The 42,311-nt window shown below is 54.8% G+C and carries 42 protein-coding genes and 1 tRNA gene; 26 read left to right on the plus strand and 17 right to left on the minus strand.

Going from position 1 to position 42,311, the window contains the following annotated elements; translation table 11 throughout:
- Positions 1-437 precede the first annotated feature (437 nt).
- Positions 438-1,187, plus strand: a complete 750-nt coding sequence (locus CER19_RS05020) for a carbon-nitrogen hydrolase family protein (RefSeq protein ID WP_116665591.1) — start codon at positions 438-440, stop codon at positions 1,185-1,187.
- Positions 1,188-1,634 carry a GNAT family N-acetyltransferase gene (locus tag CER19_RS05025; RefSeq protein WP_116665592.1) on the plus strand — a complete coding sequence of 149 codons (447 nt, stop codon included), beginning with the start codon at positions 1,188-1,190 and terminating at the stop codon, positions 1,632-1,634.
- A gap of 35 nt (positions 1,635-1,669) precedes the next feature.
- On the opposite strand, the gene CER19_RS05030 is transcribed toward CER19_RS05025, so the two are convergent.
- On the minus strand, positions 1,670-1,909 hold the full coding sequence (locus CER19_RS05030) for a DNA-binding protein (protein WP_044273192.1): 240 nt from the start codon (positions 1,907-1,909) through the stop codon (positions 1,670-1,672).
- An 82-nt stretch (positions 1,910-1,991) separates the two neighbouring features.
- Here CER19_RS05030 and CER19_RS05035 point away from each other — a divergent pair, with 82 nt between their 5' ends.
- From CER19_RS05035 to CER19_RS05060, 6 genes are all read left to right on the plus strand, one after another.
- Positions 1,992-2,357: a helix-turn-helix domain-containing protein gene (locus CER19_RS05035; RefSeq protein WP_116665593.1), complete on the plus strand. Its 366-nt coding sequence runs from the start codon at positions 1,992-1,994 to the stop codon at positions 2,355-2,357.
- A gap of 151 nt (positions 2,358-2,508) precedes the next feature.
- Positions 2,509-3,150, plus strand: a complete 642-nt coding sequence (gene uvrY, locus CER19_RS05040; RefSeq protein WP_003190387.1) for a UvrY/SirA/GacA family response regulator transcription factor — start codon at positions 2,509-2,511, stop codon at positions 3,148-3,150.
- Between the two features lies 1 nt (position 3,151).
- Positions 3,152-4,975 carry an excinuclease ABC subunit UvrC gene (uvrC, locus tag CER19_RS05045; protein ID WP_116665594.1) on the plus strand — a complete coding sequence of 608 codons (1,824 nt, stop codon included), beginning with the start codon at positions 3,152-3,154 and terminating at the stop codon, positions 4,973-4,975.
- 32 nt (positions 4,976-5,007) lie between these two features.
- Positions 5,008-5,568, plus strand: coding sequence for a CDP-diacylglycerol--glycerol-3-phosphate 3-phosphatidyltransferase (gene pgsA / locus CER19_RS05050; protein ID WP_034119069.1), 561 nt, complete (start codon positions 5,008-5,010; stop codon positions 5,566-5,568).
- Positions 5,569-5,628: 60 nt separating this feature from the next.
- Positions 5,629-5,704, plus strand: a tRNA-Gly gene (locus CER19_RS05055).
- Positions 5,705-5,927: 223 nt separating this feature from the next.
- Positions 5,928-6,419: an integrase arm-type DNA-binding domain-containing protein gene (locus CER19_RS05060; protein ID WP_256660383.1), complete on the plus strand. Its 492-nt coding sequence runs from the start codon at positions 5,928-5,930 to the stop codon at positions 6,417-6,419.
- Between the two features lie 54 nt (positions 6,420-6,473).
- Here CER19_RS05060 and CER19_RS05065 read toward each other — a convergent pair whose 3' ends face one another.
- Positions 6,474-6,944, minus strand: coding sequence for a helix-turn-helix domain-containing protein (locus CER19_RS05065; RefSeq protein WP_116665595.1), 471 nt, complete (start codon positions 6,942-6,944; stop codon positions 6,474-6,476).
- Between the two features lie 168 nt (positions 6,945-7,112).
- Here CER19_RS05065 and CER19_RS05070 point away from each other — a divergent pair, with 168 nt between their 5' ends.
- The 4 genes from CER19_RS05070 (at position 7,113) to CER19_RS05085 (ending at position 10,642) form a co-directional block, all read left to right on the plus strand.
- Positions 7,113-8,231 carry an alkene reductase gene (locus CER19_RS05070; protein ID WP_116665596.1) on the plus strand — a complete coding sequence of 373 codons (1,119 nt, stop codon included), beginning with the start codon at positions 7,113-7,115 and terminating at the stop codon, positions 8,229-8,231.
- Positions 8,228-8,929 carry a DsbA family oxidoreductase gene (locus tag CER19_RS05075; RefSeq protein WP_116665597.1) on the plus strand — a complete coding sequence of 234 codons (702 nt, stop codon included), beginning with the start codon at positions 8,228-8,230 and terminating at the stop codon, positions 8,927-8,929. The genes CER19_RS05070 and CER19_RS05075 overlap by 4 nt, the downstream gene beginning before the upstream one ends.
- 168 nt (positions 8,930-9,097) lie before the next feature.
- Positions 9,098-10,219: an ester cyclase gene (locus CER19_RS05080; protein WP_116665598.1), complete on the plus strand. Its 1,122-nt coding sequence runs from the start codon at positions 9,098-9,100 to the stop codon at positions 10,217-10,219.
- A 180-nt stretch (positions 10,220-10,399) separates the two neighbouring features.
- A complete protein-coding gene (locus CER19_RS05085) occupies positions 10,400-10,642 on the plus strand; it encodes an Arc family DNA-binding protein (protein ID WP_116665599.1) in 243 nt (80 codons plus the stop codon).
- Positions 10,643-10,671: 29 nt separating this feature from the next.
- Here the strand turns inward: CER19_RS05085 and CER19_RS05090 are convergent, their stop codons facing one another.
- Positions 10,672-11,712 (minus strand): zinc-dependent alcohol dehydrogenase family protein, encoded by a 1,041-nt coding sequence (locus CER19_RS05090; protein WP_116665600.1) that lies wholly within the window; start codon positions 11,710-11,712, stop codon positions 10,672-10,674.
- A 5-nt stretch (positions 11,713-11,717) separates the two neighbouring features.
- On the minus strand, positions 11,718-12,932 hold the full coding sequence (locus CER19_RS05095) for a sensor histidine kinase KdpD (RefSeq protein ID WP_133298308.1): 1,215 nt from the start codon (positions 12,930-12,932) through the stop codon (positions 11,718-11,720).
- Between the two features lie 201 nt (positions 12,933-13,133).
- Here CER19_RS05095 and CER19_RS05100 point away from each other — a divergent pair, with 201 nt between their 5' ends.
- A complete protein-coding gene (locus CER19_RS05100; RefSeq protein WP_116665602.1) occupies positions 13,134-13,616 on the plus strand; it encodes an Lrp/AsnC family transcriptional regulator in 483 nt (160 codons plus the stop codon).
- A gap of 15 nt (positions 13,617-13,631) precedes the next feature.
- On the opposite strand, the gene CER19_RS05105 is transcribed toward CER19_RS05100, so the two are convergent.
- From CER19_RS05105 to CER19_RS05125, 5 genes are all read right to left on the minus strand, one after another.
- Complete coding sequence (locus CER19_RS05105) at positions 13,632-14,168, minus strand: sterol desaturase family protein (protein WP_116665603.1); 537 nt, start codon at positions 14,166-14,168, stop codon at positions 13,632-13,634.
- 82 nt (positions 14,169-14,250) lie between these two features.
- A complete protein-coding gene (locus CER19_RS05110) occupies positions 14,251-16,563 on the minus strand; it encodes a CHASE2 domain-containing protein (protein WP_116665604.1) in 2,313 nt (770 codons plus the stop codon).
- Positions 16,564-16,606: 43 nt separating this feature from the next.
- On the minus strand, positions 16,607-17,884 hold the full coding sequence (locus CER19_RS05115; protein WP_116665605.1) for a FecR domain-containing protein: 1,278 nt from the start codon (positions 17,882-17,884) through the stop codon (positions 16,607-16,609).
- A gap of 277 nt (positions 17,885-18,161) precedes the next feature.
- A complete protein-coding gene (locus CER19_RS05120; RefSeq protein WP_165861596.1) occupies positions 18,162-18,764 on the minus strand; it encodes an OmpA family protein in 603 nt (200 codons plus the stop codon).
- 145 nt (positions 18,765-18,909) lie between these two features.
- A complete protein-coding gene (locus CER19_RS05125; protein WP_165861597.1) occupies positions 18,910-19,755 on the minus strand; it encodes an EAL domain-containing protein in 846 nt (281 codons plus the stop codon).
- Positions 19,756-20,107: 352 nt separating this feature from the next.
- Here CER19_RS05125 and CER19_RS05130 point away from each other — a divergent pair, with 352 nt between their 5' ends.
- The 3 genes from CER19_RS05130 (at position 20,108) to aqpZ (ending at position 21,684) form a co-directional block, all read left to right on the plus strand.
- Positions 20,108-20,350, plus strand: coding sequence for a hypothetical protein (locus CER19_RS05130; protein WP_116665608.1), 243 nt, complete (start codon positions 20,108-20,110; stop codon positions 20,348-20,350).
- Between the two features lie 111 nt (positions 20,351-20,461).
- Entirely contained in the window at positions 20,462-20,968 is a 507-nt protein-coding gene (locus CER19_RS05135) for a hypothetical protein (RefSeq protein WP_116665609.1), read from the plus strand.
- A 26-nt stretch (positions 20,969-20,994) separates the two neighbouring features.
- On the plus strand, positions 20,995-21,684 hold the full coding sequence (gene aqpZ / locus CER19_RS05140) for an aquaporin Z (RefSeq protein ID WP_116665610.1): 690 nt from the start codon (positions 20,995-20,997) through the stop codon (positions 21,682-21,684).
- 154 nt (positions 21,685-21,838) lie between these two features.
- Here the strand turns inward: aqpZ and CER19_RS05145 are convergent, their stop codons facing one another.
- Positions 21,839-23,233 carry a PLP-dependent aminotransferase family protein gene (locus CER19_RS05145; RefSeq protein WP_116665611.1) on the minus strand — a complete coding sequence of 465 codons (1,395 nt, stop codon included), beginning with the start codon at positions 23,231-23,233 and terminating at the stop codon, positions 21,839-21,841.
- A 318-nt stretch (positions 23,234-23,551) separates the two neighbouring features.
- Here CER19_RS05145 and CER19_RS05150 point away from each other — a divergent pair, with 318 nt between their 5' ends.
- The 5 genes from CER19_RS05150 (at position 23,552) to CER19_RS05170 (ending at position 27,768) form a co-directional block, all read left to right on the plus strand.
- Positions 23,552-24,622, plus strand: coding sequence for a succinylglutamate desuccinylase/aspartoacylase family protein (locus CER19_RS05150; RefSeq protein WP_256660384.1), 1,071 nt, complete (start codon positions 23,552-23,554; stop codon positions 24,620-24,622).
- A gap of 84 nt (positions 24,623-24,706) precedes the next feature.
- Positions 24,707-25,489 carry a transporter substrate-binding domain-containing protein gene (locus tag CER19_RS05155; RefSeq protein WP_116665613.1) on the plus strand — a complete coding sequence of 261 codons (783 nt, stop codon included), beginning with the start codon at positions 24,707-24,709 and terminating at the stop codon, positions 25,487-25,489.
- A 55-nt stretch (positions 25,490-25,544) separates the two neighbouring features.
- The gene (locus CER19_RS05160; RefSeq protein ID WP_116665614.1) at positions 25,545-26,273 is read left to right on the plus strand and encodes an ABC transporter permease; all 729 of its coding nucleotides are present in this window, start codon (positions 25,545-25,547) and stop codon (positions 26,271-26,273) included.
- Positions 26,270-26,980 (plus strand): ABC transporter permease, encoded by a 711-nt coding sequence (locus tag CER19_RS05165; RefSeq protein WP_116665615.1) that lies wholly within the window; start codon positions 26,270-26,272, stop codon positions 26,978-26,980. Before CER19_RS05160 ends, CER19_RS05165 begins: the two co-directional genes overlap by 4 nt.
- 23 nt (positions 26,981-27,003) lie before the next feature.
- On the plus strand, positions 27,004-27,768 hold the full coding sequence (locus CER19_RS05170; RefSeq protein WP_116665616.1) for an ABC transporter ATP-binding protein: 765 nt from the start codon (positions 27,004-27,006) through the stop codon (positions 27,766-27,768).
- Positions 27,769-27,831: 63 nt separating this feature from the next.
- Here CER19_RS05170 and CER19_RS05175 read toward each other — a convergent pair whose 3' ends face one another.
- A complete protein-coding gene (locus CER19_RS05175; RefSeq protein ID WP_116665617.1) occupies positions 27,832-30,114 on the minus strand; it encodes a molybdopterin-dependent oxidoreductase in 2,283 nt (760 codons plus the stop codon).
- A gap of 269 nt (positions 30,115-30,383) precedes the next feature.
- Here CER19_RS05175 and fdxA point away from each other — a divergent pair, with 269 nt between their 5' ends.
- From fdxA to CER19_RS05190, 3 genes are read left to right on the plus strand one after another with little or no spacing between them, the layout of a single operon-like run.
- Positions 30,384-30,722, plus strand: a complete 339-nt coding sequence (fdxA, locus tag CER19_RS05180) for a ferredoxin FdxA (RefSeq protein ID WP_116665618.1) — start codon at positions 30,384-30,386, stop codon at positions 30,720-30,722.
- A 1-nt stretch (position 30,723) separates the two neighbouring features.
- Complete coding sequence (gene moaA / locus CER19_RS05185) at positions 30,724-31,722, plus strand: GTP 3',8-cyclase MoaA (protein WP_116665619.1); 999 nt, start codon at positions 30,724-30,726, stop codon at positions 31,720-31,722.
- A gap of 17 nt (positions 31,723-31,739) precedes the next feature.
- Positions 31,740-32,513, plus strand: coding sequence for a ferredoxin--NADP reductase (locus tag CER19_RS05190; protein WP_116665620.1), 774 nt, complete (start codon positions 31,740-31,742; stop codon positions 32,511-32,513).
- 75 nt (positions 32,514-32,588) lie between these two features.
- On the opposite strand, the gene CER19_RS05195 is transcribed toward CER19_RS05190, so the two are convergent.
- The 3 genes from CER19_RS05195 to CER19_RS05205 form a co-directional block, all read right to left on the minus strand.
- Positions 32,589-33,158, minus strand: a complete 570-nt coding sequence (locus CER19_RS05195) for a TetR/AcrR family transcriptional regulator (protein ID WP_116665621.1) — start codon at positions 33,156-33,158, stop codon at positions 32,589-32,591.
- A 122-nt stretch (positions 33,159-33,280) separates the two neighbouring features.
- On the minus strand, positions 33,281-34,900 hold the full coding sequence (locus CER19_RS05200) for an ATP-binding protein (RefSeq protein ID WP_116665622.1): 1,620 nt from the start codon (positions 34,898-34,900) through the stop codon (positions 33,281-33,283).
- A gap of 215 nt (positions 34,901-35,115) precedes the next feature.
- The gene (locus CER19_RS05205; RefSeq protein WP_116665623.1) at positions 35,116-35,538 is read right to left on the minus strand and encodes a hypothetical protein; all 423 of its coding nucleotides are present in this window, start codon (positions 35,536-35,538) and stop codon (positions 35,116-35,118) included.
- Positions 35,539-35,763: 225 nt separating this feature from the next.
- On the opposite strand from CER19_RS05205, the gene CER19_RS05210 reads away from it, so the two are divergent.
- Positions 35,764-36,495: a response regulator transcription factor gene (locus CER19_RS05210; protein WP_116665624.1), complete on the plus strand. Its 732-nt coding sequence runs from the start codon at positions 35,764-35,766 to the stop codon at positions 36,493-36,495.
- A gap of 91 nt (positions 36,496-36,586) precedes the next feature.
- Here CER19_RS05210 and CER19_RS05215 read toward each other — a convergent pair whose 3' ends face one another.
- From CER19_RS05215 to CER19_RS05225, 3 genes are read right to left on the minus strand one after another with little or no spacing between them, the layout of a single operon-like run.
- Positions 36,587-37,825, minus strand: a complete 1,239-nt coding sequence (locus CER19_RS05215) for an HlyD family efflux transporter periplasmic adaptor subunit (protein WP_116665625.1) — start codon at positions 37,823-37,825, stop codon at positions 36,587-36,589.
- Between the two features lie 50 nt (positions 37,826-37,875).
- Positions 37,876-39,990: a type I secretion system permease/ATPase gene (locus tag CER19_RS05220; protein WP_116665626.1), complete on the minus strand. Its 2,115-nt coding sequence runs from the start codon at positions 39,988-39,990 to the stop codon at positions 37,876-37,878.
- The gene (locus tag CER19_RS05225; protein ID WP_116665627.1) at positions 39,987-41,417 is read right to left on the minus strand and encodes a TolC family outer membrane protein; all 1,431 of its coding nucleotides are present in this window, start codon (positions 41,415-41,417) and stop codon (positions 39,987-39,989) included. The genes CER19_RS05220 and CER19_RS05225 overlap by 4 nt, the downstream gene beginning before the upstream one ends.
- Positions 41,418-41,899: 482 nt before the next feature.
- Between CER19_RS05225 and CER19_RS05230 the strand changes: the two genes are divergently transcribed.
- Positions 41,900-42,311 (plus strand): BapA prefix-like domain-containing protein (locus tag CER19_RS05230; protein ID WP_133298309.1); only part of this gene is annotated, 412 nt, incomplete at its 3' end.

A 42,311-nucleotide genomic window follows, 5' to 3' on the forward strand; every position in this document is an offset into this window, starting at 1 on the left:
GACAGACACTCTTCAATCAGTGATTGCTTGAGTGCTAGGTTGTATTTCGTCATGGAACACCCTCCCGAGGGGGTCAGGTGTCCAACATTCGGGGGGCAGGCCCACCAAAAGGGCTCTTGCCCCACCACTCGGCACCTCGCCTAGGTTCGGTGTGCCCGTAATCCGCCAGTGATTTGGGGGGCCGCCGCCACGCGCCATCCATGGCGCGGGGCGGCTAAACCGGCATCCCTGCCGGTTTACCCCCCAAATCCCTGTCGAATTCCGGCCAGCGTGGTTTGATGGGGCGCTTGAGATCAAGATCAAAAGCAGATCAAGAGCGACTCGCTTCGCATCGTGGTTACCGTCCACCGTTACAGCGTTGTGTAGATACCTATGCCGCTATGGGCCAAGTGTGGATATGCTGACGGCTCTCAAACAATGATTGCCAGGACGCGACCATGACTGCCTTGACCCTTGCTACGGCGCAAACCGTTTCCATCCCGGGCGATGTCGCTGCCAATATCCAGCGGCACCTGGCGTTGATGCGGGCCGCGGCTGAACAGGGCGTGCAATGCCTGGTGTTTCCAGAACTGTCACTGACGGGCTACGAGCCGTTCCTGGCGGCCGACCTGGCCATCGACCCGCAAGACGCCGTGTTGACGCCGTTGCGTGAGCTGGCGCGGGAGCTGCAGTTGACAGCCGTGGTCGGCATGCCGGTGCGCTTGGCGTCACAAGCATGTGTGCTGATCGGCGCGCTGATACTGGGGGCGGACGGTTCAGTAGGCGTCTACACCAAGCAGCATCTGCACCCTGGCGAAGAGCTGGCATTTGCCGCGGGGCAGGGCGGTGAAGCCCTGGAATTGGCAGAGGAGCGCATCGCGTTAGCGGTGTGCGCGGACTTTTCCCAGGCCAGCCATCCACGTCAAGCGGCGGCAGCGGGCGCCACGGTGTATGCCGCCGGCGTACTGATCAGCGACGCAGGTTACGCGGCGGACAGTGCTTTGCTTGAAGGCTATGCGGCCGAGCATGGCCTGTTGGTACTGATGGCTAACCACGGTGGCCCGTCCGGAGGCTGGGCTTGTGCTGGTCGCAGTGCGATCTGGACCGCCGATGGCAACTTGCTTGTTGCCGCCCCCGGTGTCGGCGACGCGCTGGTGATCGCCCGTCGCGATGGCGGGCAGTGGACCGGCCAAGTGGTCGCCCTCTGAATGAGGTTTCATTTGCGTCGGGCCACTGAGCAAGACCTGCCGTTTGCCCGCACCCTTACCCATGAGGCCATGAGCCATTACTACCGTCAGAACGGCTTGTTGTGGTCCAACGACGGCTTTGACGTGGCCTGGGCGGGCCGCGAGAACTGGCTGATCTGCAACGATGACGGCGTCATGGGCTTTATCAGCCTGAGCCGCGACGGCAAGGCCCTGTATATCCGCGAGCTGCACCTGCTGGCGTGCTGCCGCAAGCAGGGCGCGGGCAGTTGGGTGCTGGAGCAAATGGCGCTCAAGGCACGCGTCGAGGGCCTGGGCTTTCTACGTTTGACGGTGTTCAAGACCAACCCCGCAAGAAGGCTGTATCAGCGCCTGGGGTTGAGCATTGTCGGTGAAGAGGATGGCTTCTGGCGGATGGAGCGTGAGTGTCGCGCACTCACATCGGACTAAAACAGGCACGTCCTACAAATAAGCGCATACTGCTGTCAGCTAGTGCTTTGTTCATCGTGGGATTGAGCTTCAGGCTCATCCACGATAACGCCCTCTTTCATGCCCAGAAGTACCGCCACTTTATGGGCTTCTCCACGTCGTCCTTTTTTTCGCCCGGCGAGCACTTGATAGGTGGTTGCCGGGTCTACGCCATGCTCACGGGCGAACGCTTGAACTGACTTTCCTTGATGTTCCAGCCAGGCCTTGGCTTGTGCGGCAGTACGGATTCCGGGCATAGTTCAAAACCGTTCAAGTTTGTTTAACGAAGTGATGGTGTGACACCTCTTAGGGTGTGCCAATTTAGGATCATACATCCAAATGAGTGGAATCGGTTCGCGCTTAAGGCAGGAAAGAGAGCGACTTGGCCTGTCGCAGAAAGTTTTTGGAGAAATTGGAGGCGTTGAGGCGAACGCCCAAGGCAAATATGAAAGCGGTGGTCGTGCACCCAAGGCCGACTATTTGTCTCGCGTCGCCGAAAAAGGTGTGGATATCCTGTATGTGTTGACCGGCAGCCCAACGCCGATCCAACTGGATAACCTGAGCAAGATCGAAGAAAAAGTGCTGGGCAATTACCGAGCGATGTTCAAGGAAGACCAGGAAGCGATCCGTCGCTTGACCAGTACCTTGGCTGAGCATTCATCCGTGGTGAACGGAAAAGCCAAGCCGCACGCCCAGGATTCCTGACCTTTAACCCAGGAAACAGTGCTGTTCGCCAGCCGGCGAACAGCCGCCCCACGTTGAATCTCTATATATATGACACTTGCAACTAGGTCTGCGCCTTGGTTTTTTGCTAAGGTGTTCAGCAACCTATAAGACCATATCGCGAGGTGTCTGCTTGATTAGGGTGCTAGTAGTCGATGACCATGATCTCGTTCGTACAGGCATTACACGAATGCTGGCTGACATCGACGGCCTGCAAGTAGTCGGCCAGGCGGAGTCGGGGGAGGAATCCCTGATCAAGGCCCGAGAGTTGAAGCCCGATGTGGTGTTGATGGACGTCAAGATGCCTGGGATTGGCGGTCTTGGTGCCACGACCAAATTGTTGCGCAGCCATCCCGACATCAAGGTCGTGGTGGTCACGGTGTGTGAGGAAGACCCGTTCCCCACCCGTTTGCTGCAAGCCGGTGCCGCCGGCTACCTCACCAAGGGCGCGGGCCTGGCCGAGATGGTGCAAGCCATTCGCCTGGTCTTTGCCGGCCAGCGTTACATCAGCCCGCAGATTGCCCAGCAATTGGCGATCAAGTCGTTCCAGCCCACCAGCGATTCGCCGTTTGATGCGCTGTCGGAGCGGGAAATCCAGATCGCCCTGATGATCGTCGGTTGCCAGAAGGTGCAGACCATCTCCGACAAGCTGTGCCTGTCGCCCAAGACCGTCAATACCTACCGTTATCGTATCTTCGAGAAGCTTGCCATCAGCAGTGATGTTGAATTGACCCTGCTCGCAGTGCGCCACGGCATGGTGGACGCCAGCGCCTGACATGACCACACCGTTTGATCCGAGTGCCTTTCTCTCCACCTGCAGTGGCCGCCCCGGCGTGTACCGCATGTTCGACAGCGAGGCGCGCCTGCTTTACGTGGGCAAAGCCAAGAACCTGAAGAACCGCCTGGCGAGCTACTTTCGCAAGACCGGCCTTGCGCCGAAAACCGCCGCCCTGGTGGCGCGTATCGCCCAGGTCGAAACCACCATCACCGCCAATGAAACCGAGGCGCTGCTGCTTGAGCAGACGCTGATCAAGGAATGGCGGCCGCCTTACAACATCCTGCTGCGTGACGATAAATCCTACCCTTATGTGTTTTTATCGGACGGCAACTTTCCGCGCCTGAGCATTCACCGCGGGGCAAAAAAGCAAAAGGGCAAGTACTTCGGGCCTTACCCCAGCGCCGGGGCAATTCGTGAAAGCCTGAGCCTGCTGCAAAAAACCTTTTTTGTGCGTCAGTGCGAAGACAGCTTCTACAAGAACCGCACCCGGCCGTGCCTGCAATACCAGATCAAGCGCTGCAAGGCACCCTGTGTGGGCCTGGTTGAGCCGGCAGAGTACGCCGAGGATGTGCGCCACTCGGTGATGTTCCTCGAGGGGCGCAGCAACGCGCTCACCGATGAGCTGTCCGGGGCCATGGAGCAGGCGGCCAGCACCCTGGATTTTGAAAAGGCTGCCGAGCTACGCGACCAGATCTCCCTGCTGCGCCGTGTCCAGGACCAGCAAAGCATGGAAGGCGGCACCGGTGACGTCGACGTGATCGCCGCGTTCGTCAACCCGGGCGGCGCCTGTGTGCACCTGATCAGCGTACGAGGCGGGCGGGTGTTGGGGAGCAAGAACTTCTTCCCGCAGACCGGTATCGACGAAGACGTGGCAGAGGTCATGGCCGCATTCCTTGGCCAATACTACGTCAGCAGCCCTGAGCGCGACCTGCCGTCTGAACTGATCGTCAACGTGGTGCATGAAGACTTCCCCACCTTGATCGAGGCCATCCACGAGCTGCGCGGCCGCGAGCTGGACATCAGCCACCGCGTACGCGGCACCCGTGCCCGCTGGCAGCAACTGGCCGTGACCAACGCCGAACAGGCCCTGGGTGCACGCCTGGCCAATCGACAGCACGTTGCCGCACGCTTCGACGCCCTGGCCGAAGTCCTCAACCTGGACGAGCCGCCCCAGCGCCTGGAGTGCTACGACATCAGCCATTCCAGCGGTGAGGCCACGGTGGCCTCCTGCGTGGTATTCGGGCCGGAAGGGCCGATCAAGGCCGACTATCGGCGCTACAACATCGAAGGTGTTACCGCAGGCGATGACTACGCCGCCATGCACCAGGCGCTCACGCGGCGTTTCAGCAAGTTAAAGGACGGGGAGGGCAAGTTGCCCGATATCCTGCTGGTAGACGGCGGCAAGGGCCAGTTGTCCATGGCCCGTGACGTGCTCAACGAACTGGCGGTGCCCGACCTGATCCTGCTCGGCGTCGCCAAGGGCACCACGCGCAAGGCCGGTTTCGAGACGTTGTACTTGAATGATGCCGCCCATGAGTTCACTTTGAAGGGCGACTCACCCGCACTGCACCTGATTCAACAAATCCGTGACGAAGCCCACCGTTTCGCCATTACCGGCCACCGCGCCCGCCGTGGCAAAACCCGGCGAACTTCAACCCTGGAAGGGGTGGCAGGGGTTGGCCCGACGCGGCGTCGCGACTTGCTTAAACATTTTGGTGGCTTGCAGGAGCTCTCCCGTGCCAGCATTGACGAGATAGCCAAAGCACCCGGTATCAGTAAAAAGCTCGCTGAATTGATTTATGCAAACCTGCACAGCGAATAGAATGCCTTCTCACCTCGTAGCCAGTTGTGCCGATGAATATCCCTAATCTGATCACCGTACTACGCGTCCTGCTTATCCCGATTTTCATTTTGTTGTTCTATTTGCCGTATGAATGGAGCTACGTCGCGTCCAGTTCGGTATTTGCCTTCGCAGCCGCCACCGACTGGCTCGACGGCTACCTGGCACGCCGCCTGGAACAGAGCACGCCCTTTGGCGCGTTCCTCGACCCCGTGGCCGACAAACTCATGGTTGCCGTCGCCCTGGTGCTGCTGGTGCAGGAACACGGCAACCTGTGGCTGACCCTGCCGGCCGCCGTCATCATTGGCCGCGAGATCGTCGTCTCGGCCCTGCGCGAATGGATGGCCGAAATCGGCGCCCGCGCCCACGTTGCCGTATCGAACATGGGCAAATGGAAAACCGCGGCGCAGATGCTCGCGCTGGTCATCCTGCTGGCCAACCCGTCGGACTTCTCGTTCTGGGTGCTTACCGGCTACGCCTTGCTGCTCATCGCCGCCGGCCTGACCCTGTGGTCCATGCTGCAATATCTGCGTGCGGCCTGGCCTCATCTGCGAACCACCGTTGAAAAGAAATAAAACTTTTTTGAATCAAGGGGTTGACGGGTGCTGAGGATTCTATAGAATGCGCATCACCAAGCGGGAATAGCTCAGTTGGTAGAGCACGACCTTGCCAAGGTCGGGGTCGCGAGTTCGAGTCTCGTTTCCCGCTCCAAGCATTAAAGAAAAAGCCACTCTAACGAGTGGCTTTTTTTTGCCTGTGATTTACGGAATAGACGCTTAGGCGTCTTTTTTGGTTTCTGCGGAAAATCACTGAAAACCAGAGTGATCCAGTACGTTTAAGTACCTTTCCCGGGAAGACTCAAATTCGTATTGTTGATGGATCCTCTCAGGTCGCCAGACGAGCATCGGTGCTGACTCTCTAACAGGAGCTCACCATGCCTCTCTCAGATATGGCAATTCGGCACGCCCGACCTACAGATAGAAACTACACCATTGTCGATTTTGACGGCCTGTCACTCATGGTGACTGCCGCTGGCAAAAAACGATGGTTGTTCCGTTTTTATTGGGGCGGCCAGCAAGCCAAAATGTCCTTCGGCAGCTACCCAGCAGTTAGCCTGAGGCAAGCACGTGAACGTCGTGATGAAGCACGCAAATTGCTTGCTCAGAATATCAACCCATGTGAACACCGTAAGCAGCGGCGCATTGAGGCTGAAGCCAAACATACCTTCCAAGCGGTCTATGACGAGTGGATCGACTTCCGCCGCCTGAGTTTGAATGAAGGCCGCCAAAGCGCACTGTCGCAAATCCTCAGGGTCTTCAAAAGGACGTCCTGCCCACCTTGGCCGAGCGCTCTATCAAAAGCATCACCCGCCACAATTTGCTGGCCATCCTCAGCATCATCGAACAACGCAAAGCCTTCACCATGACTGAAAAATGCCGTCGCTGGAGGAGATTAGTCGGCAACTATCGACGGTTGGTGTTTATAACTCAGGAAGATCAACAACAGGCGCATCATGTCCGACGTCGTCCAGCGCAGCGGTCGCATCGTAGCGCTGTCGCGCCTCATGGATCTGGCCATGATGCAGGTCCGCCCAGAGGATGAGCACCCCTAATGGGTTGAGCATCGACTGCCCCAACGGTGCAAGACGATATTCGACACTGGGCGGCTTGGTAGGAAATACCTCGCGTTCGATCAACCCATCCCGTTCAAGCATCCTCAATGTATGCGTCAGCATCCGTTTAGAGATATCGGGGATGGCCCGGTGAAGCGCGCTGAAGCGACGTGGTCCGCCGGCCAAGGCGGCCACCAATAGTGAACTCCACTTATCACCGACGCGGTCAAGCACATCGCGTACCGGGCACTCCAAAGGGTGGCTTCCCAATTCTTCCAGCGCGCGGAACGTGTCCACCAACGCAGGTGTGGGTAATGTTTTAGTAACCAGGGTACTCAAAACTGCCTCCTTCACGGGCTTCAACTAGGTAACTAATATAGACCAGGATCCGTTGGTAGACCATCAACCTTGAGCGGTTATCTGTCTTCTCAAGCAAGATTAGTTGTCTTCTGAATAAACCATACGGATCGCCTCATTAGTTTTTCTTCCATACAGGAATTCAGTGATATGTCGTCTGGCCCCTCCACGCTGTTGTCTTCTTGGAAACTCGAAGACTTGATCCTCAAAAACCGTCTAGTCATGGCGCCGATGACCCGCAGCCGCGCAGCGGTTGAAGGCAACGTGCCGAGCCCTCTGGCAGCCACCTATTATGCACAGCGAGCTTCTGCCGGGCTGATCGTTACCGAGGCGACACAGGTGAGCCCACAAGGTGTTGGCTACATCCGCACGCCGGGGATTCATTCGCAGGAACAGATTGAAGGCTGGCGCAAAGTGACGGACGCGGTCCACGCCGCCGGTGGCCTGATCTTCCTTCAACTCTGGCACGTTGGCCGTATCTCGCATCCCGACTTTCATGGCGGTGCATTGCCGGTCGCGCCGTCGGCAATTAAAGCTGAAGGTGAGGTGTTTACCTGGAATGGCAAGACCGCAATGGTCACGCCGCGCGCCCTGAAAACCGAGGAAGTTGCCGATGTAGTGAAGCAATACCATCAGGCTGCGATCAACGCCATGATCGCAGGCTTTGACGGCGTCGAGATCAGCGGTGGGGGAGGCTTCCTTCCTGATCAGTTCCTGCAGAGCGGCTCCAACCAGCGTACGGATCAATACGGCGGCAGCGTTGAGAACCGCGCACGTTTTGCTCTGGAAGTTGTAGCAGCCGTTGCCGAGGTATTCGGTCCTGAACGCGTGGGTTACAAGATCACGCCGAATCTGGCGCTGAATTCGATGTCTGACAGCGATCCGGTTGCCACATTCAGTCATTTGGCCAGGGAGTTGGATGAGCTGGGAATCGCCTATCTCAACGTGTTGGAGGCTATCAGCGGCCCCATGGCTTCGCCGGAACATGTGGAACGCATCACGCCACATTTGCGCAAGGTTTTTGCCGGCACTCTTATCGTGGGCGGAGGGTACGATGCCGCAACCGGTGAGCAGGCGCTGGTGGCCGGTAACGCAGACCTGGTTGCCTATGGTGTGCCTTTTCTCTCCACCCCCGACTTGCCTGAACGTTTCAAGCGCAACGCCCCATTGAATGCGCCCAACTTTGCGACATTCTATGCGCCGGAGCCAGACGAAGCAGTGGGATATACCGATTATCCAACCCTCGAAACCGTCGGGATGCAGGTATGAAATCCAGTGCGCATGCCGATAGGAATGGCCAAATACAATTGTCCGGCAGCGGCAAACTCCTGGTCGAGATGTGGCTGGATGTCGGATGTCCTTGGTGCGGGATTGGTTGGGCTCGTCTTCAACGAGCGTTGAGCGAGTTTGACCATTGCGAAGAGGTAGTCGTGGTGCCTCGTTCGTTTCGTCTGTCACCTGGCGTGGCACCCACGCTGCTTGTTCAGTACCTTGCCGGCAGAATGCGCGCGCCTGACGATAAGGTGCGCGAAATGCTGCGGCATGTGGAAGAGCAGGCTGCGTCAGAAGGGCTTGGCTTTCATCTGGACGGCACGTTGACCGGCGATACGGTGGATGTGCATCGCCTGTTGCAATTCGCTCAATCCCAGGGCAAAGGCGACGAGTTACTGGTGCGTCTTTTTCGTGCGCGCTTGTCGGAACAGGTTTCGATTTACGATCACGACAACTTGATATCAATCGCCAGCGAAGCGGGGCTTGAGCCTGCCGCGGTAGCAGCAGTGTTGAAAAGCAACGCTTTCCGCGCGGAAGTGGATGCAGATCAACTCGCCCTTAACGATTTGGGCGCCGGTGGGGTACCGTTTTTTCGGATAGGTGGCGAGTACACGCTTTCGGGGGCGCAACCTCAAGAAACCGTTGCGCAAGTTCTAAGGCAAGCCTGGGAGGCGCAGTCCGCGGACTCTCGGTAGGTAGAAGTCTCGCGGCATCTACGTTTCGCAATAACAACTGGAACATACACACAGTGTCAGTTTGGCCGACGGTCGTCGAGCGCAGCCACAAGGGTTTCGCTCGCCCTCAATTCAGTATTTCGCTCATTACAACGCGACAATCTCAACTATAAACCCTGGAGTTATCTGATGATCGAGTCTTCAAATTTGCGTCCTCGCGCAAAGCGCGTGAGCAAAACCCGTCTTGCATTTTTCCTCGCCAACAGCCTGGTCGCCGTTGGCCTTGCCAACGTCAGTCAGGCTGCCGACAAGTATCCGGTGAGTCAGAACGCATTCAACAAGCCACTGCCTGGTCAGCAAGCAACTCCGACCGTGAGTGAGGCCAGGAACCTCGCCTCGCTCGATGCAATTGACTTCGCTACCTACAACAAAAAGCTTTGGGACCAATTGAGTAAAAGCTACGACAAAGACCTCGTCGTAACCTACACGGACGAGCATTCCACCAAGGGCGTTGACGCGTATCTAGCCGACTTGAAAGCACGCTTCGCTTTCGCCCCGGACGTGCACGTCACCAAACACCTGATCAAGTTCGCGAGCGGCGATTGGACCGCCTCGATGGCTTTGACGGAAGGCACTTTCAGCCAACCAAAGCAGAGTGAAGAGGGCGCCCTGATAGCGCCGACGAACAAAGCGTTCAAAGTGAACATTGTGACGATCGCCCACTGGAAGGATGGCGTCATCGACCAGCAATACGTGTTCTTCGACAACGCCGCGGTTGCGCAGCAGATTGGTATCGAACCGGCGGCAGTTGGGCAGGATTACGGCCCGAAGGACTCCCAAAGCCTGTTTCCTCCCGTCGGCCAGGCCCACCTGGATTATGTAATCCAGAAACGTGTGTTCGCACTCGACGAAATGGACTTCGACGTCTTTGGTCTTCCGCATCTCACACGCCTGCCGGAGTCACACGCCAAGGACATTTTGGTGATGTGGCCCGATGGTCATATCACCCATGGCCTGGAGCGTCATACACAGGACATCAAGGCACTGTTCGCTTTCGCGCCGAACCTGTCGATTCGCGAGCACCCGGTGCGGTTCGGTACCGGAGAATGGACTGCGCTGGTTGGCGTCATGCAGGGTAACTTCACGGGAGAAATGCAGAACCCGGCCGGCGGCGCCCCAATCCAGCCCACCGGTAAACCCTTCAAGATCACCATGACCACCTTGAGTCACTGGAAGGAGGGTGTGATGGATGCTGAATACTTGATCTACGATAATGCCGCGTTCATGAAACAGCTCGGTCTTGCTCACTAGTTGAGTTCGCAATACCGCCGCTGCGTACTCGTGGCGGTGGCTTGCATTGTGTGCTCGGATCAAGGAGTTGAAGTTGTCATTTGTTGAGAATTCAACGCCGTTTTTCGCAGCGCTTCTACACCCTAAGGGGCTGCGGGACTTATATGATATTGCTTCCGTCGATATCGTCAGACCTCTGCCATGCCCAACAACGTTGAACCCTTCATCGTACGTCTCCCGAGCCAGCTCCACGCGAAGATCAAAAGCATTGCCAAGGCGGATCGGCGGAGCATGAACAATGAAATCGTCGGGCGCCTGGAAAGGTCATTCCAGGCGAGTCACGCCAAGATCGCAGATGAAAACCTAAGGAGGTTTTTGATCCAGCAACTTGAGCTGCTGGATAATAAGGTTGAAAGTGATGAACACCTGAGTGCAGACCATTAAAACTTCGTTCTGCCCAAACATCACATGATTCAAAACTCGGTCACGACTGTAACCCCAGCTGTCTCAAACCGATCCATATTCATCAACGCGTCGATTGACTGCTCCAGACTGATAGTCTTACCCACCAATTTATCCGGGGCCAGTTTCCCGCTGGTAATCATTTCGAGCATGGCGTCATAGCGATGCGCTTGCATACCATGGCTGCCGTAGATCTCAAGTTCATGCGCGATAACTTTGCTCATCGGGATTGCCGGCGTGGCGTGGTCGGCGAGCATCAGCCCCACCTGAACGTGCTTGCCGCGACGCCGCAGGTTATTGATGGAGTTGAAGCAAGTGGTTGGATGGCCCAGTGCATCCAGCGATACGTGGGCGCCGCCGCGGGTGATGTCCAACACGGCTTCTGTGACGCTCGCAACGCTGTTGGCGTTGACGGTAGCAACGGCACCGAGCAAGCGTGCCAATTCGAGTTTTTCCTGGGAAATATCGATGGCGACAACGTTCGCGCCGAGGGCGTGGGCGATCATCACGGCGGACAGGCCGACCCCGCCGCAGCCGTGAACGGCTACCCACTGACCGGCACTGACTCTGCCTTGGTCAACCACTGCCCGGAACGAGGTGGCGAAGCGACAGCCCAGGCTGGCCGCCGTCGCGAAGTCCATACTCTCAGGTAACGCGACCAGGTTAAGGTCGGCCTGATGGATACCGACGTACTCGGCGAATGAACCCCAATGGGTGAAGCCCGGCTGGAACTGCGTATGGCAAACCTGCTGGTTGCCGCTGTTGCACTCAGAACAAGCACCGCAGCCACCCACGAACGGTACGGTTACACGGTCACCGACCTTCCAGCGAGTGACGTCCTTGCCAACCTCGGCGACGATGCCCGCCAGCTCATGCCCAGGGATATGCGGCAGCTGGATGTCCGGGTCATGGCCCTTCCACCCGTGCCAGTCGCTGCGGCAGACGCCCGTGCCGCGTACCTGAATCACCACGCCATGGCGCTGCGGCGTGGGATCTTCGACGCTCATCAGGCACGGCGGCTTGGAAAAGGCTTCGTAGACGACTGCTTTCATGGAAATCACCTCTGGATGGGAAAATCACTGCACCGTATTCGGTCGGTTAGCAGTGCCGGTTGAAAATAGAGCGTAAAAACAGTGCCGACGTTGGGTTGGCTACTGCATTCAATACGGGCGCTGTGCCGCTGTATGACGGTGTATACAAAGGCCATGCCCAGGCCGTAACCATGACCTTTCTCACGGCCGTTATCGAACTGGCGAAACTCATCGAACAGGTGTGGCAGGTCTTCTTCATTGATGCCCTCGCCTTCGTCTTGAATGCGCAGAACCACTTCGCCGTTTTGATACGACAAATTCAGGTGAACGGTGGTTGAGGGCGCGCTGTATTTGATGGCGTTTTCCAGCAGATTGAAGAGCGCGCGGGTCAGCAGTTCCTGTGACCCCAATACGATGCAGCACTCGTCATCCATGATGTCTAGTTTGAAATGAATGTTTTTGTTTTGAGCCAGCGGCCAGGCTTGATCGAGCACATCCATGACAAGCGCAGCCATGAGTACTTCTTCAACATCCAGCGGCTTGGATTTTGCCGCGTCCAACAACATAAAGCTGTCAGTCAGGCTTAGCGTACGCCGCACTTGAAGCTCGATATGGCGACGCAGTTCGCCAATGGGCAAGCAGACCAGGGATTTTTCCTGCATGGCAAGCAGGGCCAGGATCGCGGACTGTGGTGCGCGCAAATCGTGAGAAAGAAAGCGCAGCAAGCTGTCTCGTTGCTCTTCGGCCAGGCGCTCGGCGGTGAACTCTACCAATCCAATCAGCCAACCTGTGGAGTCACTTGGCGCGGTGTCCAGTGGGGATACCTGGACCTTGAAACTGCGCCCGGAAGGTGTAAGTAACACTCTTCCTGCCAGGCGCTCGGCAGTGCGTGGGGCATCGCCGGTTTCATCGACACCTTCCAGATCACTCAATACCTGGAAAATATCCTGGCTGTGCGCTTTGGGTCTATCTTGCGACTCATTGGCCTGTAGCGTTGATGCGGTCAAGTTGGCCAGTAGAATCTTGCCTTCAAGGTCTGTCACAAAAATCGCTTGGGGCAGGCTGTCCAGACTCTGGGCGATGAGGAGCGAGCGTGCCAGTGCGAGTTTTTCCTGGGAAATATCGAGGGCGATAACGTTCGCGCACACGGTGTGAGCGATCATCACCGTAGGCAGGCCGACTTTGACGCGACCGTGAACCATTGCCCACCGACCGGCGTTGACTGTGCGTTGCTCAGCCACTGCACGAAACTGCTTTCATGAAAATCACCTTTGGATGGAAAAACACTGCTGCGTATTCGGTCGTTAACCCGTACAGAGCAGCAAGAATCAGCGCTGGCTATTATCTGCAAATCGGTTGAAATTGCCTTTCAAATTGCAAGCGATCGCGTACGATGAATGAATAAAACATCCAAAAAATTCGATAAATAGAAAGGATTAACCATGATTAAGGATGTGGATAAGGTAGATATTGCAATGGCAGAGCGGCTGCAGCGAGATGGGCGGCTATCCAATGTCAAGTTGGCGGAACATCTCTCTCTGAGCGAAGCATCGTGCTGGCGCAGGCAAAAGCGCCTTGAAGAGAGTGGCGTGATCGAGGGCTACCAAGCCATCTTGAACCGCAAAAAATTGGGTCTTGGCGTGATGGCTTTCGTGCAGATTTCCTGCTCGGATCACAGCGAGGAAGCGACGGCAAAATTCGAAAAAATCGTCGCGTCAGCCCCTCAGGTTCTCAGTTGTCACAACACCACGGGTGAGGCGGATTTTTTACTGCAAGTCGTCGCAAGAGACTTGGACAGCTACAGCCGATTCGTTGAGAGAGTCCTGCGAAAGCTGCCGGGCGTGTTGAGCATCCGGTCGAACCTTTCACTGCGGGAAATGAAGACCACCCATCGTCTTCCGGTGAGTGAGCTGTTGAGTAGCTGAGAGTGACGCAGGCCCCTATGCTTGCTCTCCGTTCGCCCTGGGCGCTTGCGCATTCAGGTAGGTACGGAAGACGTGGTCCCAGAGTGGCGAAGACACGCCGAAATTTTTCTCAATGCCCTTGCGATGGTGGAGCTCATGATTGGCAATGAGCCCCGTGATAAACCGATAGGCCCAATGGTCCGGACGATGCATCACGTAGTGCACCGAGATGTAATAGAAGTAGCCCATGACGACCCCGGCGAAAGCTGACGTCAGGCCGGCGAGCCAGGCGAGCAATAAAAGTACGGCATAAGCAGAGCTGGTCTTCCAGCTTGAGACGCCGATGTAGGCGCGAACATCAACGTGATGGGTCCAATGCTCTTGACGATATCGCGCGTGAAAGAGAAAACGATGCACGGCATATTCGAGCAGTGTCCAGGTCAGTAGACCTGCGAGCATTTGGCCCACATGAACGGGCGCGATGCACAGGGCAACGGCGGCGAAAAGTGGCGCGGTAAAAAAATCAAGGTAGTAGGCCAGTGAAGACATCAGCCATCTGTTTGACGCTGCCATGCGTTGTATTTCCCTGATATGCCCGGTGGGGCTGTTAATTTGAAAGGTTTAGGCGTTGGGTTTGTTACGTGTGGACGGCTATTCAATCCAGTGGTAACGCCGGTTGAAAATAGAGCGTAAAAACGGTGCCGACGTTGAGTTGGCTACTGCATTCAATACGGGCGCCGTGCCGCTGCATGACCTTGTATACAAAGGCCATACCCAGGCCGTAACCATGACCTTTCTTACTGCCTTTGCCAAACTGGCGAAACTCATCGAACAGGTGTGGCAAGTCTTCTTCACTGATGCCCTGGCCTTCGTCTTGAACACGCAGAATCACCTCACCGTCCTGGAAAGATAAATTCAGGTGGATGGTGGTTCGGGGTTCGCTGTATTTGATGGCGTTTTCCACCAAATTGAAGATCGCGCGGGTCAGCAGCTCATGAGAACCCATTACGACGCAGGACTCGTCATCCACGATGTCTTGTTTGAAATGGATGTTTTTGTTCCGAGCCAGCGGCCAGGCTTGATCGACCACATCCATGACGAGCGCTGCCATGAGTACCTCTTCAACCTCCAGCTCCTTGGACTTTGCCGTGTCCAATAACATAAAGCTTTCAGTCAGTTTCAACGTACGTCGCACTTGATGCTCGATATGACGACGTAGCTCGCCGATGGGCAAGGACACCATGGATTTTTCTTGCATGGCCAGAAGTGCCAGGATCGCGGACTGTGGCGCGCGCAGGTCGTGAGAAAGAAAGCGCAGCATGCTGTCTCGTTGCTCTTCGGCCAGGCGCTCTACCGTGAACTCTACCAACCCAATCAACCAGCCTGTGGAGCCACTTGGCGCGGTGTCCAGCGGGGATATCTGAACCTTGAAGCTGCGCCCGGAAGGTGTAAGTACTACCCGTCCTGCCAGGCGCTCGGCAATGCGCGGTACATCGCCGGTTTCATCGACACCTTCCAGACAACTCAATACTTGAAAAATATCCTGGCTGGGCGCTTTGGTTTTGTCTTGCGACTCATTGGCCTGTAGCGTTGATGCACTCAAGTTCGCCAGGAGTATCTTCCCCTTAAGGTCAGTCACAAATATCGCCTGGGGCAGGCTGTCCAGGCTCTGGGCGATGAAGCGTCTCGAGTTACGGGTATGGTCGATCATTGCCTCCAATGCCAGCGTGCGACGAACCAGTTTGTCGCCATGATGGGCGGGTTTGGGCAGTACAGACTGGGACTTCAACTCATGGGATAAGCGGTCAACTTCAAGACCGAAATAAGTCACCACGGCGTTCAGTCGTCGCCAACTCCAGAACAGGTAGGCGAGGGCTATGCCTGTGATGCTGGAGACGGGTGACCACCAGACTCCCAATAACAGCATGTCGAAGCTGAGGAGGAGGCAGGTAAAGATAAAACTCAGGGAAATCAGAAACGTAAGGCGCAGACGGGATGTCAGAAGCAAGCCTAGTGCAATTAACACCAGGGCTATCGAAAGACTCGCCGAAACCCAGGTGGGAACATTGGTAATCAGGCGATTTGTGAGTATGCCATTGAGCAACTGAGCTTGGATTGCCACGCCTGCCGTAGTGCCTTCAGAGGCCGTTACGGGCGTGGGGTAACGGTCGCCTAGCCCTGAGGCGGTGGCGCCGACCAGAATTATTTTGCCACGAAGCAACTCGGCGGGAATATTGCCGTTAAGCACATCCACGGCCGAAACCCTGTTTTTGAAAGGGCTGATGCGACTGAACGGGATGAGTACTTCATGAGTGCCGAACCACTCCCCGCCCAGATGGGTAAGGCTGCTCGTGGACGGCATGGTCGGTTGCTTGTCAGCCGGGAAGGTGCTCGTGTAAGCCAGCCAGGTCAGATGGTTGAGTTGCCCGTTAAGGTTACCTTCTTTGAGAAAGACACGACGTACGACGCCATCGACATCGGCAGCCACATAGATTTGCCCCACGGCCTCTGCGCCCTGCAGTACCGGCTGGATAGGCATTATGAAGTGCGGTAGTTCCCCTGGCTGAATAGTGGGGTTACGAAGTGTTGGAACCATTACTTTGCCAACGCGTGCCATTGCGGCGCCCAGGCGCACATCCACCTCGGGATCCGGGTCTGGCTCGGTAAAGATGATGTCGTACAGCACGCTTTCAGGCGACAGTTGCGCCAGTTTGTTCAGTAACTGGACATGCTTGTCTCGAGGCCATGGCCAGCGTCCTATCGCTGCAATACTGGCATCGTCGATGGTCACCAACACAATACGTGAGTCTGTCGGCGCGAGGTTCAATTGCATCAACGTGTCGTAGATGAATCGATCCGCCGTGGACGACGATTGATAGGCCAGCAGGCCCACGCACGGTAACAGGAGTACCGCGATGATGACCCATTCCCAGAAAATTCTTCGAAGCAATTGTTGGACGCTAAGCACGATAAGTCAGTGAGCCTTGTAAGAGAAAAAGGACGAATGCTTGTCAGTGAAGGGTGCCAGTCCCTATAACCAAGGGTAGCGCATCCTCATCGGTGCTAACCCGCCAATGCAGTGCGCCGGGTGGTAGATCATGGAGGTTGATCGACGTGCTTTGAATGCCACGCTGATCAATGAACGGCGAGGAAAGGTCGGCATTGCTTGAGATAATCAGGCGGTACTGCCTGCTGGATTCATGCGGTGCAGCAGTCCAGTTGAAAAGGGTGCTTTGACCCTCTTGCCGTACCTCCACGCCACCATTGGCAGTACGGTGCAGGAGCAGGAATTCGGCAGGCGCTCCCCGTAGGCCCTGGCTGTCGATAGCGACGATCCGCACGTAATAAAATGCATCGGATAGACCCTTGAAGCTGAATTGAGGATGAGGGCTGAGTTGGTCCTGTTCTATCGCCAGAAAGTCTGCGCTGCGCGACAGTTGGGCCAGGTATTGAGCCGCCGCGGGTACGGGTTGGGCGCGAATCTGCCAAGTGGCATTGTCGGGTGCCCCCGTGATTTGCTCGGCGCTTTGAGTGGCGCCCAACAACTCCCGCACGTTTGCCACTGCGCCTGCATTCAGCGCCACGCCCTGGTTGGCGTTGACTGGGGTTTCAGGGTGGTTTTTCACCCCGGTGCTGCTGACCACGACCTTACCGTGCAAAACCTCCACCACGGAGCGTTGCGGCGTATCCGTACGTACGCGGAAGTGGGTGCCACGAACACCCAGAACACCTTGAGGGGTAATGACTTCAAAACTGTTGAAGGGCGTAGCACGTTTGGGAACGTAGGACTCGACTTCGCCATTTTGCAGGAGTATTTGCGGTGCACCATGTGTTGCGTCTTTGCCAAGGGTAAAGCGGCTAAGAGAGGGCAAGACGCTTTTGACACCGTCGCCAAAACCGAGGGTCACGAACGAGTCCTTGTCGATGCGCACACTGTGCCCGACATCGAGTGTCATGCCTTGTACCAGTGGACGCTCTTCCTGACCGGGGGAGCTTAGCCACCCTTGCCCTTGGAGATAAACGACCCTGACTGGAAACGCATTGCCCTTGAGCGGAATATTCAACTCGGTGCCCACTTGCAGGTTTTCTGGGGCACTGAGGCTGTTGAGCTTTTGAATTTGCGTCCAGCTTGATTGGTCTTGCAAATGTCGCCCGGCGATATTCCACAAGGTGTCGCCTTTTTTCACGATGTGAACGTTTGACGGCGGATCGGCGAGGGTCAAGCCTGACAGAAACACCACTGAGAGCCCGGCACACAGGCTCATGCTGAAAACCACATTACTACCCATGACGCTATCCTTGCTGGTGCGGCAGGGCCGAGTGGTGCGTAAGGGATTGGGTTCTTGCAGGCAGGGGCACGGTCAAGGCGCGCCCAGTTTTTTTTGAAGAGCGGTCTTTTGAAGGCACAAAGAAATCTCGGGTGACTCAGTCAAATGGCCAAGCTGAGTTTTATTAGTTGGAATTCATCCTCAGGATAACGGAACCTTTTTTAAAAACATCATCGCTGCCGTTTTGGTGACAATTGTTCATAATTGGCGAGTGGCGGCTTTATTGTTGGAAAAAAGCTCAGTTGCCGATCACCTCGATAGCCACCCGGCGATTGGGTTGCAGGCAACGAATCAGTTCCGGAGTGAGCGCGGTGCCTGGGCAATCGACAACAGGGCTGTCACTGCCCTTGCCCTGCACGGTGATGCTGTCCTGGGGAATGCCTGTATGTTGGAGTACCTGCGCCACTGACTGGGCGCGCGCCAACCCCAGCGTCACATTGTCGGCAGCAAGGCCGATGCGGTCGGTATAACCCGTCAGTATCCAGCGAGGTGGCTGGCTGTATTCTTTGCTGACCAATCTGGCGAGTTGCTCCACGCTTTGTCGGCCTGTGGCTTTCATGTCTTGTACGGCAGATTTGCCGAAATCAAACAGCGTATCGGCGGGGATATTCAGTTCTCGCTTAGGAATAGGTTGATTGAGCTGCTGGGAACTGGGTTGAGTGCAGTGAAGACTCCAGTGGTTTTGTGTGACTATTTTTTTATTTTCATCCAATTCGACGGGGGTCTGGCACGTTATTCGTCGGCCCTGTTCCTCGAAACTGAATGCGTAGACGTCACCTTTGGCGGTGGTCACTACCTTGGCCGGTGCGCCGGCGAGGGGAGGGCGGTCGTTGATGATCATAGGTACATCGGCAGTGCGTGATTGTCCGCCTCCGTTGGAGCACGCTGCCAACGTCAGAAGGCTCAGTGAAAACACCCGGTGAAGGTGAGTATTTATAAGGTTGCGATTTTTCATAGGTACTCAGTTTTCACGTGTTTATTAAACCTCAGCGCAACGAAGCGATAGCTAAAGGCCCTGCGCAATTGCGCCAATATCCATTGCATGCACTCAACCATACAAAAAACTCGATCGCCAGCATTGGCTTGGCAATGAGGTAGCCCTGGATCTCCTGACAGCCGAGGTGCGCCAGTAACTCATAAGTCTCAAGGTCCTCGACACCCTCGGCAACCAAACGCAGTTTCAGAACCAGACCTAGCTGAATGATCGCTTTCAAGATTTCGCACTGTTTGGGTTCGTGCAACCGTTCGACGAATGAGCGATCTATTTTCAATTCGTCGATAGGCAGCTTCGACAAATAAAAAAGCGATGAGTAGCCGATGCCGAAATCATCGATTGAAAATGTAAAGCCCAATTGGCGTAGCCGCGAAATTGACGTCAGGCATTTTTCTAAGTCATGCATGATGCTGGACTCTGTCATCTCCAGGCAAAAATCAATGGCCTGTGCACCGGTTCGATCAAGCAGGCTTTCCACCAAGAGTACGAAGCCTGGAAACTCCAGGTCATGCACGCTGAGGTTGACACTGATTTGAATTTTTTTGGTCTGTATTTGATTGCGGCTCAGCACCATGCACGCCTCTAAGACCCAAAGAGTCAGCTCGGTGGTTCTTCCGCTTTTTTCAAGCTGGGGGACAAAATAATCGGGTGTCAACAAGCCAGAGCCAGGACGCAGCCAGCGGACCAACGCCTCGGCACCGGTGACTTCGCCATTGACAGTATTGACTTGCGGCTGCAAGTAAATTAACAGCTCCTCTTTTCGAATAGCGTTGGTGATGTCTTTTAAAAAGGCGGCTTCCCTGTCGCGGTGGTTATTAATTACTGCACCGGTAGCCATGGCAAGTACTCGTGTGTATTTAGGGTCTGGCGTTGGCTGGATCCTAGAGGAAAAGAACAGCGGCGAGTTTGAACAATTTTGAATCTCCACGCTGCGAGTGTTTTCGCTTCGAGGTCGGGGGCATGTGGGTGGCTCCGTCATTTGAGAAATGCCGCCTCTTATTTGGCACATCGGCAGCGGATGTTTGAATTTGTTCAGATTTGTATCCGTGACAGACGACGAGCGGCTGAACTAGAGTCGGGATCGCTCGTTCAGCCAGGGGCTCTGCGAGAGGGGACAGCTGCGATATCTGAGCAAATATGATTGCCAGAGAGGTGATAAATCATCGGTATGGCTAGGGAATATCGGGAAAATGCGTCTGAAGAATTTTTCTAAAGTGGCCGTCAGTCTGGCAGTACCCATGTTGGTGGCAGGTGTCGGGGTTGGGTTCTCCACGTTCCAGTCGACGGTCATTGTAGAACAGAAGTTTTTACCGCTTCACTTCGGCTCAATGAGGGCCAGCACCGTGGCGAAGGATTCAACATGCCTGGTTCCTATCGAATCGGTACACCTTCAATTTGATGGTTCACCCACGCAACAGCGCTGGGTGTTTTAGCTGCTCGGTCACGGGAATTCAGTGACCTGATTGTGTTCATGCTATCGGCTTAAACAATGGGTGAGCAAACCAGGGGCTGGTGCAGATGTACAGTAACTGAATGAGGTACCTATGCCAGAAGTTATGCTCGAAGGGGCTCACCGCTACGCCGTCGCGGCCAACGCTTTGATGTGTTACGCGGACCTGGGTGCGGAGGCGGAAGTCAATGCCGCACTGGGTTTGGTGTTGTTGCTCAAAAGTGTGATATTGGAATATGGGCGGCATGTTGAGCCGGGAATGAATATTTACTCCTTGCGATCCGCTGCGGCGGAAGACTTGGTATTGCTGTACGCGCGTATTGATAGAGATATTCGGGTCAAGCTTGATCTCAGGGCGGAGTTGTCCATATTCGTTCGAAAACGAGGGATTGCAATCGGTCGCTATGATGAAAGTGCGGGAAGCTCTGCGCATGAAGATAATGAACTGGTGTATTGCCTGGGGCGGCTTATTCCCAAGGCGGTAGCCCATTTCAAGGGTATGGGAAGTAACAATGCCTGGGTCTGTGCCTATCCGCAGGTCCGTGAGGCTGTGGAGTTGCGCACCGGAATAACTCAAGAGCGCGCTGTAGCGTTTGTATAACTTAACTTTTGAATAGGGAAAATTAAATGCTTAAGAAAATGTCAGCAGAGTTTCTGGGTACCTTCTGGCTCGTATTCGGCGGCTGTGGCAGTGCCGTCCTGGCGGCTGCATTCCCGGAGTTGGGCATTGGGTTTGTAGGTGTATCCCTTGCATTTGGCATCGCTGTGCTGGCAATGGCTTACGCCGTTGGGTCGATTTCGGGAGGGCACTTCAACCCCGCCGTGACATTGGGCCTGTGGGCTGGTGGGCGAGTCCCGGCAAAAGACATCCTGCCGTACATTGTCGTGCAGGTATTGGGGGCACTGGCTGCGGCGGGGATGCTTTACCTCATTGCCAGCGGTAAGCCTGGATTTGAACTGGGCGGTTTTGCTTCCAATGGATACGGTGAGTTAAGCCCGGGCCATTATGGGCTGACGTCGAGTCTTATCATCGAATTCGTCGCGACGTTCTTTTTCCTGTTTATCATTATGCGAGTCACCGACGCTGGGGCCCCGGCCGGGTTTGCACCGATTGCCATTGGCCTGACGCTGACACTTATTCACCTGGTGCTGATCCCCGTCACTAACACCTCGGTCAATCCTGCGCGCAGTACTGGTCAAGCCATTTTTGCAGGAGATGCGTATATCGCTCAGCTTTGGTTGTTTTGGTTCGCTCCGATTGCGGGGGGCGTTCTGGGAGGGCTGGTCGCGCGGGCGATTGGCAATAAATCAATTTAGAGCGTCTTGCGCTGTCGCAGAGAACAACGAGGGGTCACCGAAAGGTTGACCCTTTTTTGTGCGAAGTGGAAACCTATCAGGGATATATAAACGCGCCCCAGCAGCTAATACCGGGCGCTGGCGATGCGAGATTTAACGGCGTCGAGCATTCACGTTATGTGACCCGTGACGTGTTGCCTTGGCTTTCTGCAAGAAAGCGCCAAATTGCCGGGTCTTCACTCAACGCCACATTGAAGCGGAGCCAGGGAGTTGCCTCCAGGCCTGGGCGAAAGATGCAGCCGGGGGACAGCAGGATATTCTGCTTGAGCCCTGCGCGCGCAAGCGCTACAGGGTCGAAATCCTGCTGGCTGCTACCGATCCACAAAAACGGCGTCGGCGCGATGGGCGCCCAGCATTGCCAACCCATTTGTTGGGCTTGCTGGCGGGCGAACAACTGGGCCTGCCACAGGCGATCACGCAGTTTCTGATAACGCTTGCGCTGGCTGCCGTCGTTTAGCATCTGCAACGCCAGATGTTCGCTGAGCTGCGAACTGTAGAGGCCAGTAGTCATCTTGTAGTGTTGCAAGGCTTCGGCAACTGCGGGTTCGGCAGTGACGAAACCAACCCGCAGTGAGGGCGCCATGCTTTTGGAAAGGCTGCCGACATAAATCACTCGCTGCAAATTGTCGAGGGCCGCCAATAACGGTTGGTTGTTTTGTACCAATTGGCCATACACGTCGTTTTCAACGATCCAGCAATCATGCGTATCCGCCAGTTGCAGTACGCGATGGGCCACCGCCGGGCTGTAACTGGAGCCGGTTGGGTTCTGCAACCATGGGTTGGTGAAGAAAGCCTTGGGCCGGTGACGGGCCAACAGCTCGTCAAGTTTCGCTATGTCGGGCCCGTGCGGGGTCCAGGGAACCCCTACGACTTCCACTTTGTGGTCACGCAGATTTGCCAGCAGGTTGATATAGCCTGGGTCATCTACCAGCACACAATCGCCTGGCTGGAGCAGCGTGTTGATCACCAGATTGAGCGCTTGACTGGCACCCTGGGTGAGCACGACTTGCTCACTCTCCACGTACACCCCTCGTTCGCCCAGGTAAGACTGCAGCCATTGCCGCAGGGCCGGAAGGCCACGGGAGTCACCGTATTCTGCGAGTGGTCCGCAGCCACGACCCAGGCTACGCATGGCACGACGAAGGCCAGGCTCATCCACCCAGGAATCCGGCAGGGAACCGCCCCCCGGTGCCAAGGCGTTTGGGGCGGGATCGAACCCGTCATTCAACAACCAATAGACATCCTGCAGGGGTACCGCGCTGCGTTTCTGTTCGATACTCGAAGAGCCCCTTGCGACAAAGAACCCAGCCCCTTTGCGCGCCTCGACATAACTCAAAGCGACCAGGCGATCGTAGGCCTGTACCACGGTGAAGGTGCTGACCTTGAACTCTTTGGCAGCCGATCTGATGGAGGGTAAGCGTGCGCCCGGCGTCAACTTGGCCTGATCGATCAACTGCGAAAAGTGCTGCACCAACTGACCGATACGCGATGTTTTTTGCGGCGAGTTCATTCGAGTGTGCAGCCTTTTCGACCAATACAGGTGCGTTCATCTTAGGGGCAGCTGTGTATGGAATGAAAGCTAATATCGCGTACGTTGGCGTCGAGACATTTACATTTTTATTGTTGCCATGCAGGCCATGGGCATTGTCTTCGTGTATGCCTGCGATCACACCAACGTGTGAGCCATGCCGGTACATACAGCAAGGCCTTTCTCATCTGGTACCGGCTCTGCCGTATTAATCTCTCGTGCCATTCAGGTATCACAATGAAAGTACATCGACATGCACTTATGCCTCAGACCCTTGGAGCACAACGTGAAATTATCAGTATGCATTTTGGCCCTGAGGGGCAAGGGAAGCAGGTGTACATGCAGGCGGGCCTGCATGCCGATGAGCACCCCGGCATGCTGGCCTTGCACCACCTCAAGAACTACCTGCTGGCGCTGGAAGCTGCAGGCCGCCTGACTGGCGAGATAATCCTGGTACCCGTCGCCAACCCGATCGGTCTCGGAAATTTTGTATTCGGGCGCCATCACGTGGGGCGTTTCGAACTGTCCAGCAAAGAGAACTTCAATCGCAACTATCCTGACCTCGCCGAACTGGTGCACGAACCGATCAGCCGTGCACTTGGCGGCGATGCGGGTGCCAACGTCGCGCTCATTCGTCGCAGCATCCACGAACGCCTCGGCGTGTTGCAGCCACGTACCGAGTTGGAGTCGTTGCGCCTGACGTTACTGCGCCTGGCCAGTGCCGCCGACTACGTACTCGACTTGCACTGTGACAGTGAGGCGTTGGTGCATGTCTTCGCGCACAGTAAACAGCAGGACCAGGCGCGAACACTGGGCGGCTCCATAGGCGCCCATGCCATCCTGCACGCCGTGGAGGCGGGTGGCCCCGGCGCCACAACCCATACGTTTGCGGACTCCTTCACCGCGGTCTGGGAGAGGCTGCAACAGCGTTTTCCACATTTGCCAATTCCCATGGCGACCTTCTCGGCCACTCTGGAATTGCGCGGCCTCTACGATGTCAGCCATGAGCTGGGGACACACGATGCCGATGCGCTCTTGGCGTACCTGGGGCAAATAGGCTTGATCACTGATGCAGAGGTCAAGGCAACGCCTGCTCTGTGTGAACCGACACCTTGGGCCGGCGTAGAGATACTCAATGCTCCCCACTCTGGCGTGGTTGCGTACCGTGCGGCACTTGGCAGCAAGGTGGGCCCGGGGACGGCACTGGCTGATGTCATTGATCCGCTTAGCGGCCAAGTCAGTACGCTCTACAGCAACATTGCTGGCGTTTTCTATGCGCGGGTGGTCGAGCGTTTCACCGAAGCCAATACCGAACTGACCTTTGTCGCAGGCAAAGAGCCTGTGCGTTGGGGCTCGCTCTATTGCGCATAACGTTTTCCAGCACCACCAAACGCAAAACAAGCATCAAACACCGTGTCTCTACAAACGCTTATCTTGAACTCCAGGAATATAACAATGAAAAAAACAATTCTGACTCTGTCTGCATTGGTTCTCTGTGGTGCAGTGGGTTCTGCGCTAGCCCAGGATTACAAAGAGCTGCGTTTTGGCGTCAGCCCGTCTTCTCCACCCTTTGAGTCCAAGGCCGCTGATGGCAGCCTCGTGGGCTTCGATATTGACTTGGGTAATGCTATTTGCGCCGAACTAAAGGCCAAGTGCAAATGGGTTGAAATCAATTTCGACGGTCTGATTCCAAGTCTCAGAGCGGGCAAGTTTGACGGTATTCTCTCATCCCTGACAGTCACCCCAACCCGTAAGAAGGTGATCGATTTTTCCAGTGGGCTGTGGTCTAGCCCCAATGCCCTTACCTTCAGAAAGGGCGCCGGTATCAGTGCTGACTTGGCATCGCTCAAAGGCAAGAAAGTGGGCTACCAGCAGGGTTCTATTCAGGAGGTCTTTTCCAAAGCCGTGCTGGACAAGGCAGGGGTAGAAACCCAAGCCTATGCCAACCAGGACCTGATATACGCCGAGTTGGTTTCCGGCCGCCTCGATGCTTCGCTTCAAGACTTGACGCAAGCCAAGTTGGGCTTTTTAAAGTCGCCGCAAGGTGCGGGTTTCGAGGTGAGCGAGCCGGTTTACAGCGAGCTGATGCCAGACACTACAGCAGTGGGGATTACGCAAGGTAATCAAGAGCTTAAAGCGCTTCTGGATAAAAGTATCCAAACGCTGCATGACAATGGCACCTACGCTGCGCTGCAGCAAAAGTACTTTGGCGATCTGAATCTTTACAGCGGTAAGTGAGCCCACGTCGCCCACCTCCGGGTGGGCACTTTCATGATTGCCAAAGGGCTGCCTGATGTTCGAAAACCTATTGCAGATTCTGGGGTTATCCGCCTTTAGCCTGAAGGGTTTCGGCCCGCTGTTGCTTCTGGGTGCCTGGATGACCGTGAAGTTGTCCGTACTGTCGCTGTTGTTGAGTGCGTTGCTGGGGCTTATTGGCGCAAGTTTCAAACTTTCGCGATCGGCTGTGTTGCGCGTTCCCGCGCAGCTCTATACCACGCTGATTCGCGGGGTACCGGACCTTGTGCTGATGCTGCTGATTTTCTACAGCCTGCAAAATTTGCTGACCAGCCTGACGACAGCGCTTGGCTGGGGTTACATCGAAATAGACTCCTTTAGCGCCGGGGTCATTACCATGGGCGGTATTTACGGTGCCTATTTTACCGAGACATTTCGCGGGGCGATCCTCGCCGTGCCGCGTGGGCAAATGGAAGCCGCAACCGCCTATGGCATGACGCGTTTCCAACGTTTTATCTTCGTGGTCTTCCCACAAATGATGCGCGTTGCTCTACCCGGTATCGGTAACAACTGGATGGTGATCCTCAAGGCGACTGCATTGGTTTCGATCATCGGCCTCGCCGACTTGGTCAAGGTCGCTCAGGACGCCGGCAAAAGTACCTATCAGTTGTTTTACTTTCTGATACTGGCCGCCTTGATTTATCTGCTGATCTCCAGCGCTTCAAACTATGTCTTGCGTCGGCTGGCGACGTTCTATGCGGCCGGTTCCCGGGAGGCGATGCGATGATCGAACTTCTGCAGGAATATTGGAGAGCCTTTCTCTATTCCGATGGTCGCCATGTGACCGGCCTGGCGATAACGCTCTGGCTGCTCAGTGCATCGATAGTCATCGGTTTTATACTGTCGATCCCTCTGTCAATTGCCCGGGTTTCAACCAATGCCTGGGTGCGTTTCCCGGTACAGTTCTATACCTATCTGTTCCGTGGCACGCCGCTCTATATCCAGTTACTGATTTGCTACAGCGGGATCTACAGTATTGCGGCCGTGCGCGCCGAGCCAATGCTCGATGCCTTCTTCCGCGACGCAATGAACTGCACCATCCTGGCGTTTGCCTTGAACACTTGCGCCTACACCACGGAAATTTTTGCCGGCGCTATTCGCTGCATGAACCATGGTGAAGTCGAAGCGGCCAAGGCATATGGCCTGCGTGGCTGGAAACTCTACGCCTACGTCATTATGCCGTCGGCGCTACGGCGCTCATTACCCTCCTACAGCAACGAAGTCATTCTGATGCTGCACGCCACCACGATTGCCTTCACCGCCACGGTGCCCGACATACTCAAGATCGCTCGCGATGCCAATTCGGCAACCTTTCTGACGTTCCAGTCATTTGGTATCGCTGCCGCGATCTATCTTGCGATCACGTTCATTCTGGTCGGATTGTTCCGGCTGGCCGAACGTCGGTGGCTGTCGTTCCTTGGACCCGCCCAATAATTGCGTACAGGACACTTGTGCACATGTACAAATTGACCGTTGAAGAACTACACAAAAGTTACGGTAGCCACGAAGTGCTCAAGGGCGTATCGCTCAAAGCCAGAACCGGTGATGTAATCAGCCTGATTGGCGCCAGTGGCTCGGGCAAGAGTACCTTCCTGCGTTGCATCAACTTTCTCGAAACCCCCAATGACGGGGCCATGAGCCTGGACGGCAACCAGATTCGCATGGTCAAAGATCACCATGGCATGCGTGTGGCCGACGGTGTTGAATTGCAACGCCTGCGGACCCGGCTGGCAATGGTCTTCCAGCACTTCAACCTTTGGAGTCACATGACCGTGCTGGAAAACATCACCATAGCTCCGTGCCGGGTGTTGGGGTGCAGCAAAAAGGACGCTGAAGACCGGGCTCGTCGCTACCTGGACAAAGTGGGGCTGCCGGCGCGGGTAGCCGATCAATACCCGGCGTTTCTCTCCGGTGGCCAGCAGCAACGGGTCGCCATCGCCCGCGCTTTGGCGATGGAACCTGAGGTTATGTTGTTCGATGAGCCGACGTCCGCGCTGGATCCGGAGCTGGTGGGCGAAGTGCTCAAGGTTATTCAGGGGCTGGCCGAAGAGGGCCGAACCATGATCATGGTGACCCACGAAATGAGCTTCGCCCGCAAGGTGTCGAATCAGGTGCTGTTTCTGCATCAAGGGCGGGTGGAAGAGGAGGGGCGGCCCGAGGACGTGTTAGGCAACCCCAAAAGCGCGCGTTTACAACAGTTCCTCAGCGGTAATCATAAGTAAACCCATTATCCGAAACGCCTTGAGCGACAAACCAGTCGCTCAAGGCGGCGCTTCTTTTCATGATTAGGCAATCGCACGTGAAAGCGTTTGATCAAGCTTGAGAATATTAACCGGCACATGCTTGTGATACGGCGTCTTGCTGAAGGGGTCGCAATGCGCTCCGCTTGTTAACAGATTGAGCTGAGGCCCTAACGGCTCACTGCCTTTGAACCGCATGCCATAACCATGGGGCAGCGTGACCATTCCTAGCCTCACGCTGTCATCGATCTCTACGGTGACCTCAATCTGCCCATGCGACGATTTGCAGATCACGCGTTCTCCATCAATGATGGTTAACGCGTGAGCGTCGTCAGGGTGCATACGCATCGCGCCATCCTTATCAACTTTTCGCCAAGCTGGATCGCGGAATATCTGGTTAGCGTTGTAGCTACGTCTTTCACCGGCCATCAATATGAAAGGGTAGTCAGTGAAGGGCTGCGCTTCTGTTCTCAGGTCTTTCAGGTCCGCGAGCATCTCGTCGATATGCAGGTGGATCAGTCCGTCGTCATTTTTGACGAGGGTCCATACATCCTCGAACTCATGTTCGCTAATGATGGTGCCAGAATGCCGGCTCAAGATGGCCCTGAATAGTGATGCAGCCAGCGTAAAACGATTGCCCTCGAACCCGGCACGCCTAACGGCTTTGCCGTACTTTGAGGTGTACTCCAGCGCCAAGGGAAGGAAAATGGCTGCGGCTGCCGCTCCTTCTGCCAGTGCGTTACCCAAGGTCCGATAGAGGATGGACGCGCCATATCGTTTCCACGACTTTTTGCGGGCCAATGCTGTTGCAAGGGACGCCAGAAACAGTTGGTGGCCGGTGGCTTTCGGTTCCAGTTTGGCAATCCGTTCAAGAAGGGGAAAGCGATCAGGGATCAGCCCCATTTTTACCAGCAGGCGGGTGTAAATTTCCGGCTCTGGCAGTGACTCGCCATGAGGCTGGAACAGTGGTTTGCGTAGATGGAAGAAGTTTTCAGGAAACTCCAGGTTGAAGCCCGCGGCTTCCCACTTCTCGAATTGCGACGCCGCCGGCAGTACGAAGTGCGCCAATCGAGCGGTTTCAGTCAGTGCAATGTCGACAACCACCAGAAGGTCAAGCGACTTGAATGCACGCTCATATGCCGTAGTGTCAGCTGCCGTCATCATGGGGTTCGAACTGTCGACCCAGACCGCACGGACGCCGCCATGCTCGATCTCATCGGGCAAGATATTAGGTGGGTACAAACCTGAAATGGGCATCATCTGGTAGTGAGTGGTCAGCTTTAATTTCTTGTCACCCATCGTTTTGCGTTCGTCAGTGTTACCGATCAGCGGAATCAAAAAAGTATGCAGATTGTTGCCACCTTTCTTTCCAAAGTTGCCGGTGATCAGATACAGCAACTTCTCCAGGTACGCATTAAGCGTGCAATGCAGGGTTTGCTGCAGACCAAGATCGATCCGTACGCAGGCCGTGTTGGCGGTAGCGAATCCTCGAGCTACGTGGTAGACATCCTCCAGGGGGACGTCGGCACGACGCGCATAGTCCTCGATGGGGAGCGAGAGCAGTTCCTTCTCAAGCTCTTCGAAGCCCGTGCAATGCTTGGATAAAAAGTCGCGGTCCTGCAGGCCTTCGCGAACGATGATGGCCAGCATCGCGCTAAGCAGGAACGCGTCGGTGCCGGGGCGAAGTTGCAGGTGAATGTCGGCTTGCTTTGCGGTCTCGGATTTGCGCGGGTCAACCACGACCATTGTACGGTTCGGGTCCTTCTTGATGGCTTTCAACGTGTCACGGGCATTGGGAATGCCGTGGGACTGAAACGGATTGCAGCCAATGAACAATACATAATCTGCATGTTCGACATCTTCGGTGGTGTGGCAGGTTTGCGCACCAAACATGCGTCCGTTGACCCAGAAGTCCTGGGTTTTTTCTTGTGCCAGCGCGCTATAGACGTAGCGGCTGCCCATCGCGCCGAGTAGTTGCTGCCCATACAGTGCGCCGAGGTGGTTGCCCTGGCCACCACCTCCGACGAAGGCAAAGGCGTCACCTCCCGATTCTTTCTTGACGGCGTTAAGTTTCGCTGCAATCTCCGACAGAGCCTGATCCCAGCTCACCTGGACAAAGCTGCCGTCGGCTTGACGTTTGAGCGGATGTTTCAAGCGATCATCATGATTCTGATAATGCTCAAGCCGAGCTGCTTTCTGGCAAATGTAGCCTTTGGACATGGGGTGATCATCGTCGCCCTTGATCTTGATGAATTTTCCATCCTCGATGTCCACGGTTAACCCGCAGATGCGTGAACAAAGTATGCAGGCGGTTTTTTCAGTGTGCATGCGAGAAGGCTCCTCAGGGTGCATATTTTTTATAGAACGATCGTTCTGTAAAAAGACAATAGTCTCGCTTTTCGAGTCGTGTCAATCCTCGACGCCTGGGCAAATTTTTCTGTGGAACCTTTGACATCGTCAAAATTCGGGAATAGCCTAACGATCGTTCCTCAAACGAACGTTTGAATATGGTGGTTTCACCAGCGGTACTGCCTGGCCCCTTTTTCCACTGCGCATTCATGCGTAGCGCAGAACAAAAAACGTGAGGAGATAGCAACATGACATTCGTGGTTTTGGAGGAGTGCATCCAGTGCAAGCACACCGATTGCGTTGCCGTCTGCCCCGTCGACTGTTTTTACGAAGGGCCGAATTTTCTAGTGATCAACCCTGACGAATGCATTGATTGCGCATTATGTGAGCCTGAATGCCCAGTGGATGCTATTCGCGCCGAGGACGATGTTCCGCACGATCAAGCCGCATTCATTCAGCTCAATGCAGAGTTGTCTGTGCATCCTGGCTGGACGCGAATCACCGTACAGAAGCCAGCCCTTGCTCAACACGCGCAATGGGCAGGGGCAAAAGGAAAGTTGGAGCAACTTGATCGTAACGGGGCCTGACATGAGCTCAGCGGCAGTGTTGCAGGACGGTTTTCGTCGCCCAATTACCTATCTGCGATTGTCGGTGACAGATCGCTGCAACTTTCGCTGCGTTTATTGCATGCCTGAGAAAATGCGCTTTCTTCCTCGGGCTCAGGTCCTGCGCAAGGAGGAGCTTCTTCAGGTTGGCGCTGCCTTCGTCGCTCTGGGAATAAACAAAATACGGTTGACGGGTGGGGAACCCCTTGTCAATCCGGACCTGCCTTGGCTTGTGGATAACCTCTCAGGGCTGCCCGGTCTGGATCAACTGGCGCTGACTACCAATGGCGAACGACTCGATCGTTGTGCGAAGGCGTTAAAAGCCGCTGGCCTGGATTGCATCAATGTCAGTCTCGACAGCTTGAGGCCAGAGCGATTCGCTGAATTGACCCGCACCGGCAAGCTGAAGAGGGTGCTGGATGGGATTCTTGCCGCACAACAAGCTGGATTCAATCGCATCAAGCTAAATGTCGTCGTGCTTCGCGGACGCAATGATGATGAAGTGCTCGACCTCGTCAGGTTTGCTCGGCGCGAGTTGCTGGACATCACCTTCATTGAGGAAATGCCGCTCGGCCATATCAGTGAACATGACAGACAGCTCAGCTTTGTCTCAAGCGATGAAATTAGAACCACGATCGCGCGCGAATTTGCCCTGGTCCTTACCGACAAGACGACGGGCGGCCCTGCGCGTTATTACCGTATGGATGACAGTCCCATCTCGGTGGGCTTTATCTCGCCCCACAGCAGCAACTTCTGCGCCAGTTGCAATCGCGTCCGCGTCACCGCAGAGGGGCGGTTATTACTGTGTTTAGGTAACGAGGATTCAATCGATTTGCGCCAGGTAGTGCGCGAAAACCCCGATGATTCAGATGCGCTTGAACAGACGATTCGCGGGGCCATATCGCTCAAACCTGAACGTCACTATTTCGACCTTAATGAAGCCCCTCAGATTGTTCGATTCATGAACATGACGGGTGGCTAAGCATATTGGAGCCAGCTATGTCATCTGTCGCACCTGAAACCGTACTCAGCGTTCATCACTGGAACGACACGCTCTTCAGTTTCACTACCACCCGGGACCCAGGCCTTCGATTCAAGACCGGGCAATTTGTGATGATTGGCCTGGAGGTTGAGGGCAAGCCGCTCATGCGGGCCTACAGTGTGGTAAGTGCGCATTACGAAGATCACCTCGAGTTCTACAGCATCAAGGTCTCGGATGGCCCGCTGACCTCGCGCCTTCAGCACCTGCAAGTGGGCGATCAGTTATTGATTGGTAGAAAGCCAACGGGTTCTCTGATCATGGACAATCTTAAACCGGGAAAGAACCTGTACCTGTTATCGACAGGCACTGGGCTGGCGCCATTCATGAGTGTGGTGAGAGACCCAGAGTTCTATGAGGCGTTCGACAAGATCATTCTCACCCATGGTGTACGTTGGAAGAGCGAGCTGGGCTACTTCGAGCACATCACGGATGATCTGCCTGATAATGAGTTTTTTGGTGAGATGGTGAAGGACAAGCTGGTTTATTTTCCGACGGTCACCCGGGAAAAGTTTGAGAACCAAGGCCGGTTAACTGACCTGATAGAGTCGGGTGAGTTGTTTGAAAAAATTGGGCTTGCAACCCTCAACCCTGAGACCGATCGCGTCATGATCTGTGGAAGCCCAACCATGCTCAAAGACCTGGTAGCCATTCTGGAAAAACGCGGATTTGTCGAAGGTACCAGTCATGCGCCTGGTGATTACGTTATCGAGCGGGCGTTTGTGGAGAAGTAACAACGGATCGCCCCTTCATGCGAAGGGGCGACTCGAGGTTAACCGTACAGGCTCTTTGAGGGCCTTTGAGTACGGCTATTGATCTTCCAAGGCTTCGAACATTCGTTTGGCAGAGAGCCTGCATGCCTTGAGCACTTCGTCGCGACTCCTGTCGCTAGACATCGCACGGGCCATCGTAACGGCACCAATGCTCATGGCAAGAAGCGCCCATGTTGTGTTGCCGTCATCGACGGCCTTGTTAATTTCGCGTTGAATGCTTTTGATGGAGTCTTCATAGATCTTTTTGACCTCGTCACTGGACCGAGCGACCTCTGCGCTCAATGATGGAAGGACGCAGCCTTCTTCTGGCGATTCGATATGCCGGACGCTCATGTAGGCCAACGCTTGCTTGAGAGCATCTTGCTTTGAGGCGTCTGGTTTGCATGCGAATCTTTCGCGCGAGCCTTCAAGCTCAGCCTGTATGACCTCGCCCAACAGGTCCTGCTTGGAGGCGAAGTGATGGTAGAACGAAGAGCCTTTGAGCCCAGCTGCTCCCATCAGTCCATCAACACCTGTGGTTCCAAAGCCGTGTTTCTTGGCCGTCGCCCCAGCGGCCTCAACAATACGGCGACGAGTGTCTTCTTTGTGTTCAGCGGAATAGCGCATGATGAGCCTCGATAGTCGATCTGGACTCAATATAGCAAAACGAGCGTTCGATGAAAGACCGGCGCAATATTATCGGCCCCGTCGAGCCGGCTTGACCGGCGCTAGGGCAGGGGAGAGGTGCATCAAGCTGCCCGGAAAAACAGCGTGAATGTCGTCCCCACGCCGAGCTGGCTGTTGCATTCGATCTTGGCGTTATGTCGTTGCACCACGTTCCTGACTATCGCCATCCCCAAGCCGTAGCCACTTCCACGGGTATTGGCAATGCCGAATTGGCTGAACTCATCAAACAGGCTAGGCAAGTCTTCTTTTGAAATGCCCCGGCCTTCATCGCTGACGGTGAGGACTATTTCCGCATCACAGGGTGCGAGCGTTATACGTATTACCGTATTGGGCTCACTGTATTTCACCGCGTTCTCAAGTAAGTTAAAGACTGCGCGAGTCAGTAACTCCTCGGATCCATTCATCACGCAGGTGTCATCGTCGGTGAATGTATGTTCTACCCGTATCGATTTCTGTTTGGCCAGCGGCCAGATTTGGTCTATCGCATCAAGGACCGCCGCGCCAATGAATACTGGTTCAAACGTTAGCGGTTTAGAGCGTATCTCCGCTAATTGTATAAAGCCGTCAGTCAGGAACAATGTGCGCTCAACCTGATGTTCTATATGGCGGCGCAGTTCTTCGTGGGGCAGACGGTCTTTAGCTTTTTGTTGCATTTCCAACAGGGCAAGAATGGCTGATTGTGGCGCCCGTAAATCATGGGACAAAAACCGTACCATGCTGGTGCACTGTTCTTTGGCTAAATGCTCTACCGTCAGGTCGAGAAAAATAAGAATCCAACCCGTGAGTTCGCTTTTCTCAGTATCCAGCCGTGCCAGTTGCATTTTATAGCTTCGGCCGGAGGTCGCATGGATAAATTGTCCGTCCAGACGTTCCACGGAGGTTTCGCTATGAGACCATGGAGAATGGTACTGAGGGTCCTTTCGAGGCTGCTCCAGGGTAAGCAGGACCTGGAAAATATTCTGACCCATTAAAGGTTGTGAAGTGTATTCAGGCGTTTCTTCCAAGCAGGCGGCGCTGGTATTGGCCAGCTTTACGATGCCAGTAGGATCAACGATAAAAATTGCCAAGGGCAGGCTTTCCAAGCTTTGCATAATGAAGCGTTGTGAGTTGTGAACGTGGCTAATCAGAGATTCCACAGCGAGCGCGTTTGCAATCGCTTCATCACCTTGGCCGCTGATGTTGGGCGGTGTGTGCCCTTTAAGCTCGTGATCCATTTGGCTTAGTTCTAAGCCGTGAAAAGTCACCACTGCATTTAGTCGGCGCCAATTCCAGAACGCATACGCTGCAAAAATACCGAGCATGCCGATACTGGGAGCTGACCACCACCCCAAAAAGAGGAGTAGCAGTGAGAATGTTAACCGGATGATGATTAACCCTAAACATAAGAAGAAGGGCCGGCGTAACTGAAAGGTGGAGAGCAGGGTTAGCAGGGTTAATACGCAGGCACTTGAAATGCTGAAGTTAATCCATTCAGGTAGTTTTTTTATTAACAGCGGATCAGAGGCGATATTGAGTAGCTGATCGTTTTTTGTTGAAAACAAGAGTGCAGCGTTATCGTAAATAAGTTGGTCCAGCGACCATTGATAAGTACCAGATAAATAGCCTAATGCTGGCAAGATGAACAATGCGATGATGACGGTTTCGTGGATGATTTTTTGGCGTAAAAGCTGAATGCTGGACATGATGAGCAATCGTCCCGAGGAGGATAAACGTTGAGTTTTTATTGTGATTTACGGTGTGAGCTACAGGAGGATAGCTCAGCGAAGGGGCGAGCGCTGTTCTACACTGCAGAGAAACGCGGAAAAAGACAGGCGCCAATGCAGTGCGTTCTCGTTTGTGGTGGCGTTAGGGCTTGGCCTTAAGCTGACTGTCTTTACAGGTCTTGCAGGTGGTTAGTTCAAGTTCGTTCAAGTTTGTTCAAGCAGGCGATCATTAAAACCTTCGCCAACTTGGTTGCAGACAGAGGTTTTTCCAGTATTCCCAGGAAGCTGAAATCAGCTCGATTGACGGCACAAATCGTTTTCAGGCATTGAGGGGTAGGTTGGGTGTTCCCGATTAACGCAAAGTGGCGGGTAAGGTTACCCTTCGACAGCTTGAGGATCAGGTCGGTCAGCTCGCTGGCTTCCATGCTGGTGCTAAGCAGGGCTGTGTCATAGGGCGCGTGTGGCGCGGTGAGGGTCGTCAATGCTTCCTGGCTGCTGAGCGCCGGATAGGTGTTGAAGTATCCGACCTGACCAAGTTCGCTCAAGGTGTCCATGAGTTGAAAGGGCCAATTTTCGACCACCAGAATGCGAACATTATTTTTTGCAATATCTATCACTTTGGAGGGGCCGCTAATAGAATGTTTTCATGGGGACTCAGAGGCCCACAGGCCAGGATGGACGCTGTGTCTGCACCCACCTGGCATTTTTAAGGAATCACCGTGCATAGGAGCATCCTAATAGATACACATCGAGTTTTTGCGTTTCGGTGACAATTGTTCAGGGTTCGCAGACGATGGGTTGTCTCGCACTTTGGTATTAGCACGTTGGCTAGGAGCTTTCAGATGCGTATTGCTATTCTTGATGACGAGCCGGTAGAGCTTGAGCTTTTGCATGACGCCATCGATTCCTATCGCCTGAATGATGGGACGTTTCCGATTTGCGTGGCTTTTTCGAACAGCCCGGATTTATTACGCCAACTCAAGCGAGAAACCTTTGATCTGATCATTCTCGACTGGGAGGTTGCAGAAATCAGTGGCTTACAGATGTTGCAGTGGATCAAGGAGCACCTCGAGCCGGTTCCGCCTGTGATTATGTTGACCTCGCGCACGGCGGAGAGTGATGTGGTTCAGGCACTGAATGCGGGTGCTAATGAGTACATCAGCAAACCCTTTCGCCAGGGCGAGCTGTTGGCTCGGTTGAGGAATGTTATTCGTAATTATCAGGCGCAAGAAGCTGAGGCGGGGGAAACGCTGAATTTTGGCAATATCCAGTTCAGTCTTCAAGATTCGAAGGTCAGCGTCGATAAGACGCCGGTGGCTTTAACGCTCCGTGAGTTTAAATTGGCCTTGTTATTATTTAACAATCAGGGGCGGCCCTTGTCTCGTAATTATCTGTACGAGCATTTGTGGGCGCGAGGGGAGGCCCTGTCATCGCGTACGCTGGATACACATATTTATAGAGTGCGTAATAAGCTAAAACTGACCTCTGAACACGGTTGGGTATTAAGCACTGTGTATGGCTTTGGTTACCGTCTTGAGGCGTTAGGCGAGGAGAGGGTTACTGAAGAGGCGTAACGCGAGCAGTGCAGGGCCGGTAATCCGGCCCTGAATTTTTCAACGCTCATGTGATTGAAGCGTGAAACTGCTCGGTATGGCGCGGGTCGCGTTAGCGTTCGCGAAGCGCTTCCCGACCCTTGTTGAAAGGTTTTATCAAATAAGACAGGATGGTTTTTTCTCCGGTATGGATATCCACTGTCGCAATCATGCCTGGAACAATGGGCAGTTTTTCGTTCGACTTGTTGGTCAGTGAGTCGGAATCGGTAATTATATAGACTCTGTAGTAATACACATCTCGGTGGACATCGTCCTGGAGTGTGTCAGGTGAAATCAGAGCGACTTTGCCTGGCAGCCCACCGTAAATCGAATAATCGTAGGCCGAAATCTTCACGGTTGCCGCTTGGCCTGGGTGGATGTAAGCAATGTCGCGTGGGGCAATACGTGTCTCTACCTGCAAACGTTCATCCAGTGGCACGATTCGCATGAGTTGGCCATTGGGTGGGATCACGCCTCCAATCGTATTGACCTCAATATCCTTGATAACCCCGCGTACCGGGGAGGTAAAAGTTAAGCGGGTCAACGAGTCATTTCGCCCACGCGTCACAGACTGCTGAGCTTCGACTTCGGCGTTGGCCTTGGCCAGTTCTTCGCGAGCCTTTACCAAGTATTGGGTGCGAATATCGGTGTACTTGTTTTGCAGTTCGTTGAGTTGGCGCTTCAAGCGCAACACCTCGACCGCACTGGCTGCACCGCGTGCTACCAGCGGAGTGGTCAATTGTAATTCCGAGCGGATGAGCTGCATGGCTTCATCCAGGCCCGACAGCGTTTTTTTCAGGCTCTCGCGACGGGATTGATAAAGTGCCGTTTCTGCGGCGACCAAACCTGGCTCTTCAAGCACCTCTTTAGGGAATTCAAGAGCCGTTCCGTTCACTTCGGCCATCAAACGTGCAGAAGTCGCCTGGGCGGCTCGACTGCGTGAGGCACTTTCCTCAACGGCCGATTCGATGCGGGTGGGGTCTAGTTGGGCAAGCACTTGACCCTTTTCGACGATATCGCCTTCCTGAATATTCAGGCCCGCCAAGACTCCGCCTTCCAGGGACTTGACCACCTGTTCCTTGGAGGAGGCAATGACCTTGCCAGTGCCCGTGGAAACTTCATCGAGTTTGAAATACGCAGCCCAGGCAGTGAAAGCTATCAAGGCTAAGGCGATGCTCCAGACCAATTTCGAGGCGCTGGGGAGTGCTTTTTCAGTCAGGCCGAAGCCGTCGAGATGCTGAGTGTCCGGCACGCGTTGGGCGGGCTGGCGCGAATCAGGTGGGAGGGCAGGGGTAACTACGTTACGAGGCATGGCGGTGGCTTCAATTGAAAGATGGTAGGGTTATCTGGCAGCCCAGATGTCTATTGTTTTGGGGCGAGCTGCGCCAGAATTTGCTCTTTGGCGCCATCCATGACGATGCGTCCGCCCTCAATTACCACGATGCGCTCAACCCATTTCAGCACGGCTAATCGGTGTGTCGCGACCACCAGAGTTCGGCCTTCCAGCCATGGCGCAAGGCGTTCCAGGACGTGTTGTTCGCTGACATCGTCAAATGAAGCGGTCGGTTCATCCAGTAAAACAGTATTGGAAGAACGAATAATGGTTCGCGCCAGCAACAGTGCTTGCTTTTGGCCGCCTGAAAGACCGAGCCCACCTTCCATTATTTGATAATCCAGACCACCTTCCTGTGTTTGGACCAGGTTCAGGGCGCCGCTTAACGAAAGCGCTTCGAGTATTTCACTGTCAGTTGCCATCGGGTGGCCAAGGGTGATGTTGTCGCGAACAGTACCGAAGAAAAGACGTGAATTTTGGGTCAACAGGCTGACGTCTCGTCTTACATCCGCTGGATCAATCAAGCTCAGTTCAAGCCCGTCAAGTTTGATCGTGCCAGTTAAAGGTCTGTGCATGCCCGCTAACAGCTGCAGCAATGTGGATTTGCCCGCACCGTTTCGACCCAGGATCGCAATGCGTTCACCGGGTTGGATATGAAGTTGGTGGATCTCGAGTGCGTTGGCTTTGTCTTTGTCGCTGTACTTGAACGTGATGTCGCTCATCGCGAACGAACCACGGATGACGGGGCGATGTAAAAGCTTGGCGTGTTCAGGATGATCCACCGGCCGTTTCATCAGTTCGTCCAAACCATTGAGTGCGACTTTCGCTTGCTGCCAGCGGGCAAACACACTGGAAATTTGTGCGAGTGGCGCCATCATTCGCGACGCAAGAATAGAGGAACCCACCAATGCGCCAGTCGTCATATCGCCATTCATGACCAAATAGCAGCCGCCCAACAGCACTGCGGCATAGATTAAACTTTGCAACTCTTGGGTCCACGTCATCAGCAAGTTGATAATGTGGCGTTGCTTAATGGCGATCTCGGCCGAGACGGCGTGCAATTGGTTCCACTGATTTTGGAAGCGTGGTTCTGCGCGCAGTAGCTTGATGTCTTCAATGCCCTGTACCGCTTCCACCAGCACCGCATTGCGTAATGCCGACTCACGCATACCTTCGTTGGACAACCGAGCCAATGGCCTCTGCGCTATAACGCCCGGCAGAATCAGCAAGGGCAGGGCACCCAGTGCGATGTACACCAATGGGCCGCCGGTCATATATAAAATCACCAGAAACAGCAAAACAAAGGGTAAATCGGTGACTGTGCTGATAGTGGTTGATGTAATCAGTTCGCGCACTTGTTCCATTTCGCGTATTTGAGAAATAAACGTGCCGGTGGATTTGGACCGCACATCGTTGCGCAGGCGCAGCGCATGGCCGAAAACCAAGTCGGTAATTTTCAGGTCGGCCCGTTTGCCGATGAGGTCGGCGATACGAGAGCGTGACATGCGCAGGATGAACTCAACGCTGATGGCAATCGCTACACCGAGAAAAAGTACCCACAGTGTGGATTCCGATTGGGCAGGCACGACCCGATCATAGACCTGCATGGAAAAGATAACGCCGGCCAGGGCCAATACGTTCGCGAACATCGCGGCTGCGGCTACATCGCCATAGCGTTTCCAGTCGCGTAGTGCCACGCTCCAAAACCAGTTTGATCGATAAGGTTTGATGTAATCATCGACGCGAGCATCGGAGACGGAAGACTCCGGGCGCAGTATCGCAACTCGTACCGCGCGCTCGCTTAGTTGGTTGAAGGTCAGGCTGATAAACAAGCCTTGCTCTCCGCTGGTGAGTAGGCTCACGTTGCCGCCTGAGTCGGCTTTATCAATGACAGCGACTTGTCCATCATCGAGTTCCACTACCAAGGGGAGGCGCCACGGGTCGAGCGCTTTTTTGGAGAATGCCTCGAATCGAAGCTGCAGACCCATTTGTGCGGCCATGCGTTGTAGGACTGTGTCTGGAGAGTTGCCACGCTCCCAGGCCAGCGATACACGGATTGTTTCCTCGGAGACGCCCATCCGATAGTGTTTTGCAATGTTGAGCATTGCTTCCAGCCAAGGTAGGTATTGCGCGGCGATGCTCATTGCTGAATCTCAATCTGTTGAATGGATGTATTGTTCAAGGCGTAGGCGTCCCGGCTATATCCGGCAGCGCCGATATACGTGATCAAGCCGAGCCAGAAGTCATGTCGGGCAGTTTCTTGCTCCGCTGCGGACTGGTAGACCTCTTGCTCGGCGTTCAGCAGATCCAGTACCGATCGAGTGCCTACACTGTATTGTTCCCGATAGAGCGCACGGGTTTCGGTCATGGTGGCCATGCGCTGGCCCAAAATGCCCAGGCGAGTGCGGGAGCCGAGCGCTTGCTCGCGAGCGCGTAGCAGAATGTCCTCGGCAGAGAGTTTGGCTTCGTTGATGCTTGAGTCGGTGCGATCGATGGCTGAGGTCGCGCTGCGGATTTGTGCCGAAACTGCCCCGCCTTGATAAATCAACATCGAGCCGGTGAGCATTAATGTGTTGTAACTGCCGCGCTCTTCACCGGTGCTTGGGTTGGTACCGCTAATTGCCTGATTGGTGGCGGCCTCCAATGCGATCGTCGGGTACCGTTGGGCCTTCGCATTTTCCAGTTGGCCATAGGCGGATCTGCGATCGGCTTCGGCGGCCAGGACGTCGGGTAACGATGCAAAATCAGGAGTACTGTCCAATCGCGCCGAGCGTTCGAGATCGGCGGGTGGATCCTCTACTTCGGTGGGTAAGGGGTTGCCCACCAACGTAGATAGCCGCGCACGCCATTGTCTCAGCAGTGTGGCGACCTGCTGTGCGTTGGCCTCTGCGCTCTGTAATCGAGTGCTGGCCTGGACATAATCTGACTGTGCGGTGAGGCCGGAGTCCGCCCGTAATTTGACCATCTCCAACACACTTTGCACCGCTGTAACCTGTTCCTTGGCGATTTGCAGCAGGCTTTGCTGGCGATGAACCTCCAGCATGGTTTCGGCGGTTTGTTCAGCGATAGTGTCGATTTGTTTGAGGAGGAGTGCCTGCTGTTTGATGACCTGGCCTTCTGCTTGCGTCACCGAGCCGCTGACCTTGCCAAAATCAAGGAGCATTTGCGAAACGGACAGGCTCGCTATCTGACCATTACCGTAAGAGTTCACTCGCCCGGCATTGATGCCGGCGCTGATTTTTGGGTAGTAGCCAGCCTTTGCGACGTCGACTTGGCCCATCTGTTCGGAAATGGTCGATGCGACCGATGTGATGGACGGATGGCGATTGACGGCAATATGGATCGCCTCTCGCAGGCCCAGAGTGTCTTTTTGAAGAGCGTTGCTCCCATGACGGTTTGCTGAGTCGGATTTGATGTCCAGTTCATCAGCCAAACGGTTCGAACTCAGGCCCTGTACGGGTGTCGGTTTTTCTTCCGAAAGCCAAGGTAGATTGAGATCCCGCGCCTGAGCTGTGTGACTGAGCGTTTGGATTATCAACATGCCAAGCAGCAAGCTGCGTGATGTGAACATGTGTTTCTAATTTCCTGATTAATAAATAAAATTTAACTCGCGACCGACAGTTTTATTTGCTGGAAATCCATGGTCAGAAATAGAAAGATAACGGCTTGGCGAATAAGGGTTTATGTGTGAACGTTAGTTTTCGAGTTCAAGATTGATATTTTTGAGGGCTCGAATGATCCACAGGTTAGCATTGAGAGGGGGGACGGCTAGCTAACTTGTCAATTGTTCACAATTGGGTCTTTGATATTTCCGTTGTGAATAACTTTGGGTGTTTTGAATACGTAATTGATGGATTGAGTGTTCAGCGTCGCGACCTTGTTCGGGTGACTCCCCAGGAGGAGGGTGATATTTCCTGATAGGGGCGCTCTATTAAGTGAACTTGCAGTCGATTGTGAACAATCTTGAAGTGAGCAGTTTTCTAGAAGCGAACACTGTATTTTTACGGCAATCGTGTTGCTCGTCTGCCGTGTTCTGTTTTTAGAGGTTTTATAATGGTTAACTTGATAGCTGTTGTTAATAAAAGTACGCACAAAGAAGTCACTGTTTCCGGGTCGGAGTTGACCCTGGATGCTCCGTCGGTAGTGCGTTTGTCGGCTAAGCCTTCCGACGTAAAAAATATGGAACGCCAAGGCGGTACGTTAATCGTCACCCTGACGTCTGGCGCAGTTATCAAGATCCATGGCTTCTTTTCTGACCAGGGCGAGCAGCAAAACGATTTGGTGCTGCAGGACAATAAGCAACTGTGGTTGATGGAGCTTTCCCACGAGGGTGGGCTCGCCAATCAATTCGTGCCTATAGACTCCATCGAGCCTTTGCTGGTCAACGAGCATTTTGATCTTGCGGCGTTGGCGTGGGTGCTTGGAGGCGTAGGGGCGGCAGGGTTGGCCCTTGGCGGTTGCGGGT

The sequence above is a fragment of the Pseudomonas sp. GL93 genome, from assembly GCF_003408955.1.
Taxonomy (GTDB): Bacteria; Pseudomonadota; Gammaproteobacteria; order Pseudomonadales; family Pseudomonadaceae; genus Aquipseudomonas; species Aquipseudomonas paracarnis.

What these genes read in the sequence shown, in the direction of transcription:
- pgsA (WP_034119069.1), top strand. Translation starts at nt 5,008, where the DNA reads ATGAATATCCCTAATCTGATCACCGTACTACGCGTCCTGCTTATCCCG.
- CER19_RS05130 (WP_116665608.1), top strand. Translation starts at nt 20,108, where the DNA reads ATGCGTCTGAAGAATTTTTCTAAAGTGGCCGTCAGTCTGGCAGTACCC.
- CER19_RS05105 (WP_116665603.1), bottom strand. Translation starts at nt 14,168, where the DNA reads ATGGCAGCGTCAAACAGATGGCTGATGTCTTCACTGGCCTACTACCTT.
- uvrC (WP_116665594.1), top strand. Translation starts at nt 3,152, where the DNA reads ATGACCACACCGTTTGATCCGAGTGCCTTTCTCTCCACCTGCAGTGGC.
- CER19_RS05115 (WP_116665605.1), bottom strand. Translation starts at nt 17,884, where the DNA reads ATGGGTAGTAATGTGGTTTTCAGCATGAGCCTGTGTGCCGGGCTCTCA.
- CER19_RS05100 (WP_116665602.1), top strand. Translation starts at nt 13,134, where the DNA reads ATGATTAAGGATGTGGATAAGGTAGATATTGCAATGGCAGAGCGGCTG.
- CER19_RS05215 (WP_116665625.1), bottom strand. Translation starts at nt 37,825, where the DNA reads ATGCCTCGTAACGTAGTTACCCCTGCCCTCCCACCTGATTCGCGCCAG.
- CER19_RS05170 (WP_116665616.1), top strand. Translation starts at nt 27,004, where the DNA reads ATGTACAAATTGACCGTTGAAGAACTACACAAAAGTTACGGTAGCCAC.
- CER19_RS05025 (WP_116665592.1), top strand. Translation starts at nt 1,188, where the DNA reads ATGAGGTTTCATTTGCGTCGGGCCACTGAGCAAGACCTGCCGTTTGCC.
- moaA (WP_116665619.1), top strand. Translation starts at nt 30,724, where the DNA reads ATGAGCTCAGCGGCAGTGTTGCAGGACGGTTTTCGTCGCCCAATTACC.
- CER19_RS05085 (WP_116665599.1), top strand. Translation starts at nt 10,400, where the DNA reads ATGCCCAACAACGTTGAACCCTTCATCGTACGTCTCCCGAGCCAGCTC.
- CER19_RS05020 (WP_116665591.1), top strand. Translation starts at nt 438, where the DNA reads ATGACTGCCTTGACCCTTGCTACGGCGCAAACCGTTTCCATCCCGGGC.
- CER19_RS05210 (WP_116665624.1), top strand. Translation starts at nt 35,764, where the DNA reads ATGCGTATTGCTATTCTTGATGACGAGCCGGTAGAGCTTGAGCTTTTG.
- CER19_RS05200 (WP_116665622.1), bottom strand. Translation starts at nt 34,900, where the DNA reads ATGTCCAGCATTCAGCTTTTACGCCAAAAAATCATCCACGAAACCGTC.
- CER19_RS05090 (WP_116665600.1), bottom strand. Translation starts at nt 11,712, where the DNA reads ATGAAAGCAGTCGTCTACGAAGCCTTTTCCAAGCCGCCGTGCCTGATG.
- CER19_RS05190 (WP_116665620.1), top strand. Translation starts at nt 31,740, where the DNA reads ATGTCATCTGTCGCACCTGAAACCGTACTCAGCGTTCATCACTGGAAC.
- CER19_RS05060 (WP_256660383.1), top strand. Translation starts at nt 5,928, where the DNA reads ATGCCTCTCTCAGATATGGCAATTCGGCACGCCCGACCTACAGATAGA.
- CER19_RS05175 (WP_116665617.1), bottom strand. Translation starts at nt 30,114, where the DNA reads ATGCACACTGAAAAAACCGCCTGCATACTTTGTTCACGCATCTGCGGG.
- CER19_RS05220 (WP_116665626.1), bottom strand. Translation starts at nt 39,990, where the DNA reads ATGAGCATCGCCGCGCAATACCTACCTTGGCTGGAAGCAATGCTCAAC.
- CER19_RS05035 (WP_116665593.1), top strand. Translation starts at nt 1,992, where the DNA reads ATGAGTGGAATCGGTTCGCGCTTAAGGCAGGAAAGAGAGCGACTTGGC.
- fdxA (WP_116665618.1), top strand. Translation starts at nt 30,384, where the DNA reads ATGACATTCGTGGTTTTGGAGGAGTGCATCCAGTGCAAGCACACCGAT.
- CER19_RS05125 (WP_165861597.1), bottom strand. Translation starts at nt 19,755, where the DNA reads ATGGCTACCGGTGCAGTAATTAATAACCACCGCGACAGGGAAGCCGCC.
- CER19_RS05070 (WP_116665596.1), top strand. Translation starts at nt 7,113, where the DNA reads ATGTCGTCTGGCCCCTCCACGCTGTTGTCTTCTTGGAAACTCGAAGAC.
- CER19_RS05030 (WP_044273192.1), bottom strand. Translation starts at nt 1,909, where the DNA reads ATGCCCGGAATCCGTACTGCCGCACAAGCCAAGGCCTGGCTGGAACAT.
- aqpZ (WP_116665610.1), top strand. Translation starts at nt 20,995, where the DNA reads ATGCTTAAGAAAATGTCAGCAGAGTTTCTGGGTACCTTCTGGCTCGTA.
- CER19_RS05160 (WP_116665614.1), top strand. Translation starts at nt 25,545, where the DNA reads ATGTTCGAAAACCTATTGCAGATTCTGGGGTTATCCGCCTTTAGCCTG.
- CER19_RS05155 (WP_116665613.1), top strand. Translation starts at nt 24,707, where the DNA reads ATGAAAAAAACAATTCTGACTCTGTCTGCATTGGTTCTCTGTGGTGCA.
- CER19_RS05120 (WP_165861596.1), bottom strand. Translation starts at nt 18,764, where the DNA reads ATGATCATCAACGACCGCCCTCCCCTCGCCGGCGCACCGGCCAAGGTA.
- CER19_RS05150 (WP_256660384.1), top strand. Translation starts at nt 23,552, where the DNA reads ATGCATTTTGGCCCTGAGGGGCAAGGGAAGCAGGTGTACATGCAGGCG.
- CER19_RS05165 (WP_116665615.1), top strand. Translation starts at nt 26,270, where the DNA reads ATGATCGAACTTCTGCAGGAATATTGGAGAGCCTTTCTCTATTCCGAT.
- CER19_RS05225 (WP_116665627.1), bottom strand. Translation starts at nt 41,417, where the DNA reads ATGTTCACATCACGCAGCTTGCTGCTTGGCATGTTGATAATCCAAACG.
- CER19_RS05080 (WP_116665598.1), top strand. Translation starts at nt 9,098, where the DNA reads ATGATCGAGTCTTCAAATTTGCGTCCTCGCGCAAAGCGCGTGAGCAAA.
- CER19_RS05075 (WP_116665597.1), top strand. Translation starts at nt 8,228, where the DNA reads ATGAAATCCAGTGCGCATGCCGATAGGAATGGCCAAATACAATTGTCC.
- CER19_RS05195 (WP_116665621.1), bottom strand. Translation starts at nt 33,158, where the DNA reads ATGCGCTATTCCGCTGAACACAAAGAAGACACTCGTCGCCGTATTGTT.
- CER19_RS05145 (WP_116665611.1), bottom strand. Translation starts at nt 23,233, where the DNA reads ATGAACTCGCCGCAAAAAACATCGCGTATCGGTCAGTTGGTGCAGCAC.
- CER19_RS05135 (WP_116665609.1), top strand. Translation starts at nt 20,462, where the DNA reads ATGCCAGAAGTTATGCTCGAAGGGGCTCACCGCTACGCCGTCGCGGCC.